The sequence below is a fragment of the Corynebacterium sp. HMSC072A04 genome, assembly GCF_001809235.1.
In the GTDB taxonomy this organism is placed as follows: domain Bacteria; phylum Actinomycetota; class Actinomycetes; order Mycobacteriales; family Mycobacteriaceae; genus Corynebacterium; species Corynebacterium hiratae.
Genome location: NZ_KV796750.1, coordinates 1 through 57,479, shown reverse-complemented (window position 1 = coordinate 57,479; position 57,479 = coordinate 1). Strand labels below are relative to the sequence as shown.

At 62.4% G+C, this 57,479-nt stretch carries 51 protein-coding genes (1 of these 51 running past the window's edge); 15 read left to right on the top strand and 36 right to left on the bottom strand.

From position 1 onward, the window contains the following. Positions 1 to 788, bottom strand: partial view of a histidinol-phosphate transaminase gene (locus HMPREF2565_RS02785; RefSeq protein WP_071406843.1) — the 5' portion only. Its footprint begins 316 nt before the window's first position; only the first 788 of its 1,104 coding nucleotides appear in the window; the start codon lies at positions 786 to 788; its stop codon lies beyond the left edge, outside the window. 3 nt (positions 789 to 791) lie between these two features. Next, positions 792 to 2,141, bottom strand: coding sequence for a histidinol dehydrogenase (gene hisD, locus HMPREF2565_RS02780; protein ID WP_071406842.1), 1,350 nt, complete (start codon positions 2,139 to 2,141; stop codon positions 792 to 794). A gap of 166 nt (positions 2,142 to 2,307) precedes the next feature. On the opposite strand from hisD, the gene HMPREF2565_RS02775 reads away from it, so the two are divergent. Beyond that, entirely contained in the window at positions 2,308 to 3,231 is a 924-nt protein-coding gene (locus tag HMPREF2565_RS02775; protein ID WP_070546787.1) for a YbjN domain-containing protein, read from the top strand. Here the strand turns inward: HMPREF2565_RS02775 and HMPREF2565_RS02770 are convergent. Both HMPREF2565_RS02770 and HMPREF2565_RS02765 read right to left on the bottom strand, forming a co-directional pair. Continuing rightward, complete coding sequence (locus HMPREF2565_RS02770) at positions 3,228 to 3,770, bottom strand: hypothetical protein (protein WP_232745218.1); 543 nt, start codon at positions 3,768 to 3,770, stop codon at positions 3,228 to 3,230. The genes HMPREF2565_RS02775 and HMPREF2565_RS02770 overlap by 4 nt on opposite strands. Before the next feature lie 8 nt (positions 3,771 to 3,778). Beyond that, positions 3,779 to 4,534 carry a hypothetical protein gene (locus HMPREF2565_RS02765; protein ID WP_071406841.1) on the bottom strand — a complete coding sequence of 252 codons (756 nt, stop codon included), beginning with the start codon at positions 4,532 to 4,534 and terminating at the stop codon, positions 3,779 to 3,781. A 177-nt stretch (positions 4,535 to 4,711) separates the two neighbouring features. Between HMPREF2565_RS02765 and HMPREF2565_RS02760 the strand changes: the two genes are divergently transcribed. The 5 genes from HMPREF2565_RS02760 to HMPREF2565_RS02740 all read left to right on the top strand — a co-directional run bounded on the left by HMPREF2565_RS02760 (position 4,712) and on the right by HMPREF2565_RS02740 (position 10,754). After that, positions 4,712 to 5,260: a TetR family transcriptional regulator gene (locus HMPREF2565_RS02760; RefSeq protein ID WP_046647998.1), complete on the top strand. Its 549-nt coding sequence runs from the start codon at positions 4,712 to 4,714 to the stop codon at positions 5,258 to 5,260. 38 nt (positions 5,261 to 5,298) lie between these two features. Further along, positions 5,299 to 7,509 (top strand): glycogen debranching protein GlgX, encoded by a 2,211-nt coding sequence (gene glgX, locus HMPREF2565_RS02755; protein WP_049155312.1) that lies wholly within the window; start codon positions 5,299 to 5,301, stop codon positions 7,507 to 7,509. Positions 7,510 to 7,558: 49 nt separating this feature from the next. Then, a complete protein-coding gene (locus tag HMPREF2565_RS02750) occupies positions 7,559 to 8,944 on the top strand; it encodes a 3'-5' exonuclease (RefSeq protein ID WP_049155310.1) in 1,386 nt (461 codons plus the stop codon). A 145-nt stretch (positions 8,945 to 9,089) separates the two neighbouring features. Beyond that, a complete protein-coding gene (locus HMPREF2565_RS02745) occupies positions 9,090 to 9,698 on the top strand; it encodes a hypothetical protein (RefSeq protein ID WP_049155309.1) in 609 nt (202 codons plus the stop codon). Positions 9,699 to 9,749: 51 nt separating this feature from the next. Then, positions 9,750 to 10,754, top strand: coding sequence for a GTP pyrophosphokinase (locus HMPREF2565_RS02740; protein WP_070546801.1), 1,005 nt, complete (start codon positions 9,750 to 9,752; stop codon positions 10,752 to 10,754). Here HMPREF2565_RS02740 and HMPREF2565_RS02735 read toward each other — a convergent pair. The 4 genes from HMPREF2565_RS02735 to ilvA are packed head-to-tail and all read right to left on the bottom strand — an operon-like array spanning position 10,751 to position 13,336. Beyond that, on the bottom strand, positions 10,751 to 11,137 hold the full coding sequence (locus tag HMPREF2565_RS02735; RefSeq protein WP_010190494.1) for an RNA-binding S4 domain-containing protein: 387 nt from the start codon (positions 11,135 to 11,137) through the stop codon (positions 10,751 to 10,753). The genes HMPREF2565_RS02740 and HMPREF2565_RS02735 overlap by 4 nt on opposite strands. 6 nt (positions 11,138 to 11,143) lie before the next feature. Beyond that, on the bottom strand, positions 11,144 to 11,380 hold the full coding sequence (locus HMPREF2565_RS02730) for a hypothetical protein (protein WP_070546804.1): 237 nt from the start codon (positions 11,378 to 11,380) through the stop codon (positions 11,144 to 11,146). Positions 11,381 to 11,414: 34 nt separating this feature from the next. Beyond that, the gene (locus tag HMPREF2565_RS02725) at positions 11,415 to 12,053 is read right to left on the bottom strand and encodes a YigZ family protein (RefSeq protein WP_071406840.1); all 639 of its coding nucleotides are present in this window, start codon (positions 12,051 to 12,053) and stop codon (positions 11,415 to 11,417) included. Next, complete coding sequence (gene ilvA, locus HMPREF2565_RS02720; RefSeq protein WP_070515721.1) at positions 12,053 to 13,336, bottom strand: threonine ammonia-lyase IlvA; 1,284 nt, start codon at positions 13,334 to 13,336, stop codon at positions 12,053 to 12,055. Before ilvA ends, HMPREF2565_RS02725 begins: the two co-directional genes overlap by 1 nt. Positions 13,337 to 13,513: 177 nt before the next feature. Here ilvA and HMPREF2565_RS02715 point away from each other — a divergent pair, with 177 nt between their 5' ends. Next, entirely contained in the window at positions 13,514 to 15,475 is a 1,962-nt protein-coding gene (locus tag HMPREF2565_RS02715; protein ID WP_071406839.1) for a choice-of-anchor I family protein, read from the top strand. Positions 15,476 to 15,583: 108 nt separating this feature from the next. Next, positions 15,584 to 16,198 (top strand): hypothetical protein, encoded by a 615-nt coding sequence (locus HMPREF2565_RS02710; RefSeq protein WP_070512509.1) that lies wholly within the window; start codon positions 15,584 to 15,586, stop codon positions 16,196 to 16,198. A 114-nt stretch (positions 16,199 to 16,312) separates the two neighbouring features. Here the strand turns inward: HMPREF2565_RS02710 and HMPREF2565_RS02705 are convergent, their stop codons facing one another. Continuing rightward, a complete protein-coding gene (locus tag HMPREF2565_RS02705) occupies positions 16,313 to 17,509 on the bottom strand; it encodes a cobalamin-independent methionine synthase II family protein (RefSeq protein ID WP_071406838.1) in 1,197 nt (398 codons plus the stop codon). A gap of 111 nt (positions 17,510 to 17,620) precedes the next feature. Beyond that, positions 17,621 to 21,196: a DNA polymerase III subunit alpha gene (gene dnaE / locus HMPREF2565_RS02700; protein ID WP_070546904.1), complete on the bottom strand. Its 3,576-nt coding sequence runs from the start codon at positions 21,194 to 21,196 to the stop codon at positions 17,621 to 17,623. A 65-nt stretch (positions 21,197 to 21,261) separates the two neighbouring features. Between dnaE and rarD the strand changes: the two genes are divergently transcribed. Beyond that, positions 21,262 to 22,164: an EamA family transporter RarD gene (gene rarD / locus HMPREF2565_RS02695; protein WP_070546813.1), complete on the top strand. Its 903-nt coding sequence runs from the start codon at positions 21,262 to 21,264 to the stop codon at positions 22,162 to 22,164. Here the strand turns inward: rarD and HMPREF2565_RS02690 are convergent. The 4 genes from HMPREF2565_RS02690 to lspA are packed head-to-tail and all read right to left on the bottom strand — an operon-like array spanning position 22,161 to position 24,483. Beyond that, positions 22,161 to 22,430, bottom strand: a complete 270-nt coding sequence (locus HMPREF2565_RS02690) for a hypothetical protein (protein WP_049155293.1) — start codon at positions 22,428 to 22,430, stop codon at positions 22,161 to 22,163. The two genes, rarD and HMPREF2565_RS02690, sit on opposite strands and share 4 nt — an antisense overlap. Positions 22,431 to 22,448: 18 nt before the next feature. Beyond that, positions 22,449 to 23,048, bottom strand: a complete 600-nt coding sequence (locus tag HMPREF2565_RS02685; RefSeq protein WP_071406837.1) for a hypothetical protein — start codon at positions 23,046 to 23,048, stop codon at positions 22,449 to 22,451. After that, a complete protein-coding gene (locus HMPREF2565_RS02680) occupies positions 23,045 to 23,968 on the bottom strand; it encodes an RluA family pseudouridine synthase (protein WP_070512496.1) in 924 nt (307 codons plus the stop codon). Before HMPREF2565_RS02680 ends, HMPREF2565_RS02685 begins: the two co-directional genes overlap by 4 nt. Further along, positions 23,968 to 24,483: a signal peptidase II gene (lspA, locus tag HMPREF2565_RS02675; RefSeq protein ID WP_071406836.1), complete on the bottom strand. Its 516-nt coding sequence runs from the start codon at positions 24,481 to 24,483 to the stop codon at positions 23,968 to 23,970. The genes HMPREF2565_RS02680 and lspA overlap by 1 nt, the downstream gene beginning before the upstream one ends. Before the next feature lie 32 nt (positions 24,484 to 24,515). On the opposite strand from lspA, the gene HMPREF2565_RS02670 reads away from it, so the two are divergent. Further along, on the top strand, positions 24,516 to 25,463 hold the full coding sequence (locus tag HMPREF2565_RS02670) for a DUF6263 family protein (protein WP_071406835.1): 948 nt from the start codon (positions 24,516 to 24,518) through the stop codon (positions 25,461 to 25,463). A gap of 148 nt (positions 25,464 to 25,611) precedes the next feature. Here HMPREF2565_RS02670 and HMPREF2565_RS02665 read toward each other — a convergent pair whose 3' ends face one another. After that, positions 25,612 to 26,214: a WKL family lipoprotein gene (locus tag HMPREF2565_RS02665; RefSeq protein WP_046647983.1), complete on the bottom strand. Its 603-nt coding sequence runs from the start codon at positions 26,212 to 26,214 to the stop codon at positions 25,612 to 25,614. A 106-nt stretch (positions 26,215 to 26,320) separates the two neighbouring features. Between HMPREF2565_RS02665 and HMPREF2565_RS02660 the strand changes: the two genes are divergently transcribed. Next, the gene (locus HMPREF2565_RS02660; RefSeq protein ID WP_070701780.1) at positions 26,321 to 27,256 is read left to right on the top strand and encodes an asparaginase; all 936 of its coding nucleotides are present in this window, start codon (positions 26,321 to 26,323) and stop codon (positions 27,254 to 27,256) included. Here the strand turns inward: HMPREF2565_RS02660 and HMPREF2565_RS02655 are convergent. Next, on the bottom strand, positions 27,253 to 28,707 hold the full coding sequence (locus HMPREF2565_RS02655; protein ID WP_071406834.1) for a DNA polymerase IV: 1,455 nt from the start codon (positions 28,705 to 28,707) through the stop codon (positions 27,253 to 27,255). The genes HMPREF2565_RS02660 and HMPREF2565_RS02655 overlap by 4 nt on opposite strands. 150 nt (positions 28,708 to 28,857) lie before the next feature. Here HMPREF2565_RS02655 and HMPREF2565_RS02650 point away from each other — a divergent pair, with 150 nt between their 5' ends. Further along, a complete protein-coding gene (locus HMPREF2565_RS02650; protein WP_071406833.1) occupies positions 28,858 to 29,499 on the top strand; it encodes a GntR family transcriptional regulator in 642 nt (213 codons plus the stop codon). A gap of 161 nt (positions 29,500 to 29,660) precedes the next feature. Next, the gene (locus HMPREF2565_RS02645) at positions 29,661 to 30,845 is read left to right on the top strand and encodes an MFS transporter (protein ID WP_210385871.1); all 1,185 of its coding nucleotides are present in this window, start codon (positions 29,661 to 29,663) and stop codon (positions 30,843 to 30,845) included. A gap of 110 nt (positions 30,846 to 30,955) precedes the next feature. On the opposite strand, the gene ileS is transcribed toward HMPREF2565_RS02645, so the two are convergent. Further along, entirely contained in the window at positions 30,956 to 34,153 is a 3,198-nt protein-coding gene (ileS, locus tag HMPREF2565_RS02640; RefSeq protein WP_071406831.1) for an isoleucine--tRNA ligase, read from the bottom strand. Positions 34,154 to 34,516: 363 nt separating this feature from the next. Between ileS and HMPREF2565_RS02635 the strand changes: the two genes are divergently transcribed. After that, a complete protein-coding gene (locus HMPREF2565_RS02635; protein ID WP_246819107.1) occupies positions 34,517 to 35,659 on the top strand; it encodes an HNH endonuclease signature motif containing protein in 1,143 nt (380 codons plus the stop codon). Positions 35,660 to 35,694: 35 nt separating this feature from the next. Here HMPREF2565_RS02635 and HMPREF2565_RS13880 read toward each other — a convergent pair whose 3' ends face one another. The 19 genes from HMPREF2565_RS13880 to mraZ all read right to left on the bottom strand — a co-directional run bounded on the left by HMPREF2565_RS13880 (position 35,695) and on the right by mraZ (position 56,461). Further along, entirely contained in the window at positions 35,695 to 35,865 is a 171-nt protein-coding gene (locus tag HMPREF2565_RS13880) for a hypothetical protein (protein WP_046647978.1), read from the bottom strand. A gap of 122 nt (positions 35,866 to 35,987) precedes the next feature. Beyond that, positions 35,988 to 37,118: a DivIVA domain-containing protein gene (locus tag HMPREF2565_RS02630; protein ID WP_071406830.1), complete on the bottom strand. Its 1,131-nt coding sequence runs from the start codon at positions 37,116 to 37,118 to the stop codon at positions 35,988 to 35,990. A 168-nt stretch (positions 37,119 to 37,286) separates the two neighbouring features. After that, the gene (locus HMPREF2565_RS02625) at positions 37,287 to 37,598 is read right to left on the bottom strand and encodes a YggT family protein (protein ID WP_046647976.1); all 312 of its coding nucleotides are present in this window, start codon (positions 37,596 to 37,598) and stop codon (positions 37,287 to 37,289) included. Between the two features lie 220 nt (positions 37,599 to 37,818). Then, on the bottom strand, positions 37,819 to 38,241 hold the full coding sequence (locus HMPREF2565_RS02620; RefSeq protein WP_046647975.1) for a cell division protein SepF: 423 nt from the start codon (positions 38,239 to 38,241) through the stop codon (positions 37,819 to 37,821). Between the two features lie 69 nt (positions 38,242 to 38,310). Beyond that, positions 38,311 to 39,021 (bottom strand): YggS family pyridoxal phosphate-dependent enzyme, encoded by a 711-nt coding sequence (locus tag HMPREF2565_RS02615; protein WP_071406829.1) that lies wholly within the window; start codon positions 39,019 to 39,021, stop codon positions 38,311 to 38,313. Beyond that, complete coding sequence (pgeF, locus tag HMPREF2565_RS02610) at positions 39,021 to 39,761, bottom strand: peptidoglycan editing factor PgeF (protein ID WP_046647973.1); 741 nt, start codon at positions 39,759 to 39,761, stop codon at positions 39,021 to 39,023. The genes HMPREF2565_RS02615 and pgeF overlap by 1 nt, the downstream gene beginning before the upstream one ends. Positions 39,762 to 39,785: 24 nt before the next feature. Further along, on the bottom strand, positions 39,786 to 41,150 hold the full coding sequence (gene ftsZ / locus HMPREF2565_RS02605) for a cell division protein FtsZ (protein WP_049155264.1): 1,365 nt from the start codon (positions 41,148 to 41,150) through the stop codon (positions 39,786 to 39,788). A gap of 206 nt (positions 41,151 to 41,356) precedes the next feature. Further along, positions 41,357 to 42,016, bottom strand: a complete 660-nt coding sequence (locus HMPREF2565_RS02600) for a cell division protein FtsQ/DivIB (protein ID WP_082254447.1) — start codon at positions 42,014 to 42,016, stop codon at positions 41,357 to 41,359. Beyond that, entirely contained in the window at positions 42,009 to 43,499 is a 1,491-nt protein-coding gene (gene murC, locus HMPREF2565_RS02595; protein WP_070701784.1) for a UDP-N-acetylmuramate--L-alanine ligase, read from the bottom strand. The genes HMPREF2565_RS02600 and murC overlap by 8 nt, the downstream gene beginning before the upstream one ends. Before the next feature lie 39 nt (positions 43,500 to 43,538). Beyond that, positions 43,539 to 44,624, bottom strand: a complete 1,086-nt coding sequence (gene murG / locus HMPREF2565_RS02590; protein ID WP_070701786.1) for an undecaprenyldiphospho-muramoylpentapeptide beta-N-acetylglucosaminyltransferase — start codon at positions 44,622 to 44,624, stop codon at positions 43,539 to 43,541. A 29-nt stretch (positions 44,625 to 44,653) separates the two neighbouring features. After that, complete coding sequence (locus HMPREF2565_RS02585; protein ID WP_070515752.1) at positions 44,654 to 46,123, bottom strand: FtsW/RodA/SpoVE family cell cycle protein; 1,470 nt, start codon at positions 46,121 to 46,123, stop codon at positions 44,654 to 44,656. Positions 46,124 to 46,142: 19 nt separating this feature from the next. Then, positions 46,143 to 47,534: a UDP-N-acetylmuramoyl-L-alanine--D-glutamate ligase gene (gene murD / locus HMPREF2565_RS02580; RefSeq protein WP_070701788.1), complete on the bottom strand. Its 1,392-nt coding sequence runs from the start codon at positions 47,532 to 47,534 to the stop codon at positions 46,143 to 46,145. Next, complete coding sequence (gene mraY, locus HMPREF2565_RS02575; RefSeq protein ID WP_049155252.1) at positions 47,531 to 48,643, bottom strand: phospho-N-acetylmuramoyl-pentapeptide-transferase; 1,113 nt, start codon at positions 48,641 to 48,643, stop codon at positions 47,531 to 47,533. The genes murD and mraY overlap by 4 nt, the downstream gene beginning before the upstream one ends. Positions 48,644 to 48,666: 23 nt before the next feature. After that, positions 48,667 to 50,202: a UDP-N-acetylmuramoyl-tripeptide--D-alanyl-D-alanine ligase gene (murF, locus tag HMPREF2565_RS02570; protein WP_070701790.1), complete on the bottom strand. Its 1,536-nt coding sequence runs from the start codon at positions 50,200 to 50,202 to the stop codon at positions 48,667 to 48,669. Next, positions 50,199 to 51,752, bottom strand: a complete 1,554-nt coding sequence (locus tag HMPREF2565_RS02565; protein WP_071406828.1) for a UDP-N-acetylmuramoyl-L-alanyl-D-glutamate--2,6-diaminopimelate ligase — start codon at positions 51,750 to 51,752, stop codon at positions 50,199 to 50,201. The genes murF and HMPREF2565_RS02565 overlap by 4 nt, the downstream gene beginning before the upstream one ends. A gap of 48 nt (positions 51,753 to 51,800) precedes the next feature. Continuing rightward, on the bottom strand, positions 51,801 to 53,669 hold the full coding sequence (locus HMPREF2565_RS02560) for a peptidoglycan D,D-transpeptidase FtsI family protein (RefSeq protein WP_071406867.1): 1,869 nt from the start codon (positions 53,667 to 53,669) through the stop codon (positions 51,801 to 51,803). A 289-nt stretch (positions 53,670 to 53,958) separates the two neighbouring features. Then, positions 53,959 to 54,813, bottom strand: coding sequence for a cell division protein FtsL (locus HMPREF2565_RS02555; protein ID WP_071406827.1), 855 nt, complete (start codon positions 54,811 to 54,813; stop codon positions 53,959 to 53,961). Continuing rightward, the gene (gene rsmH / locus HMPREF2565_RS02550; RefSeq protein ID WP_071406826.1) at positions 54,810 to 55,853 is read right to left on the bottom strand and encodes a 16S rRNA (cytosine(1402)-N(4))-methyltransferase RsmH; all 1,044 of its coding nucleotides are present in this window, start codon (positions 55,851 to 55,853) and stop codon (positions 54,810 to 54,812) included. The genes HMPREF2565_RS02555 and rsmH overlap by 4 nt, the downstream gene beginning before the upstream one ends. Positions 55,854 to 56,026: 173 nt before the next feature. Further along, on the bottom strand, positions 56,027 to 56,461 hold the full coding sequence (gene mraZ, locus HMPREF2565_RS02545) for a division/cell wall cluster transcriptional repressor MraZ (protein WP_046647963.1): 435 nt from the start codon (positions 56,459 to 56,461) through the stop codon (positions 56,027 to 56,029). A gap of 538 nt (positions 56,462 to 56,999) precedes the next feature. On the opposite strand from mraZ, the gene HMPREF2565_RS02540 reads away from it, so the two are divergent. Then, positions 57,000 to 57,452, top strand: a complete 453-nt coding sequence (locus tag HMPREF2565_RS02540) for a hypothetical protein (RefSeq protein ID WP_246819106.1) — start codon at positions 57,000 to 57,002, stop codon at positions 57,450 to 57,452. Positions 57,453 to 57,479: the final 27 nt, after the last annotated feature.

Genomic DNA, 57,479 nt, shown 5'->3' with positions numbered 1-57,479 from the left:
ATCTGGGAGAGGACAGAGAGGTGATAGGGCAGGCGGACGAGCATGACGGCCTCCACGAAAGCCGGATCGGCCACGAAGTAGCCCAAGCGTCCGCCGGCGAAGTCGAAGGCCTTGGACATCGTGCGCGAGACCACGAGCTTGGTCGGATATTTCGCCAGCAGCGTGGTGGCAGAAGGTGAAGGCGAGAACTCCATGTAGGCCTCGTCCACGATGACGATGCCCGGCGCGGCCTGCACGATCTTCTCCACTAGGTCGATCGGGGTGACGTCACCGGTGGGATTGTTCGGGGTGGTGATGAAGACAACGTCGGGGCGGTGCTTGGCGACGGCCTCCAGCGCTTCCTTTTCCGCAATGCGGAAATCCTCGTTCCGCGGGCAGGAGATGAATTCGGTTTGGGTGCCCGCGCACAGGATGGGGTGCATGGAATAGCTCGGGGTAAATCCCAGCGCGCTGCGCCCCGGCCCTCCGAAGGCTTGGAGCAGCTGCTGCAGCACCTCGTTGGAACCATTGGCCGCCCACACGTTGTCCACGCTGACATTCACGCCGGTCTGCTCACTGACGTACCCCGCCAGCGCCGTGCGCAGTTCGACGGCGTCGCGCTCTGGATAGCGGTTGAGCTCTCGGGCGTGCTTTTCGACGGCCGCCACAATGTCCTTGACCAGCGCCTCCGACGGCGGGTAGGGGTTCTCGTTGGTGTTGAGCTGGTTGGTCACCGTCAACTGCGGGGCTCCATAGGCGCTGGAACCGCGCAATTCTTCGCGCAGGGGAAGATCCTTCAACTCAGCCATTACTTAAGCCTCTTCTTTCTGGGTATCTGGGGCATCGGCGAATCGTGCAGCAATTGCTTCACCGTGGGCAGGCAGTGCCTCCGCGGTGGCAAAGGCAATCACATTCTCCGCCACCTCCCCGAGTGCTGCGCGGTCATACTCGATGAGGTTGACCGGGCGCAGGAAGGTGTGCGTCGACAGCCCAGCGCTAAACCGCGCGGTTCCCGAGGTGGGCAAGACGTGGTTGGAGCCAGCGGAGTAATCACCGAGCGGCACCGGCGAATAATCACCCACGAAAATGGCACCGGCGTGGCGGATACGCTCCGCTACTGCCCGGGCATTCTTTGTGTGAACCTCCAAGTGCTCAGCGGCATAGGCGTCCGCGACAGCAATGCCCGCTTCGAGGTCATCGACCAACACGATGCCGGACTGTTCGCCGCGCAAAGCCTCAGCTGCGCGCTCGGCGTTCGCGGTGGCGGTGTAGCGCTGAGCTACTTCCGCATTCACGGCGGCAGCAAGCTCCTCCGAGTCGGTGATGAGCACGGAGGCAGCCATCGGATCATGCTCCGCCTGGGAAATGAGGTCATAGGCCACGTAGACCGGGTTGGCGGTCTCGTCGGCCAGGATAGCGATCTCGGTGGGGCCGGCTTCCGCATCGATGCCCACCACTCCCTGCACCGCGCGCTTAGCAGCAGCAACAAAGACATTGCCGGGACCGGTGATGATATCCACGGGTTCAAGAGCATCCTCCCCCGTGGCGGGTTCATCGTCGCCGTAGGCCAGAAGCGCGATGGCTTGTCCACCACCGACTGCCCAGACATCGTCCACGCCGAGCATGTGGCAGGTGGCCAGCACCGTCGGGTGCGGCAGGCCACCGAATTCCTTCTGCGGCGGGGAAGCCACGACCATCGCTTCAGCGCCCGCTTCTTGGGCCGGGACGGCATTCATAATGACGGAGGATGGGTACACCGCCTTGCCGCCTGGGACGTAAAGCCCTACCCGTTCGATGGGTTGAAAAACCTCGGTAACCGTTGCACCTGGCGCCAGCGTTGTCGTGTGTGGGGCCGGCTTCTGGTCCGCGTGAACGGCGCGCACGCGGGCGATAGATTCTTCGATAGCTGCCCGGACCTGAGGGGCCAGTTCTTGGGCCGCCTTCTCGAGCTCCTCATGCGGGACCCGCACCGTGGCGGGGCGGATCCCGTCGAATTTCTCACCGAAGTCGAGGGCCGCTGCAACACCACCTTCTCGCACCTTGTTCATCATGGGGATAACAGTGTCCATGACTGAGGAAACATCGGTTCCGCCTCGCGGCAATACTCGGCGCAGGCGGGAGGTGGTGAGAGTCTCTCCGCGCAGGTCAATGGTTCGTAGCATGCTCAAGCCCTTTTCATAAAATACAGCCGCATAATATGCAGCGGTTTCTATACCTTCCCATTACTATACCCGTGCCAAAAAGCCAGCGAGCTGGCAGGTGCAGGTTATAGAATGTGTCACTACTAACACGTTCCGGCACCCCGACTCGGCGAAGGGAGGCGGCGAGATGAGCAACGGCGCCGAAGGTAATGACAGCCACTCCACCTCGGATCTGCTTGCCCGTGTGGAGCACCTCGCGCACCGCGAAAGCCTCCACTGCATCCGGGTCAGCGCGCACGAACTCCTCTTCCCCCATCCGCCGCTCGGGGAGACCCGCGCCTTTATGGATACCGAGGGCGAGCCTATTTTGCGCTTCTGCACCACCCACCACGGTGTCTTGGGCTTCGGCGATATCCCCGCGCTCAGCGAGTTCGTCAACGACTGGAACCACGATTGTCTCTCCCCGCAGCTCGTGCTCAATTATTCCTCCCCGACCGAGGTCGAGGTGTGGGGCCATTCCTTCCTCGTCGTGCACCAGAAACCCACGGCGGCCCAGCTCTCCGCCTCTGTCATCCCTGCGCTGCACAACGCGGCGGCCTGCCTTGAGGAATTAGCGGATCATTTCCCCGTCTTGACGCTTCCCCGCCCGGCGGCTCCGGAAGAACAGATAGAGCTCGACGGCCCCGTCGGCACAGTCGATACCGCTCGTCTCGGGGAGCTTTTACCCGCCCTCGGTATTACGCGTTTCCAAGCAGATGCGGAAGAGGCCGTCTACGCGTGGATAAACGATGTCCTCTTTGCCTTCGCTATCGACTCTGGGCCGAGCCTCATCATCAAAGGCCATTGGGATCCCAACCTCCCAGGAAGCGAGTTCTCCAAAATTTTCCTCATCTGCAATGACTGGAACCGCACCAACCACTCGGCTTCTGCCTTCTGCCACTCCAACGTCGATGGCTTGCAGGTGCGCATTGACTACGCCGTTATGACGGGCGCTGGGCTTTCCGACGCCCAACTGATCACCGCCCTAGGCCGCGGCATCAAACACGTCCTCCACGGCATCGATGACATTTCACGCGATGCTGTGGGCTCCTCCCCCGTCGCTTGGCCCTAAGGAGCCTCTGCCTCAGCCGCCATTGCCTCCGCTTCTTCGTCGTCCACGGCACGAGGAGGATTGACAAATACTGCGGACCAGTACGTAAACATGGCCATGAACGGCCCCACGAGCCAGGCGATGCCGGGCGAGAATTTCGGCACGAACTCCACAATTTCCCCGGGATCGTCCGGGATACTCGTTGCGGTAGCTCCACCAAAGACGTAGAACGACGCCGCGCCAGCCAAGGAAGCCAGGGCTACCCACAGCAATACCCCGACGCCGCGGTAGCGCTCGCCGCGCCGATAGGCAATAAGCCCCAACGCCATACCCAGGGCACCGGTAATGAGTACAAAAGTAATGTAGGAATCAAACTGAACGTTAGCGACGTTGCGCAGGGCGTAGCCGCCATCATCAACCCGGTGCCCCTTGAGGGCAGGACGCCACAGCCCCCACGCGGCGCCGGCCACAGAAAACCCGAGGAGCGCTAATGCGAGCAACCCCGCACCAAATCCGATGGCGCGGGGTATGCGAAAGCTAGGTGCACGCAGTGCAGGCACGATATGTTCTAGCCGCAGAAGGTCCAGTTGCCGTTCTCACGCTTGAAGCGCATGGTGGAGCTGTCCATGCCCTTGCTGGTGTTGACGTTCACGGTTGCGGATGCATCGTCACCGTTGACCACGACATCGTTGATGGACTCAACACCGGTCTTGGACCAGTCAAAGCCCTCCATCTGCGAGGTGTCCTGGCCAGCTGCCGCCATCATGTCCTTGAGCTGGTCCATCGGAACATCCGGAACCTGGTTGTAGTCCACCTGGTCAAGGCCGGAGTTCGGGTCGTTGCGCACTTCAGCGCAGGTGTGCTCCGGGAGGTACTTCACGAAGGAACGCATGGTCTGCTGCTCGTACATGCCACGGACCAGACCATTGATGCCGTCAATGTCTTCCTGGCTTGCAGCCTCACCCTGGACCGGCTCTACCTTCGGCATGCTCTGGAACGGATCAACACCGTTCTCGAAGGGGTTGGCCATGGCCTGATTATCGCCGCCTTCGGGGTTCTCCCCTTCCGGCTTCGGATCGGCGTTCTCGCCGTCCTTATTCTCTTCGCCTTCCTTCTTTTCGTCCCCCTCCTTCTTTTCAGAATCCTTCTCCTCCGACTTTTCCTCGGAGGTCTTGTCCTTGGACTCCGTCGTGGTGGTGGTCTTCACCGCGGAGGAAGCGGTATCGGTAGCGTTCTCATCATCGGAACCGCAAGCAGCCAAGGAGAGCGGCGCGACGAGCGCAACAGCGACGAGGGACTTCTTGGCAGGTGTCAGAAAAGACAAGGGATAACTCCTAATATCTATAGAGAGCGATAGTAAAAACCACGCTGGGCGTGGCAGTTGCTCTTGGGCACTCCACATAACCCTAACAAGGCATGATTGCATAAACCCTACACTTCACCTTGAAGCTTCCTGTGAGCCACGCTTGGTGTTTTTCCGCGCCGCGTAGAGTGGGTTGTTGTGCACCTTTCTCGCGACGCTATCGTTTCCACCGCCCTCGAGCTCTTGACACGCTACGGGCTCGCCGATGTCACCATGCGCCGTGTTGCCACCAACCTCGGCGTTGCTCCCGGCGCGCTGTACTGGCATGTGGCCAATAAGCAATCGCTCATCGCCGCAATGACCTCCGAGATCCTCTCCCCCGTTACAGGAGAGACCACAACGGAGCTGGTCAGCTCCCTTCATGGGGAACTCACGCGCTGGCGCGACGGCGCCGAAGTCGCCATAGCAGGTGCCGCCTTCCCCGAATCCTCAGCAAGTTCTGACTTGGAGAAGCTTTTCACCTCCGCGTTAAAGCGGGAAGCCCCCGGGGCATCACCGGAGGATAGAGGTGTCGCAGCCCGTGCTCTCATCCATTACGTCCTGGGAGCGACCTTCATGGAGCAATCCCGCGAACAGCTCAGTGGGGCGTCGCCAAGCGCAGCTCCCTCAGCGTCGAATGCTGTGTCAGGCGTTGACACCTTGGTGCGCGCCGCAGAACTCATGGTCGCGGGTTTACGCACGCTGTGAACCGATCGCATGCAGCGGAATTGACTAAACTAAGCCTCATGACTGAGACCCGTGCTGATATAACGCCATCTCGCCAGGTGTGGCCTGGTTCCCCCTCCCCACTCGGCTCCACCTTCGATGGGGCCGGTACTAATTTTGCTATCTTTTCCGAGATCGCCGAGAAGGTCGAGCTCTGCCTCATCGATCACAACGGCAACGAAGAACGCATTGAACTGACCGAGATCACCGCCCACGTCTGGCATGCCTACCTTCCCAACGTCAGCCCGGGGCAGCGCTATGGCTACCGCATCCATGGCCCTTATGAACCAGAACATGGCCTGCGCTGCGATCCCTCAAAACTTCTTGTCGATCCTTATGCTCGCGCCTTCGACGGTGACTTTGATGGCGATGCCTCTCTGTACTCCTACGATATCTTCGCGGACGAGCCCGGCACCGGACGCAACGACGATGATTCCCTAGGCCACACAATGCTGTCGGTGGTGATTAATCCCTTCTTCGAGTGGCACGGCGACAACCGCCCCCACACGCCGGATAACGAGACCATCATCTACGAAGCCCACGTCAAGGGCATGACGATGACGCACCCGGATGTTCCGGAGGAGCTGCGCGGAACCTATGCCGGCATGGCACACCCGGCCATCATCAACTACTTCAAGGACCTGGGTGTGACAGCCGTCGAGCTGCTGCCAGTCCACCAGTTCCTGCAGGATGATCGCCTGCGCCAGCTGGGGCTGCGCAACTACTGGGGCTATAACACCTTCGGTTTCTTCGCGCCCCATGCGGACTATGCCTACGCCAAGAAGCCCGGCGAGGTGGTCGCCGAGTTCAAGGCCATGGTTCGCGCCTACCACGAGGCCGGCATCGAAATCATCCTCGACGTTGTCTACAACCACACCGCCGAGGGCAACCACATGGGTCCGACCATTGCTTTCCGCGGCATTGATAACCACGCCTATTACCGGTTGGTTGATGACAACCCCGAGCACTACATGGACTACACCGGCACCGGTAACTCTCTTAATGTCCGCCACCCGCACTCCCTCCAGTTGATCATGGATTCGCTGCGCTACTGGGTAACGGAAATGCGCGTCGACGGCTTCCGCTTCGACCTGGCTTCCACCCTGGCGCGCGAGCTTGATGACGTCGACAAGCTGGCTACCTTCTTCGATCTAGTCCAGCAAGATCCGGTGGTTTCCAAGGTCAAGCTCATCGCCGAGCCCTGGGACGTGGGCCATAACGGCTACCAGGTTGGTAACTTCCCGCCCATTTGGAGCGAGTGGAACGGCAAGTACCGCGATACCGTCCGTGACTTTTGGCGCGGCGAGCCGTCGACGATGGGCGAGTTTGCCTCGCGCCTTACCGGATCTTCCGACCTCTACGCCAACAACGGCCGCCGCCCCACCGCGTCCATCAATTTCATCACCGCGCACGATGGCTTCACGCTGCGTGATTTGGTCTCCTACAACGAAAAGCACAATGCCGACAACGGGGAAGACAACCGCGACGGTGAATCCCACAACCGCTCCTGGAACCACGGTGTGGAGGGCCCCACTGACGACGAAGAGATTAAGAAGCTTCGCCGCCGCCAGGTGCGTAACTTCCTCACCACCCTTCTGCTGTCCCAGGGCACCCCGATGCTGTGCCACGGCGATGAGCTGGGCCGCACCCAGGGCGGCAACAACAATGTGTACTGCCAAGACAACGAGATTTCGTGGATCGATTGGTCGATGTTGGAGCAAGAGAAGAACATCGCCATGCACGGCTTTACCAAGCGCCTGATTAATATCCGCAAGAACCACCCGGTGTTCCGTCGCCAGCGTTTCTTGGCCGGCGGCCCCTTCGGTTCTGAGGTGAAAGACCGAGATATTGCGTGGCTGGTTCCCTCCGGCAAGCTGATGACCCCTGAAGACTGGGACTTTGAGTTCGGTAAGGCGCTTATGGTCTACCTCAACGGCAACGCGATTACGGAGACGACTGCCCGGGGTGAGCGCATCACGGATGATTCCTTCATCATGATCTTCAACGCTCACCACGAGGAGATCGAGTTCACTCTGCCGAAGAAGGACTTGGGTGCTAGCTGGCGCCTCATCGTGGATACGTCTGACTCCGGTGGCTACCCAGATGAAGAAAAGCTCATCGCGGCTGAGGGATCCATCGTGGTGCAACCGCGCACGTCGCTCATCCTCCGCCAGACCGAGCCGCCGGTTTTCGATGACAGCGATGAGTCCGCCGGAGCAGACGAGAACTAGACTGCTCCTTTACCACCTACGCTCTGCTCCCCTGTCCTGAAAGGAATCTGTGTCCTATACCGCCCATGGCGCTGTCATTGATGTCACCGCCGATGCCCTCACGTTCCGCCGCTCCCAGCTTGCTGCGTCCCTCGGCGCACCGGCCCACGAGGCTCTCTCGATGGCCGATGCCACGAGCGTGGAGTGCACGGCGCCAACGGCCACGGGCTTCGGGCAGGTCGTGGTGCGCGGCACGGTCGATGCTGCGGGGAATGCTGGGGACACGGTCATCCGCTTCGCCCCAGGCCAGGACGCGGAGGCCTTCGCTCAGGCGGTCAAGGCCGCCCTCCGCGGCGAAGCGCCGGCGACCAGCAGCCGAGTCGACGGACTGAATTTCACCGCTGTCGATGTGGAAACCGCTAACGACAACTGGGGTTCGGTCTGCCAAATCGGCGCGGTCCGCTTCCGCGATGGTGAAGAAACTGAGTCCCGCACGTGGCTGTGTACTCCCCCGCCGGGTCTGGAGCACTTCGACGATGTCAACATCAGTATCCACGGCATCACAGCAGACGACGTCGCCGGCGCTTCCCCCTTCGCGGACGCCGCTGCCGAGCTCTTCGAGTTCCTCGGTTCCGACACGTTGGTCGCCCACAACGCGCAATTCGATTCCACCGCTTTGCGCAGTGGCCTCCAGAAGGCGGCGGCTCCAGTCCCAGAAGTGCGCCTAGCATGTTCGCTAGCGCTGGCTCGCGACGCCTCCCGCGCCGGCGTTATCGACGTGGCCAACCATAAGCTTCCCACCGTTGCCTCCTACATTGGCGCCGAAGATTTTCAGCACCACGAGGCCACGGCGGATGCCCGCGCCGCTGGGGAAATTGTCAGCGCCTTGGCTCAACGTTTTGGCCACTCCGGTTCCATCGAGGAATTGTTCTCTACCCGCGAGTTTGCACTGGGAACCTTAAGCAAGGAGGCGGTTATCCCTGTCCTCCGCGCCAACACCGCGCCGCTTTCCGCAGCAGACCTAGGCGCGGGAACAGATTTCCGCGACAACACCCGCATGGCGGGTGCTACCTCAGGTGCTCAGAAGAAGCGCTCCTCCTCGCAGGAGCGCCGCGGGCCGGCCCCGTGGCAGTCCGTGTCCACCCCGGACACCATCCCGGATCCGAACCCCGATGCCGACCCGGAAGGCGCGTTGTTTGGCCAGAATGTCACCCTCACCGGTGACTTTGAGCCTTTCGACAAGGGCTTGTTGTGGTCCAAGATCGCTGAGCGCGGCGGCCAGGTAGGCAAAAACGTCACGAAGAAGACCACCATCCTCGTCGTGGGCCAGTGGGCCACCAAGACGTCGAAGGAAAAGCGTGCCGAAGAGCTGCAAAGCAACGGCCAGGACATCGCCATCTGGCAGTCCGACAAGCTCTTAGAGGAACTGCAGCTCGACGAAGCCCCACCGTTCTAGGCAGTAAAAGGCGCTAGGGCGCTAGGGCATCCAGGCTCTAGCGCGCGGTGAAATTTCTCTTCTCCGGTGGGAACCTGCGGGCGCAAGACACAGTCCAATAAAGGCAAGGAATCTGCACGAGCCTACCTTTCACGGAGACGAACACATGACCATCGCGCTGCCCACCTCGCTTCACGTCGATCACCTGCTCCCTTCACTCTGCCCGAGCGAAGAGCTCAACGGAATTAAGCTGTGCGATGATGGCTTCGGCGACTCGCCCGCGTGCATCCAGCTCTCGCGGACGCTATCGATGTCCATGGTGCACGGCACGGGTGCCGAAACCAAGCGCGTGAGCCAGCGTGCGTTGGACGATCTGGGCCTGACTACGCGCCAAGCGTGGGATACCGCAGCGCTCAATCTTCAACGCCGCGCGTTAACACAGCAGGGACTGCGTTTCTTTACCCGGCCAGCGGAGCAGAGTCTCAGCGGCGCTGAAGGCAGCCTCGAGGTGCGCGTGCATCGCTGCACCGTATCGTCGTGGTTGGCGCATCCGCAGGCCTTCGTTATCCTGGATAATCATCTGAAACGCTTGAGCCAAGCCACGAGTATTACCTACCTCGTTCCTGATGCGCACACCCTCTACGCGCTGCTGAACGTTTCCCCACAGCGAGCGACGGAACTGGCCTGCCGCGCGGCCGAGTTGCGCCCGCGCCATCGTCCCCCTCTGAGCCTGCAACCACTAGTATTGGCTAACGGCTTCCCTCTCGAGGTGTAGATACGCCTCACGTCATTCTTGCCGTGGCCGAAAGGAGTCACGTTCTTCACAATGCCTGAATCATCCATGTCCCGCCTGGGCAACCAGTACCACTCCTGGGTACGCGCGCACCCCACCGCGGCGCAAGACTTCCGCGACGCCATCGAGGACTTGCTGAACGACGCCGGAATTATCTTCGACCGCGTGGCCACCCGTGTAAAACAATGGCCGTCGCTCAAGGCCAAGGCGAAGAAGCGTCGAGAGAACGGCGAGCTCATGTATCCGAACCCGTGGGAGGATATTCACGATGTTTTGGGCGTGCGGATTACTGTCTTCCACTCCACGATTATCCCAGAGGCCCTGGAGGTTTTAGGAGAGACCTTTACCGTGCTTCGCTCAGTGGATAAGGCAGCGGAGACGCGAATTTCCGGTGGGTTTGGTTATGGCTCCCATCACTTGGTACTGACGGTATCGGAGGATAGCGCCGCCACGCTGGAGGAACTTGAGCCTTATATCGGCTGGACCTTCGAGATTCAGATTCGCACCGTACTCCAGCACGCGTGGGCCGAGTTCGAACACGATATCCGCTACAAACAGGGTCCGAATCCTCCCTCCCCACAGGTCGATCGGCTCTTTACGCTCGCCGCAGGCCTCATTGAGCTGGCGGATCAGCAATTCGATGAAATCGCCGCGCTCAAGGCTCCCAGCTCTGAGACGGACGATGACGTGGAAATCACGGCAGAGACCCTCCCCGGCGTCCTCGCCATCATTCTGGGTAACCGCTTTCCGCGTTCACGCTCGGAGCACTACCGCTTCCTGGCGGAGCTTTTAGAAAACAACGGCATCACACACTTGAGCCAGCTCAGGCAGCTACTCGATGATGACGACATCGCCCACGTTCACGACGCCATGCGCTACCGCTTCCGCCCGGGCCAGGTCAGGCTTATCGACGACCTGCTGCTCAACAAATTCGGCGCCCAGCACATCGAGGCCACCGCCGATGCCGGCGACCGCAGGGACCGCAAGCGCCGCTTGAACGCGCGCCTGAAGGCCTTAAAGAACTTCCGGAATAATTAGCGGAATCCGCCGCGGAACTTCTCCATCTGCCGGCGCTCCTTCTTCGTGGGGCGGCCTGCACCGCGCGGGCGGACTGGGACGGAGGGCATGAACTCCTTCGGCGGTGGCGGCGGGGCATGGTCGATGTAGCAGGTCCGCGCGATGGGAGCGCCCACGCGCTTGGACACAGTGGCGAGCACCTCGAGATCATGTTCGTGGTGGTTGCGCCACACGCGCACGCGGTCGCCGGGGACAACCTGCTGCGCGGGCTTGGTGGCGTTGCCGTTGAGCTTGACGTGCCCGGCGCGCACCGCCGTGGCAGCTTCTGACCGAGTCTTGAACATGCGCACGGACCAGACCCAGGCGTCAATGCGGACGGGCCGCCCGTCGGGCTGATTCACCATAGGCGCTTAAAGGTTGTGGTTTTCGTTGACGATCTTCTGGATCTTTACCCAGTTGTAGGCGCCGCCGACCACGGCGACGATGAGGCCAATGGCCATACAGGTCCAGAAACCGGTAAGCGCCCAGCCCAAGAGCACACCGCCGGCGACGCCGCCCACGACACAGATAGCTCCGTTGCGTGCGTGGGTGCGCACGGCTTGCTTGCGTTGCTCAATGGGGTTGTTGGGGCGTCGCTGCATAGTCATGGGGCTTATTTTACATGGCCAGAAGCCCACACCCTTAAAGCTCCACCCAGGCTGTTCCGGCTTCCTTCGGCTCTACCCCACCCTGAGTCAGTGCCGCGAGCGTTGCAGCGAGTTTCTCCTCACCGCCGGGCTCAACGGACACGGTGAAGGTCACCGCCTGGCCATAAGCGGTATCCACCATGTCGACGCCGCGGTTGCGCAGCTCCGCTTCCAGCCGCCCGGCCTCCGCATGGGACACTTCGACGGTATAGAGCTCGCGCAAGGCACGCGTGACGGGCTCAACCTGCTCCATCGTCTCGCTGACGGCACCTCCATAGGCGTGCACGAGCCCGCCCGCGCCCAGCTTGATACCGCCGAAGTAGCGCACCACGACCGCACAGATATCGAGCAGTCCGGAGCCCTTCAGAACATCGAGCATCGGCTTGCCCGCCGTGCCGGAGGGCTCGCCATCATCGGAGGAGCGCTCCACTGGATTCGAGCCGTCAACGTGGTAGATGTAGGCCGAGCAGTGGTGGCGGGCGTCAGGGAAGCGGTCGCGGGCGCCGTCGATAAGCGTGCGTGCTTCCGCTTCCGTCGTGGCGCGGCCTATGAGGGTGATAAACCGCGAGCGCTTGATCTCAATCTCGTGCTCGACAATCTCACCGGCGGCGGGGCGCTGATAGCTCTCCAGCATTATGCGACGAGGAAGTCGTACTCAGGCGTGCCGGGCTGAAGCTGCTGGCAGTTGAGCTTCGATTTCTCCATTCGCTCCAGCAGTCCGTCGATACCTGCGGCACTCCCCAACTCGATACCCACCAGCGCGGCGCCGGTCTCGCGGTTGTTGCGCTTGAGGTACTCGAACAACGTGATGTCATCTTCAGGGCCGAGAACATCCTGCAGGAAGTGGCGCAGCTGGCCTGGCTCCTGCGGGAAGTTCACCAGGAAGTAGTGCTTGAGTCCGCGGTGCACCAGGGAGCGCTCCATGATTTCGGCATAGCGAAGCACGTCATTATTGCCGCCGGAAATCACGCAGACCACCGTTGAGCCCGGCTGCAGGTTGAGCGTGCGCAGACCGGTCACGCTCAGCGCGCCGGCAGGTTCGGCGATGATGCCCTCGTTTTGGTACAGCGCGAGCTGTTCCGTGCACACGGCGCCTTCCGAGACGATGTCATGGTGCAGGCGGCCCTGGTTGGCTTCCAGAATCTTGAAAGGCAGCTCGCCGATGCGCTTGACGGCAGCACCGTCGACGAAAGGATCGACGGTCTCCAGGGTCACCGGCTCACCGGCCGCAAACGCAGCGCTCAGCGACGCTGCCCCGGCCGGCTCAATGCCCACCACCGCGGTGCGCGGGGCCATATCGGCGAGGTAAGAGGTGATGCCGGAAATGAGTCCGCCGCCGCCCACGGGGACCACCACGGTATCCAAGGACTTGCCCATCGAGGACAGCTGGGACACGATTTCCGCGGCCACAGTTCCCTGACCGGTGACGGTATCGCGCGAGTCGAAAGGCTCGATGAAGAAGGCGCCGCGCTCGGCGGCATCCGCGTGCGCGGCAGCTGCTGCCTCGTCGAAGTTAGCGCCGGTGACCACCAACTCCACGAAATCACCACCGTGAACCAGGATGCGGTCGCGTTTTTGCTTCGGGGTAGGTTCCGGCACGTAGATCTTGCCGTGGATTCCCATGGTGCGGCAGGCGTAGGCGACGCCCTGGGCATGATTTCCCGCCGAGGCGGTAACTATCCCCTGCGTGCGCTGCTCTTCGCTGAGGTTTGACATGCCGTAAATAGCCCCGCGGATCTTGTAGGAGCGCACATCCTGCAGGTCTTCGCGCTTCAGGTACACCTCATAGCCTGTCTCTTGGGACAGGCGCGGGCAGTACTGCAGCGGAGTGGGGGCAATCTCCGAGCTAATTCGCGATTGGGCCAGTTGGATATCAGAGGCGTGGATAGGCTCGAAGTCTTGCGGGATGGTTGTCATGGTGGCTTATTTTAGCGCCCCGCCCTCCACGCGTCGCACATTACCTAGCAATCGACCGGTTCACCGAACGTTTACCCAGATCTCGCTTGGCCGCAACTTACTGTTCCCCAAAAGCTCTAGGGGCAAAACGTACGGTGGTGCGGAATCTTTTCGTCTCGCAACAAGGAGTCTTTCTGCATGTCTCGTTCTATCTCCCGCCGCTCCCTCACCCTGTGCGCTGCGACCGCCACGTGCCTTAGCCTGGCTGTACCGACTTCCTCGGCTGCGATTGTAGAGAATGTCATCGAACACTCTGCTGCCGACGCTAACCTCAAGGTCACCCCGATTGGCACCTATGAGTCTGGGGTCTACGAAGAGTCCGCCGCAGAGATCGTGGCCTTCCACCCGGCCTCCAAGCGCATTCTCACCGTCAACGCGCATGCGGGCCAGATTGATGTCCTCGATGCTTCGGATCCGACCAAGCTCACGCTCATCGGTTCCATTTCTGCTGGCGAGGGCAAGGAAATCAACTCCGTGGCCGTGCGCCCCGATGGCCTGGCTGTGGCCGCCGTCCAGCAAGCGGACAAGACCGAGGAGGGCGAAGCACTGTTCTTCAACGCCGCGGCCGAGGACCTAGCGACCGCCGAATTAGGGCGCGTGATGGTGGGCGCGTTGCCGGATAACGTCCACATCACCGCCGATGGTGGCTACGCTCTCCTCGCCAATGAGGGCGAGCCCTCGAACGAGCTCAACGCCGAGGGCACCGATTACGTCACGGACCCGGAAGGTTCCGTCTCCGTCATTAAGCTGCCGGAGGGTGTTGAGGCTCCAACCCAAGCGGACGCCCGTATCGCCGACTTCTCTGCCTTCGACGGTCAGCCTTTGCCGGAGGGCGTGCGCGTCTTCGGCCCCTCCGGCCACGATTCCACGCCCTCAATCGACTTCGAGCCGGAGTACATCACCTCCCAGGACGGCAAGGCCTTTGTAACGCTGCAGGAGGCCAACGCCATCGGTGTCATTGACATCGAGTCCGCCACCGTGGAAAAGATTCTGCCCGCACACATTGCGGATCACTCGACAGTCCCGCTGGACCCCTCGAACAAGGATGACAAGGCGGAGCTGCGCACCATCCCGGTTAAGGGTCTGTCCATGCCCGATTCCATCGGTGCCTTCACCGCTGGCGGCCACACCTACTTCGCCACCGCGAACGAGGGCGACGCCCGCGAATGGGGCGTGGAGGAGAAGGACGGCGGTTCCGGCGTTTACACCGATGAGGTGGAGCTCAAGGACGTGGTCGAGGATGGCAAGGTGTGCGAGGGCGCGCTTGGCGACGTCGACCTGGACAAGCTCGCCGACAAGAAGGAAGCCGGCAACCTGAAGCTGAGCAACGCCTCTGGCTGGAACGAAGAGAAGGGCTGCTTCGACGAGCTTTATGCTTACGGCTCCCGCTCCTTCAGCATCTACGACGCGGAGGGCAACGTTGTCTTCGACTCCGGTGCCGAGTTCGAAAAGATCACCGCCGAGCTCAACGAGCCGGGCGTGTTCCACCACAACGCCGATAATGAGAGCGCCGAGTTTGATGACCGCTCCGACAACAAGGGCCCCGAGCCCGAGGCTCTCACTATCGGCACCGTGGGAGACCGCACCTACGCCTTCATCGGCGCGGAGCGCGTCGGCGGCGTCTTCGTCTACGATGTCACCGACCCTGCTAACTCTTCCTTCGTTACCTACGTCAACAACCGCGACTTCTCCACCGACGAGTCCGCTGCTGCCGGCGACCTAGGCCCGGAGGGCTTTGCCTTCGTCGACAAGGCGGACTCCCCCAACGGCGAGTACCTGCTCATCGTCGGCAACGAGGTATCCGGAACCACGACCGTCTACTCCGTGAAGGATCTCCTCGCTGGCGACAAGGACGACGAGGAGAAGCCGGACGAGAATCCGGATGAGAACCCTGGCGATGACTCGCAGGACCAGGACGGCCAGAACAAGGACGGCCAGAGCTCCCGCCCATCCACCGCGGCCATCATCGCTGGTTCTGTCATCGGTGTCGTCGCCGCCCTAGCCGCTGCCGTAGGTCTGCTGCGTGCCCCGGGTATCCGTGAAACGGTTCTCAGCCTGGCCCCAGCACCGCTGCGCGAGCAGCTGGAGAAGTTCCTCTAACCCCTACCGCGCTCACGGGGAGGGCTGCTACATTGAAGTGGGCTTGCACCAAGCCCCCCCTTTTTTTCTCATCCCCTCGCATCCCTTCCCAAGGAGAACCCTCTGATTATGCGCCTTTCAACCTCCCTGATCGCTGTGTGCACCACGACCATGGCCCTGGTAACTCCGCTGGCTGCAGCCGACGACGCTTCTGGTAGCGCTCAGCCCGCCGCGCAGAGCCAGAGCGGACAGAACGGTCAGAGCTCCACTGGCGGAAGCTCGATGAACATCGGTCACACCAATACCTCCGGCCTCTCCGAGGAGTGCGCGGAGGCGGTGCGCAAGGCGCGCGAGGAGCACGAAAACGCGGTGGCCGATGACACTGCGGGCTCGTCCTTCATGGGGCCGAAGGAGCTCGGACTCGGCATCCTTAACGGTTATGGTTCCTCCGGTATGCCGGAAGTGCCGGACTGCGTCCAGGAAGAAAAGGACGCTGAGCTGGAGAAGGAATGGGACGAGATGCCGGACTGGGTACAGTCTGCACGCCCCAATGACACGGCCGAGGAGGTCTTTGCGTGGATCGGTGGCGCGGCTGCGTTACTCTCCGTCGGCATCAACCTGCTGGCCGCGGTCGCGCAGTCCAACCCGGCTGTCCTCAACGACCTGCGTGCCTTCCTCAAGAGCCACGGCTTCTACTGGGATAACACCAAGAAGAAGGAAGAGGCTGACGCGGCTGAGGAATAATTCCCTACCGCACGATCTCGAAGGCGCGAACCACACTTGGTTCGCGCCTATTTATTTCGCCCTCGGACGGGACCGCGCACTAGAGCATTTGCGCGCCCCAGCCCGGGCGACGGGTTAGAACAGTTCCTCCGTAGCGATCTGTGCGCCTTCGACGAGGGACTCCAACTTTGCCCACGCGATCTGGTGGTGCAGGCGCCCGCCGAGGCCGCAATCCGTCGAGGCGATGACGTTTTCGGGGCCTACCAGTTCTGCGAAGCGGATGATGCGATCCGCCACCAGGCGCGGGTGCTCCACGGTGTTCGTGGAGTGCGAAATCACGCCCGGGTAGATGACGGTGCCCTCCGGCAGCTTGTGGTCCTGCCACACACGCCACTCGTGCGCGTGGCGCGGCGAGGCGCCCTCGAAGGAGAAGCCGCCGACCTTGGCCTGCAGGATCTCTTCAATGATGTCCGCGAACGGAATATCCGTCACGTGCGGGCCGTGCCAGGAACCCCAGCAGATGTGCAGACGGGTCTGCTCGCGCGGGATGTCCTTGATGGACTCATTGAGGATGTCGATGCGCCCGCGCAGGAATGCCTGGAAGTCCTCTACGGTCGGCTCCGGAACCACCGAATCCCAAGCTTCGGCCAGATCCGGGGCGTCGAACTGCACGGTCAGGCCGGCATCAGTGATGGCCTTGTACTCCACCTTGAGCGCCTCACCGCAGGCGCGAACAAGGTCGGTTTCATCCTCGTAGTACTTGTTGGGCAGACGCGCCGCAGCACCCGGAGACAGGGCGGCGACGAAGCCTTCGGTGCCCTCGGGGAGGGCGTCGGCAAGCAGCTTTACGTCTGCTTCGACCTGCTCCTGGCCGATGTAGGTAACCGGGCCGGTGAACTCCGGGTTAGCTACCTTCTTGCGGCCGGTAAAGATACCCGAATCCGGATCGTTGTAAGCCTCGGCGAACAGTGCTCGGTCGCGGCGATCCTTCATCGAGGAAAGGCGAATCTTGCCCGGCTCGGAGCGGATCTTGTCACCGATTTCCCAGCGGTCCTTGTCCGTCATGGTCAAACCACCCAGGCGGGTAAAGGAGTAGTTCCACCAAGCGCCATAGTCCACAGCGCCGGAGGTGATGTGGCCGTACTCGCCCTCGTTGATGATGTCGATGCCGAGATCAACCTGGCGCTTGACCACGTCAGCGACCGAGCGCTGAAGAATCTCGTGGAACTTCTCATCGGAGATGGTGCCGGCAGAACGCTCGAGGTTAGCCTCCAGCAGCTCCTTGGTGCGTGGCAGTGAGCCGACGTGGGTGGTGCGGATCTTATTGACCATAGGAGGTACATTCCCTTTCAACTAGACTGTGCTGTCTAGCGTAACCCACGTACGAAGCACGGCCCGCTTCATTCTGTACTTTTATTCAGCATGCGGCCCCAACACGTGGGCTCACCCAAGGATGCCGGCGCCCATCGTCGCCTTGAGATCACCCATGAGGTTGCTGGAGCGCTCCACACGCAGATGTTCGCCGAGGACCATCATGGTGGACTCTTCGCCGTCGACAAGCGTGAGGTACACGTCGGACTCACCCTTGTTGTTGACCAAGACCTGCTTGAGCCGCGCAATGTTGTCCATCGTGCACTGATCCGTGCGCATGGTCAGTCGCAGCGGCAGCCCAGCACCGTTGCCCGGCCCCAAATCGGGAACGCGGATATCGGAGCAGAACAGGGACATGCGCTCATCGCGAATCTTCACCTGAACCTTGGCCAGGATGATGTTGTCTTCCGCAATCTGCGGGGCCACCAGCGAGTACACCTGGTTGAACACGAGGATATCCACTTGGGCGCCGTTATGGTCCTCGATGCTGACGATGGCCCAGGGCGAGCCATCGCGCTTGGAAAAGCGCCTGTCGACGCCCGAGATAATGCCGCCGATCACCAGCTCCTGGCCATTGCCCACTTCGCCGTTGAGGATCTTCGTAATCGGGGTATCGGTCTGCGCGTTGAGGGCTTCCTCGAAGCCATCGAGCGGGTGGCCGGACACGTACAGGCCGAGCATCTCCCTCTCCAGAGCCAGCTCGTGTTTGCGATCCCAGTTCTCGTCCGGGATATCGATAGCGAAGGCGGAGACAGAGTCGCCCTGTTCATCACCACCGCCAAAGCCAGCGAAGAGGTCGAATTGGCCCTTGTCGGCTGCTTTTTTGGTAGTCTGCACCGAATCCACAGCGTCCTCATGGATGAGCATGAGGCCCTTGCGCGGGTGCTCCAGGGAATCGAAGGCTCCGGCCTTGATGAGGGATTCGGTCACACGCTTTGAACACGCCGCCAGCTCGATCTTCTCCAGGTAATCGGAGAAGGACGTAAAGGCGCCTTTCTCACGGCGGGTCTTCACGATGGAATCCACCACTTCCCCACCGACGTTGCGGATAGCGCCCATGCCGAAGCGGATATCCTCGCCCACGGCCTGGAAGGTTTCTTGGGACTCATTGACGTCCGGGGAGAGCACGCGGATGCCCAGGTGGCGGCAGTCGGCCAGGTAGATAGCGGACTTGTCCTTCTTGTCACCCACCGAGGTCAGCAGCGCGGCCATGTACTCCGGCGCGTAATAGGCCTTCAGGTAAGCCGTCCAGAAGGACACCAACCCGTAACCGGCGGCGTGGGACTTGTTAAACGCGTAGGAGGCGAAGGGCTCAATGGTGCCCCACAGAGCGTCCATGGCTTCCTTGGAGTAGCCATTGTCCTTCATGCCGCCCCAGAATTTGTCATACTGCTGGGCCAGGACTTCCGGCTTCTTCTTACCCATGGCCTTACGGAAGCCATCTGCCTCGCCGGCGGTGTAGTTCGCCACCTTCTGCGAGATACGCATGATCTGCTCCTGGTACACGATAAGACCGTAGGTCTCATCGAGGATCTCCTTAAGCGGCTCCTCCAGCTCGGGGTGAATCGGGGTGATTTCTTTGCGGCCGTTTTTGCGGTCCGCGTAATCCCAGTGCGCGTTCACACCCATCGGGCCCGGACGGTAGAGCGCCAGCGACGCCACAATATCCTTAAAGCCCGTCGGCTTCATACGCTTGAGCAGCTCCTGCATGCCGCCCGAGTCGAGCTGGAACACGCCCAGGGTATCGCCGCGCGAGAGCAGGTCATAGACCTTTGAGGCATTCGGGTCATCGGCATGGAGGTCTTCTAGGTGGACTTCCTCGCCACGGTTCTTCTTGATGTTTTCCAGGCAGTCACCAATCACGGTGAGGTTGCGCAGGCCCAGGAAGTCCATCTTCAGCAGGCCGATGGCCTCACAGGCCGGGTAGTCCCAGCCGGTGATGTAGGCGCCGTCGGCTGGGCGCTTCCACATCGGGATGTGGTCCATGAGCCGCACCGAGGCCATAATCACCGCACAGGCGTGCACACCGGCCTGGCGGACCACGCCCTCGAGGCCGCGTGCGGTCTCATAAATCTTCTTGACGTCCGGGTCAGTCTCAATCATCTGCCGGACCTCGGTCGCCTCCGAGTAGCGCTCGTGCTCGGGGTCCATGATGCCGGCGAGCGGGATGTCCTTGGCCATGATGGCAGGCGGCAGCGCACCGTTAATGCGGTCCGCCATCTGGAAGCCCGGCTGGCCAAAGTGCACCTTAGCGGAGTCCTTAATGGCCTGCTTGGTCTTCACGGTGCCGAAGGTAATCACCTGGGCAACCTTGTCCTCGCCCCACCGCTCGGCGGCGTAAGTAATCATCTCGCCGCGGCGGCGATCATCGAAGTCGATATCGATATCCGGTGCGGACGGACGCTCCGGGTTCAAGAATCGCTCAAAGAGCAGGCCGTGCTCGATGGGGTCAATGTTGGTAATGGTCAGCGCGTAGGCCACGAGTGCACCGGCCGCCGAACCACGACCCGGACCGACGCGAATGCCGATGGACCGCGCGTGCTTAATGAGCTCGGCCACGATGAGGAAGTAAGAGGGGTAGCCCTTCATATCGATGACGCTGATCTCGTACTCAGCGCGATCGATGTACTCCTGCGGCACATCCCCACCGTTGAAGCGATCCTTCAGTCCTTCCATCACCTCGTGGGTCAGCCAGGAGGTTGGGGTGTGGCCCTCGGGGACGTCGGCAATCGGCATGCGATCGTGGGTGTGCTCCTCCCAAATCGCACCGTAGTCCTGCACGCGCTCCGCAATCCACAGGGTGTTATCGCAGGCCTCCGGCACCATGTGATCCCACAGTTCGCGCATCTGCGCGGCGGACTTGATGTAGTAGCCGGTGCCGTCGAACTTGAAGCGATCCGGGTCCATGAACGTCTTACCGGTCTGCACACACAGCATGGCCTCGTGCGCCGGGGCTTGGGACTCCAGCACGTAGTGGCAGTCATTGGTCACCAACGGCGGCAAGTCCAGCTTGCGGCCGATCTCCAGCAGGCCGTCGCGCGTGCGCTTCTCGATGTCCAGCCCATGGTCCATGAGCTCCAGGAAGAAGTTGTCCTTGCCGTAGATGTCCTGCCACATCGCGGCAGCCTCGAGAGCCTCGTTGAACTGGCCCAAGCGCAGGCGGGTCTGCACGTCGCCGGAGGGGCAGCCGGTGGTCGCGATGATGCCTTCGGCGTGCTCGGCAATAAGCTCCGCGTCCATGCGCGGCCACTTACCCAACTGGCCCTCGTAGGAAGCCAAGGAGGAAAGCTTGAACAGGTTGCGCAGCCCGGTTTCATTCTCCGCCAGCATGGTCTGGTGCAGGTAAGCACCGGAGGCGGAAACGTCATCGCGCTTCTGGTCCGGGGTTCCCCACAGCACGCGCTTCTTGTTGAAACGTGACTCAGGAGCCAGGTAGGCCTCGATGCCGATGATTGGTTTAATGCCGGCGCTGGTCATCCTTTGATAGAAGGCATTGGATCCATACATGTTGCCGTGGTCGGTCATACCGACTGCCGGCATGCCTTGGCGGAGAACCTCATCCGCCAACATGTCCACCTTGGCCATGCCGTCCAGCATGGAAAATTCGGTGTGGTTGTGCAGATGGACGAAGGAGGAGTTTTTGGCCATGCGGCTCATCTTAGCGGGGCCGTCAAACTTCGCCCGTAGGTCCTCGTTAAGGTACATTTTCTTAAATGTTCTACACTATTGCCGCCTATCTCATGTGGGGCTTCTTCCCAGCGTTCTTCCCGCTGCTGCGCCCCGCCAGCCCGTTTGAGATCTTGGCCCACCGCATCGTGTGGACTGCGGTTCTCGTCACCGCAATGCTGCTGGTGACTGGTGGCTGGCGCGAGCTGAAAGCGTTCAGCTTGCGCACCTGGGGGTGGATGTTTGCCTGCGGCGTGGCCATCACCATCAACTGGGGTACCTATGTCATCGCCATCAACAGCGATCACGTGGCCGATGCCGCACTGGGCTATTTCATTAACCCGCTCGTCTCCGTGGCCCTCGGCATTATCTTCCTCAAGGAGAAGCTGACGAAGGCGCAGGTGGCGTCGGTCAGCATCGCCTTCATCGCGGTGTTGTGGCTGACCTTTATGACGGGCCAGGCCCCCTATTATTCGCTGGCCTTGGCTTTCAGCTTCGGAATCTATGGCCTGCTGAAGAAACGCATCACGGTCTCCTCGATGGGCTCAGTGGCCGCGGAAACCTTGGTCATGCTCCCCTTCGCGCTGGTCTACCTGGGCTACCTCCAGGCACAGGGAGAATCCACCTTCACTACCGAAGGCCCCGGGCACATCGCACTGCTGATTACCTCCGGCCTCGTCACCGCTCTGCCGCTGTTGTGTTTCGCCCAGGGCGCTAAGCACCTGCGCCTGTCTACGCTCGGCATGCTGCAGTACATGACCCCCATCATGCAGATGCTGTGGGCACTGTTCGTCACCCAGGAGCACATGTCCACTGAGCGCTGGATCGGTTTTGCCATCATCTGGGTGGCGGTGATCATCTACCTGGCGGACTTGGTGCGCATGGGCCGCGCTTCTCGACGCCGCGCCCGCCTCCACCCCGCCGACGCATCACCCACCGCAGAGGGCTAACGGCGCTTCAGCTCTTCGCGCGCTTGACGAGCCTGGGCGCGCCGGGCGGATTCCTCGCGCGCGTTGAGCGCCCACCGCGGCATGAGGATGGCCATGGCGATGCAGTAGATGGCCACCACGATGAGAATGCCGAAGGTGAGCTTGTCCGCTCCCCAGATTCCTTGCGCGATGGCGGCCCCAGAGGCGATGAACGCGCCCGCCCACATCAAGAGGTAGGCAAAGCGGTAGTTCGGCGGCCACTCGGTGGTGTTGGGAAACAGGCGCATGTCTTCTCCTCGGCTGTTCTAGCGGTTCTCATTCTGTCCGACGTTGGCGGGCGGGCGCACGCCGAAGGAGCCCCATGCGGCGTCAGCGGGCGCGACCTCCACGGTATCGACCCGCGGATCGTTAGCGAGGGCGCGCAGTTGACTCCCCCCGGAATAGACCACGACGGCATCGACCTTCGCTGGTGCATCCTCCGCCATGTCACGGGCATGGTCGGCCACGCGGGCCAAGACGGTATCGATAACGTCGGCGCGCGTGGCGCCGGCGACAGGCTCGGGGACCGCGATGGGCGCGGCCAGCCCGATCACGATGGCATCCATGCGCTCGACGGGCTGCAGGGCGTCGCTCACGTCCTGCGGACTCAGCGGCTCGCGAAAGCCCACCAGCGCGTAGGCCGGATCGGTTGTGTGCGCTAATGAGGTCTCCGCGCGCTCCCGATAATCGGCCGCGCTCTCCGAGCCATCAGGGCCAAGTTGGTCTCCCTGCACCGCCGTGCTGGGCTGCGTTCCGAAGAGCCCGAAGGCGACCACCACTGCCAAGGCGAGCACGGCCAACAGCACCAGCGCCGCGGCACGGCGGCGCCGGTAGATGCGTTGGCTGGCGCGTCGCTGCGGGCTCATCCGCGCAAAACCTCCACGGCGTGCTTGAGATCGTCCGGGTAGGGTGCAGTGCACTCGAACCACTTGCCGGTTCCCGGGTGGGTAAAGCCGAGTTCGACCGCGTGCAGCCACTGGCGGTTAAGCCCCACACGCTTGGCCAGGTTCGGGTCACAGCCATACATCGGATCGCCGACACAGGGATGCCCGGTGGCGGACATGTGGACACGGATCTGGTGGGTTCGGCCGGTCTCCAAATGAACCTCGAGGAGGCTAGCCTCGCGGAAGGCCTCCAACAGCTTGTAATGTGTCACGGCCGGTTTGCCGTCATCGACGACCCCAAATTTCCAGCCCGCCGAAGGATGACGGCCAATGGGTGCATCAATGGTCCCCACGATGGGATCCGGCAGGCCCTGCACCACGGCGTGATAGGTCTTCTGCACGGTGCGCTCGCGGAAGGCGTTCTTGAGTTGGGAGTAGGCGCGCTCGCTGGCGGCCACCACCATGACGCCTGAGGTCCCCACGTCGAGACGGTGGACAATACCCTTGCGTTCGGTAGGGCCGGCGTCGGCAAGCGCATAGCCTGCTGCCCGCAGCCCGCCGATGACGGTGGGCCCATCCCAACCCAACGTGGGGTGCGCAGCCACACCCACGGGCTTGCACACGCAGATGATGTCCTCGTCCGCGTAGAGAACATCCATGCCCTCCACCAGCTCTTCTTTGGGGATGAGCGGTTCCTCCGGCGCTGGCATCATGACATCGATCCAGCCGCCAGCACTTAAGCGCTCGGACTTGCCCACGGCGGCACCATCGATTTCCACGTCTCCCGCCGCGCACAACTGGGCCACCCGGGCCCGCGAAATACCCAAGAGCTTGGCCAGGGCGGCATCCGCGCGCATGCCATCGAGGCCCTCGGGCACCGGCAACCTACGACTTTCGCGCATCAAGCTTCCCCCGCTTCCTGCTCTTGTGGCTTTTCTTCCATCTCAGCCCAGAACATCGCGCCAATGAAGACCACGACGCCACAGGTAATGGCTGCATCCGCAATGTTGAAAACCGCGAAGCTGCCCACGGAGATGTAATCCACCACGTGCCCAAACCAAAACCCTGGTTCACGCACGAGGCGGTCGATGAAGTTACCCAGGGCGCCTCCGGCGATCATCGCCAGACCTATCGCCTGCCACTTATCGTGAATGCGCGGGGCGGCGATGGCCACACCAATGATGAAGACCAATTGGATCGTGGTAAACAGCCACGTCGAGCCCTCCCCGCCCATAGAGAAGGCGGCGCCGGGGTTAAACAGAAGGTAGAAACGGAACCAGTCACCGATTACCGGCAACGCTTCACCTTCAGTGAGGATGGACAGCATCAGCGCCTTCACGGCTTGGTCGACGGCGGCCACACCGAGCACCACCGCAACCATCACTCCGATATAACTCCTTGCTTTCACCCGTTCCATTCTAAACAGGCTCATCCGGTAATTTGGAATGCGTGTTTCGTGTGAGAGCCCTAGCAGTCCTGTCCGCCACCGTCCTGGGAGTCGCCGGCGCGCTGAGCGGCTGTTCCTATTCCCAGCCGGCCAAGCCAGTCGAGGAGCCAGTGGGCTTAGCCCTCGACGCCCCGCGCGTCACTCTTCTGGAACCCGGTGAGGGCGCCGGCACAGTCTTGGCGTACAAGGATCTCGACGCATCGCAAGAGCTGACCTATGAGGTCGCCACGGGCTTCGACCAGCAATTGCGCAAGGACGGCAGCACCGCTCCTTCGCCGGCGACCAAGGACAAGGTCACTCTTCCGCTGCAAGCCTCGGTGGAAGCTGCCACCGAGAATGTCGAAGGCCAGTTGCCGGCTAGCCGCAACGCCTTCGTCACTGTGGGCAAGCCTGAGGCTGACGGCACGGACGTCACATCCGCCGAGGGTTTCCAGTTTGGATGGCGCGGCACGGATACGGGCCAGATGAACTCGCTGCGCCTGGCCGCCCCGCAGGCGGCGACCGATCAGGCCCGCAGCACCGTCGAGCGCGCCATCACCAGCCTGACCTCACTGCCCATCGTCTTCCCTGATGAGGAAATCGGCCCGGGTGCTACGTGGGTGGTGGAATCGCGCGTCACTGGAGAATCCACGCTGTTGCAAACCACGACCTATACCTTGGACAAGCTGGACGGGGATATCGCTGAGCTCAGCGTGAAGATTGAGCAGCGGCCTTCCCTGGGCGCACTGTCCTTCGACGGCGCCGACGCCCCCGAAGAGCTACGTGGCAAGGAGCTGAAGGTTACGGACCACACGTCGACCTCGGAGGGCTCCGTTACCGTTGATCTGACCAAGCCGCTCCCCACCGCCGGCGATGTCTCCGTGACCACCGCGATTTCTTATGGTGCGGAAGGCTCTGATCTTCGCGTGGTGCAAACCAGCGCCACCGAGATGGAGTTCACCACCGAGTAGCCTGCTTCGCGCCTCACCTTCCCGCGCGAGATCACCGCGAGACAGCCTCCGCACAAGGCAGCGCCCACCACCTGGCTGGCATGAGATCCAGCGAGTGGCGGGCGCTTAAGTAGCGAGTGGCGGGCGCTTAAGTTATGAAAACCTGGTTTTACTGGGCGGGAGCCTCAGCACCTTCTGCGGGGGCGTCGGCAGGCGCCTCAGCGCCTTCCTCGGCGCCAGCGCCTTCCGGCACGGAGTCCGCACACATCTCCGGGACCTCTTCCGGCGGGACGATGTTGGTGACCAAGACACAAGCCCAGGTCTTAGACAGCTTCCACGTGCCGCCCTCGTTGATGAACTCCACCTGGTCAGCGGTCTGCTGCTGGCCATCAGGGGTGTTGATGTGGACGGTAGCGAGCGCGGAATCCGGCACGAGGCCCGGGATGACCGGGGCCACAACCTCGAAGGTGGCACCGGATTCGGCCTGGGACTGCGACATGACGTCGAAAAGCTCCGGCGCCGTTTCGCTGCCCTGCACCAGCTGCACCTTCTCTTCCTGCGGCAGGTTCGGGTCGGCAGCCTTAGCCAAGATCTCGTTGAGTTCCTCCACGGAGGGCATCTCGGTGGAGACAACCTGCGAGGCGGAGGTTTCGCCCGAGGGCTTAGCGGCGGTGCTGTTCTCGGCCGCGCCATCGTCGGAAGACGAGCAGGCGGACAGGGCAGTCGCGGCGCCCAAAGCCAGGACGGCGGCGCTCAGCTTGAAGGATTTCACAAATACTCCTCACGTTGGGGATCGTGGTTCATCCCTTTTACTCTAGCGCCCGCGAGCTTCACCCTGGGTTTCCCGCGCAGGTGTGCGCCTGTAGTAGCCTGCTGGCATGACTTTTGCACTCATCGCCACCGGTGGCACCATCGCCTGCACGACGGTCCGTGACGGCTCCCTCGTCCCCACCGTCAGCGGCCAGCAGCTGGCCGCATCCCTAGGCACTGCGGGCAGCCCTCACGATATCGAGGTGGTGGAGTTCCGCGCCCTGGACTCCAGCTCGATTACTTTGGCAGACCTCGATGAGCTGCTGCTGTGCGTACGTGACCAGCTGGCCCGCCCGGACATCGACGGCGTACTCATCACGCATGGCACCGATTCCTTGGAAGAGACCGCCCTAGCGTTGTCTCTTTTCGACCTCGGTGCGGGCCCCATCGTGCTCACGGGCGCGCAGCGCGCCTTTGACCACCCGGATGGTGACGGACCGCGCAACCTGCGCGATGCTTATGAACTTCTGTGTTCTGGGAAGCCGGGTGTGTGGGTGCAGTTTGGCGGCCGCACCATCCCTGGGCGTGGCGCGCGCAAGTGGCACACGTCGCAGCTCAACGGCTTTGAGGAGCTGCCGGTGGGAGAAACCTCCTTAGAGCCCCTCCCCCTGGCGCCCTTGGCTGAGCACCCAGTGGAGATCATCGCGGCCTACCCGGGGGCCGGCGCCACGCTTGTCGACGCCTCCCTCCCCCACACCTCCGGCCTCGTCATCGAGGCAATGGGCTCCGGCAACATGGGCGCGGAGATGGGTGCCGGCGTAACCCGCGCGCTACAGGCGGGTGTGCCCGTGGTGATTAGCACCCGCACGCCCTATGGAGTGACAAAGCTGGCCTATGGCGGTGCAGGCGGTGGAGCCACCTTGGGCGAAATGGGCGCGGTGGCTTCCGGCGGATTCCGCGCAGGCCAAGCCCGCATCATGCTCGCCGCTGCCCTCGCCACGGGTACCCCGGTGGGCGAGATGTTTAGCTCGACCCCGCCTGCCACGACCTATACCGCGGGCTAGCTGTCCTCTCGTGGTGGGGCCTCTACCGCGTCCTCGGGGTCGGCGTCTTCATCCGGCGGGATGTCCTCCCACGCCAGTGAGTCCAGCGGGTCGGCGGGGCGGAGGTCTTCATCCTCAGCCGCGAAGGAGCGCACGAACCCCGGGCCCGTAGCGCGGGTTTCAAAACGCACGCTGACCACCCCGTGGCCCGCGCCCTGGATCCAGCCGTGGCCGAAGTCGGGGTGGTAGACGTCTTGGGTCGCGCGCCACCGGTGTCTCAGCGATTCTTCGGAATCCGCAGCTCCACCCGCCGGGGAAACACTCTCGGGGACAGATGGCGTCCCCGGCAGATAATCACTGACCCCGGTTTCGTAGTCCGTGTCCGGCGCCCGGCGCACAATCTCACGGTCCAGTTCCGGAAAGAGCACGTCTTGGCGGGCCTCTTCCAGCCCTGAGTAGCTCACGCCCACCAGCCTGATCGGTCCGAGCTCCTCCGGGTAGCGGGCCAAGCTCAGTGCTTTGGCTTCGAGCACCTTCAGGTCATCGGTGGCGTAGGGCAAGGTGGCTGAGCGTGACTCGATGTGAAAATCCGCCATCCGCAGCTTCACCGTCACCGTGCGCGCGCCGCGCCCATCCTTGAGAAGGCGGGCATGGGCACCGTGTGCTGCGCGAATCAGCGCCGCATCTACCTCTGCCGCCGTGCGCAGATCCGTTGGGTAGGTGAATTCCGTGGAGATCTGTTTGGCAATCGCACGCGGGGCAACTGGACGCTCATCAATCCCTTGGGCAAGCTCCCACAGCTGCACCCCCACCACGCCGCCGAGTGAAATCTCGACTTCCTTGCGGCTCATTGCGGCCAACTGGCCGATGGTCTCCACCCCGATGGCGGCGAGCTTTTGCTGGGTGACCGGGCCCGCACCCCACAGCTTGCCCACCGGCAGCGGGTGAATGAGCTCATCGAAGCGCTCCTGCGGGACCACGAAGGTGCCGTCCGGTTTGGCCTCCCCCGAGGCGATCTTCGCGCTCTGCTTTCCAGCACCCGCTCCAATAGAGCTGGGAAGGCCCGTCTCCGTTCGAATCACGCGGCGCAGGTTCTCTGCCCACTCGCGAACCTCGGCGGGTGAGGCACCGACTAGTGCCTCAGGTTCCATGAAGGCCTCGTCGATGGAAAGCTGCTCGATGACCCCAGCGTGCTCCGCAATGATCTCAAATACCCGGCGCGAAGCCGCCGAATAGACTGCTCGGCGAGGTTGCACCACCACGGCACGAAAACCCACGAGCTGCTGTGCACGGAACATGGGCATGGCGGAATGCGCGCCATAAGCGCGCGCCTCATAGGAAGCACCCGCGACGACCCCGCGGCCGGACGTCCCTCCCACCAGCACCGGACGACCGCGCAGGGTGGGCCGAGTCAGCTGTTCCACCGAGGCATAGAACGCATCCATGTCGATGTGAAGAACCCAGCGCTGCATAGCTACAAGTCTAAAACATATATTCGCATCCACAAGGAAGCCCTAGACAGACAAAGAGAACTAGCTCTCACGCGCGGCGTGAGTGATCTATGCCCCACGATTGACGTGTGGTACTAGACACTAAGGCCCGCATGCATGCATCATGTATACATGCAAAAAGACAAGGTACCTGCCGCAGAGCGGGCCTATGAGCACCTCAAGCGCCGCATCATCGACGACGAGGTCGATGACTCGGATATGCTCTCCGAAGCCGCCCTTGCCGCCGAGCTAGGGATGAGCCGAACCCCGGTGCGCGAGGCTTTCCTCCGCTTGGAGGTAGAAGGCTTTTTGAAGCTCTATCCCAAGCGCGGCGCGTTGGTCGTGCCCATCAGCCCCCGCGAGATCCGAGAGGTCTACGAAGCCCGCCTCCTCGTGGACGAGCACTCTGCCCGACACATTTGCGGGCTCCCCGCCGAGGAACGTGAACTCATTGCCGATGTCCTCGATGCCACCATCGAGGAACAGAATGCCGCCCTCGACAACTCTGATCTGCGCACCTATACCCAACTAGACGCTAAGTTTCACCAGACCATCATGGACAACGGCGGCAACCGCCTGCTGGCGCACCTCGGCCATACGCTGCGCGAGCGCCAACAGCGTTTTACCGCCACCGCCATCGGCCGCAGCGTTGAGAAGGCACGCGCCTTCGTGGCCCAGCACGCCGTGCTTGCCGACGCCCTCCGCACCGGCGACATCGACTCCTATCTCACCGAGCTCCACTCCCACCTCAACTCCTCAAGGAAGCAACTGTGACTGTCTCCGCGCATTCGAACCCTGCTGTCGAGGCGCCTTCCACTGAGCACGACGCCTTTATAGACCCCGACTCTGCCGAAAGCCCCGCCTCTTCGCACTCACCTGTCCGCTCCCTCGAAGCGCCGCTTCCAAAGCGTGCGTGGTACCCCGTCGCTGGCTCAATGATTGCCGTGGCGTGGGGCGGAAACGAGTTCACCCCGCTGCTGGTGATGTACCGCGAGACCTCCAACTTTTCCCAGGTGACGGTCAATGGGCTTCTCGCCGCCTACGTCGTAGGTATTATCCCCGCCCTGCTGATCGGCGGCCCACTATCCGACCTGCTTGGCCGCCGCCCCCTGCTGCTCCCCGCAGCGCCGCTGTCTCTGGCGGGCTCTTTCTTGCTGTCCATCGCCCCCAACGAGCCACTCATCATTGCGCTGGGGCGTGTCTTATGCGGCATGGCCTTGGGCTTGGTCATGGCCGTGGGCTCAACGTGGATTACAGAGCTCATCACGCGTGCTGGCGGGGACCCGGCGGCAGGCGCGCGCAAAGCGTCCTTGTGCTTGACCGCAGGCTTCCTCGTGGGCGCAGGTATCGCTTCGATACTGGCTCAGTGGGGCCCATGGCCGACCCACACGGCTTATATCCTCCACATGCTGCTTACGCTGCTGACCGCTGTGTGGATCCTGCATACCCCGGAGACCCGCCAGCCCAGCCAGGGCGACGTCAAGACCACAGTCTTGGAGCTTCGGGTGCGCGACATGCTGGAGATGCTGCATATCCCAGCCGTTGCTCACAAACGCTTCCTCCGCGTCGTCGTTCCCGTCGCCCCATGGGTATTCGGTTGCGCGGGAGCAGCCTATGCGCTGCTGCCACAGCTCTTGTCCGACTCGGCGGGTGATGCCCCCATTGCTTTCTCCGGCCTGATGACCGTTATCACTCTGGGGTGCGGTGTCGCTGTCCAGATGTTGGGCCGTCTGGTGGATACCCATCAGTCTGCACGCGCCTCGGCGCTGGCCATGTTCGTCATCACCGTCGGCGCCATCCTCGGGGCCTTCGCCGCTCACTCGCTCTCCCTCCCGCTCGGCATCGCCGCCGCCGCGACCATGGGCGCAGGATACGGCCTGGCACTCGTCGCCGGCTTGTCTGAGGTCCAACGCATCGCGGGCGAGCGTGAGCTCGCCGGCCTGACCGCCGTGTACTACTCCATTTCCTACACCGGCTTTTTCATCCCGATGGCCTTCAGCGCACTCGCGCCCTACATCGGTTTCACCGCGTTGTTCAGCATCGGCAGCTTCTTGGCTCTGGTCTGCCTCATCAACGTCATCCTTGCCTGGCGCGCACACCTGCCCGGCACCCGTCGCTAGCGCACACGCCCCGTCATCGCGGCACTCTCCGGGCCGCCCTGTGCCACCAGTGCGCAGATGCTCAAAGCTCCGCTTCCCTCGTGTGAGAAGCGGAGCTTTTCGCTACGGATTTAGGCCTTAGCCACGGTGGCCGTCACGCCCTTGAGGACATCATGGATGTTCTGCCCATCGCTTGGCTCGAGAGCCTGGGTCGTCACAGTGAAGTCGACAGCAAGCACCTCCGCCGCGATGTGCTCGCGGTGGCGATTAGCCCACTCTTCCTTCTCCGCCGGGACGGAGAGAACCACGGTGATGCGGTCGGTGACCACGAAGTCCTCGGCCTTACGGGCATCCTGCAGGCCACGGATGACATCCGCCGCCCAGCCCTCAGCCTCCAGCTCTTCGGTGACGTTGGTATCCAATACCACCAGGCCATCCACGCCGTCCACGCGCGCCGTGGACTCCGGGTTCGCAGCCTTGAGACGTTCCGTGTACTCATCCGGGGTCAGGCGGATATCGCCGTCGACGATAACCTCTTCGCCGTCGCGCTCGTAGTTGCCCGCCTTCAGGTTCTTGATGGCGCGCTGTACGTCCTTGCCCAAACGCGGACCTGCCACTTTGGCGTTGCAGACGACCTCGAAGGTGCCAACCTCATCGACGTCATCGGTTAGCTCAACGTCCTTGACGTTGACCTCATCGCGGATGATGTCCTTGAAGTCGGCCAAGCGAGCCGAATCCGGCATCGCCACCGTCAGCTTCGGCAGCGGCAGGCGGTTACGCAGCTTATTGGACTTGCGCACAGACGACGCCGCCGAAGCCACCGCGCGGGTGGCATCCATAGCGGCCACCAGGTTCGCGTCAGCCGGGTAGTCCTCAGCCTTCGGGTAGGAAGCCAAGTGCACGGAACGCTCACCGGTCAGGCCGCGGTAGATGACCTCAGCCACGTGCGGTAGCAGCGGAGCCACCACGCGGGAGACGGTCTCCAGCACCGTGTAGAGGGTGTTGAAAGCCTCTGCGTGGGTCTCCTCGCCCTCCCAGAAACGGTCGCGGGAGCGGCGCACGTACCAGTTAGTCAAGGCATCCGCGAAGAGGCGAACCTCCTCGGTTGCCGTAGCAATATCGGTATTCGCCAACGCATCATTCGTGTTCTTTACCAAGTCATGCGTCTTGGCCAAGATGTAGCGGTCCAGCACGTTAGTGGAGCTGACATCGAACTTCGCGTCCTGGGAAGCGTAAAGCTGCAGGAAGGTGTAGGCATTCCAGATCGGCAGGATAGCCTGGCGCACGCCCTCACGGATGCCCTGTTCGGTGACGATGAGGTTGCCACCGCGCAAGATCGGCGAGGACATGAGGAACCAGCGCATGGCATCCGAACCATCGCGGTCAAAGACCTCGTTAACGTTCGGGTAATTGCCCTTGGACTTGGACATCTTCAGGCCGTCATTGCCCAGAACGATGCCGTGGGCCACAACCTTCTTGTAGGCCGGGCGGTCAAAGAGCGCAGTCGACAGCGCATGCATGACGTAGAACCAGCCGCGGGTCTGACCGGAGTACTCCACGATGAAGTCCGACGGCGAGTGGGTCTCAAACCACTCCTTGTTCTCAAACGGGTAGTGCTTCTGGGCAAACGGCATCGAGCCGGACTCAAACCAGCAATCCAACACATCCGGCACGCGGCGCATCGTGGACTTGCCCGTCGGATCATCCGGGTTCGGGCGGGTCAGCTCATCGATGTGCGGGCGGTGCAGGCTGGTCGGGCGCACGCCGAAGTCACGCTCCAGCTCATCCAAGGAGCCGTAGACATCCACGCGCGGGTACTCCGGATCATCGGAGATCCACGCCGGGATCGGAGCGCCCCAGTAGCGGGTGCGGGAAATATTCCAGTCGCGAGCGCCCTCCAGCCACTTGCCGAACTGGCCGTCGCGGATGTGCTCCGGCAGCCACTCGATCTCGTTGTGGTTGAGCTCCACCATGCGGTCACGGAACTCGGTCACCTTGACGAACCATGCCGGCAACGCCATGTAGATGAGCGGCTCGCCGGAGCGCCAGGAGTGCGGGTAGGAGTGCTCGATGGTCACGTGGCGCACCACGCGGCCGGCTTCCTTCAGGTCCTTGATGATGCCCTTGTTAGCGTCGAAGACCAGCTGGCCCTCGTAGGGCGGCACCTGCGAGGTGAACTTGCCGTCCTCGTCCACCGGGATGACCAACCCCACGCCGTACTTCTGGCAGGTGAGCATATCGTCCTCACCGAAGGCCGGAGCCTGGTGGACCACACCAGTACCGTCCTCAGTGGTGACGTAATCTGCGAGCAGCAGCTGGTAGGCGTTCTCGACATCTGGGAAGAAATCGAAGATGGGCTGGTACCTAAAGCCCTCGAGCTCAGCGCCCTTGAACGTCTTGAGAACTTCCGCCTCACCCAGCTCCTTGGCCAGGGTGCCGGTGAGCGCCTCGGCCATGATGAAGGTGCGGCCAGCAAAGTCGCCCTCGGTGGCCTTGAACAGGACGTAGTCGACCTCCGGGTGGACCGCCAAAGCCAGGTTGGACGGCAGGGTCCACGGGGTGGTGGTCCAGGCGAGGAAGGAGGCGTCGGCAAGCTCGGCGTTATCCGCCAACGTCTTCTCCGCCGCGCTTCCCTCCACAGCGCCCGCTACCGGGAAGGTCACCGTCAGGGTCGGATCCTGGCGCATCTTGTAAGAATCATCCAGGCGCGTCTCCTGGTTCGACAGCGAGGTGTGCTCAGCCCAGGAGTACGGCAGAACCCTGAAGCCCTGGTAGATCAGGCCCTTGTCATAGAGCTCCTTAAACGCCCACATCACGGACTCCATGTAGTTCAAGTCCATGGTCTTGTAACCGTTTTCAAAGTCCACCCAGCGAGCCTGGCGGTTGACGTACTCTTCCCACTCATCGGTGTACTCGAGGACGGACTTGGCGCAGTACTCGTTGAACTTCTCCAGGCCCATCTCCTCGATCTGGGCCTTGTCGGTGATGCCGAGCTGCTTTTCTGCCTCCAGCTCCGCTGGCAGGCCGTGGGTGTCCCAGCCGAAGACGCGCGGAACGTGGTTGCCGGCCATAGTGCGGTAGCGCGGGACGATGTCCTTGACGTAACCGGTCAGCAGGTGGCCGTAGTGCGGCAGACCGTTGGCAAAGGGAGGGCCATCATAAAAGACGTACTCGGGGCAGCCCTCGGTTTGCTCGAGGCTGGCTTTAAAGGTGTCGTCGGCCTTCCAGTACTTCTGGACTTCCTGCTCCATATCGGGGAAACGGGAAGACCCAGCAGTCATATCAACTTTGGGATAAACATTGCCGACGTTCGCGGGGTTGCTACTCATCTAAAAATTCCTTCACTCGTTCGCTGTGGCGGGGACGCGCCTTACGGCTCGCGGTACCACCCCGCTTGGGCGCCGAGGCGCCCCGCTTCGTTGATGTGAAGGAGATGACGGTCCCTACCCGCCCGGTTCTAATAATGCTCTGCTAAGCGCGAAGCACGTTCTTCCGGAATGCTCCCCGGTGATAGCCGGCTCACTGCATACGTCTAAAAGTATAGCGAGGCGGTCAAGTTTTCACAGGCGCAGGTTCCCGAAAGCCCCAAAATAGAAACGCCAGTACATAAAAGAGGCACCCGGGATAAGGTTTTCCACAGGAACATTTTTTCTAATGCACGCAGGTCATAAGGTGTTTTAAGCTCCAATGTCATGAGCGCACTGCAGACTTTCCTTAACGCACTCGGGGTCGGCATCGATGTCGTCGCCGAGTGCGAAGGCATGTCTGAAGCAGACCTCATCGCCGCCGGTTCCCCAGACAAAACCGCCGCGGAGTTGGCACGGCTGTATACGAGCTTCTTTGGCAAGACCGCCATGACGCGGATGCAACGCGACGCAGTGAAGGCAGCGCGCCAACGCAAGCATTCTTTGCCTACCTTGGAGGTCATCGACCGCTACGCCCGCAAAGCCAAAACACAAGCGTTGGGCTGGAAGCTGCGTCTAGAACTCTGCCGAACGAGCGCTGACACCCTCGCCATGGAGGCGCTGGCGAAGAAGAAGCTCAAGGAACACTCAGCACCGCCCACGCCGAAGGAGGGCGTGACTGTCTACCGCCGCCGCAATGCACCGTGGACGATGGCGATCACGGGCCCCTCGCAACTGATTGCAGAGCTTAACGACGCCGTCGACCCGGCACGCCCCCTCGAGTCCATCCGCGAGGCCTTCTTCACAGGCGCTGCTCCGCGCCGCGGCTTGCAGACCAATATCCTTGTGCCGCTGGATGCAATGACGAAAATTCTCGACGGTGACGGCGAAGAAATCAACCTCCAGATGACCAATGGCGCCACGATGACCGGCGCGGAGTACCTCAACAAGGTCATCGCCGGTGAAATCGATAAAGACGGCGCGCTCGCGACTCTTTTCCACCCCTACCACGGGCCGGTCAACCTCTACTACGAGGAGCGCTCCGCCAGCATCAAGCAACGCATCATGGCCATGGCCGAGTTCCCAGTCTGTGCTTGGGATGACTGCCTGAAGCCGGCCGATGAATGCCAGGTTCATCACCTCATCGCGTGGAAGAACGGCGGGTACACCAATCAGGAAAACTTGGTGATGCTCTGCCCGTATCACAATGGGGTTAACCAGGACGATCCGAATGCGCCGCCGGGCCGCGGCCGGATGGCCCGGGTCGGGGGAAAAGCGAAGAGAACGTACGGCCCTCCCCCGCCGCCCACGCCGTTGCAAGCGCCACCCGGGTTATTCACAAACCCCGCGGAGCGAGACGACAAGCGGCTTCACAAAAGTAGCCCTCCACCCAGAATTACCACTGGGCCGAGGGCTACGCGTCGTGCTTAAGATACGCGCGCTACAGGCGTTTCGGCGAGACCGAGCTACTCGTCGTGCTTGCGGCGCAGCTTGATCACGGTGTCTGCGATGAACAGGACGATACCCACCCCAGCCGAAGCGAAGAGCACGTACAAGGACCACTCGGCAGCGGTGAGGATGTAGTTCACGAACGCCAAGAAAGCAACAAAGGCCAGAAGCAATGCGCCGATGAGCATGTGCGTTCTCCTTTCCTCACCAATGACTAAGGGCTCTGTGCTTACAAAGAATGTATACCTACGGACGTATACCTACAGAAAAGAATAACGGCGCCCCCGCAGGGACGCCGCTCATTCAGAGATTAATTGTTGGACTTTCCGGCCTCACCGTTGGGGGCAGCGGTGCCGCGGGACTCCAACTCCTCAAGCTGGGACTGCAGCAGCGTCTTGAGGCGGGTACGGTACTCGCGCTCGAAGGTGCGCAGCTCGGAGATGCGGGCCTCCAGAGCGGTCTGCTGCTGCTTGACCGTGTTCATGACCTCGGTGTGCTTCTTCTCGGCATCTGCCTGCAGGGCAGCTGCCTTCTCCTCAGCCTGGCGAATCTGTGCCTCGGCGCGGGACGTAGCGTCGGCCTCAGTCTGCTTTGCCTTGTTTTCGGCGTCAGCCACCAGCTTCTTGGAGCGGGTATCGGCTTCCTGCAGCTGCGCGTCGTAGCGCTTCTGGGCGTCAGCAAGCTGGGCCTTGGAGTGAGAGTCAGCGTCGGCAAGCTGCTTCTCTGCGGCCGTGCGGGCCTCCGCCAGCATGGACTCGGAATCGGCCTTGGCCTCGTTGGTAAGGCGGTCTGCCATCTCCTGCGCCAGGCCCAGAACGCGGGCTGCCTGCATATGAGTGTCCGGGGTAGCGAGGCCCTGTGCAGTGGACTGTGCAGCACCTGCACCTGCTACGGCGGCAGCGGAAGATGCGGTGGTGGAGGTTGCGGAGTTCTTCTTTGCGGACTCCAGCTCCTTCTTGGTGCTCTCCAGTTCCTTCTTGGAGGCCTCGAGCTCACGCTTGGCAGCAGCAGCTTCCTCGCGAGCAGCCTTGAGCTCTGCGGAATTGTCCTGCGCCTGAGCGGCCGGCGCCTGGGAAGACTGCGCCTGAGCGGCCTTTGCCTGTTCCTGGGCGCGCTTGGTTTCTTCCTTGGCCTTGGCAATCTCGTTCTTGGAGTCAGCCAGCTTCGCCTCATACTCAGCGCGCAGCTTGGATTCGACTTCCTTGCGCACAGCGGCCTCGTCGACCTTAGCGGCAGCGGCGCCGCCGGCAGCGCCGGCTGGAGCCTGAGATTTCAGCTCCTCAACCTGGGCGTGGAGATCATCGTTCTCATCCTGCAGCTGAGCAAGAGCATCCTCAACGAGATCGAGGAACTGATCGACCTCGTCCTCGTTGTAGCCACGCTTGCCAATTGGCGGCTTGCTGAAAGCGACGTTGTGTACATCAGCTGGTGACAGTGGCATTGACTTCTCTTCCCCTTACGAATCGGTCAAACCTCTAGAGGGTCCAGAGGCCGGGTACATATGCGGTTAATAATACGGATTGTGGTAACTCATTGTATCCGAATCAACACATTATCTAACGCGGGCACGAGTCTCAACGTTAACAGGAGGGTTTAATACACCCGTTAGTTACACCGCAAGTCCGTTGGTACCGAAAAATAGCCACGCAATAAGTTGCGAAAGAACGGACAAAAGCAGGAACAAAACAATGATGGAAACATCGAGCGCGATGCCGCCCAATTGCAGCGGCGGAATCACCTTTCGCAGCGCTTTGACCGGCGGATCGGTGACCACGAAAAGCACCTCAGCAACCATCATGAACCAGCGGGGCGGGTTGAATTGGCGCGAAAAAGACTGGATCATTTCAATGACGATGCGCGCCAACAAAACCCACGAGTAAAGACTCACGGCGACGAGGAGAATTGAACCTAAAGCACTCACAATGCCTGAGCCTATCGGAATCACCCCCGCCAGCGGTACTCCCCTGCCCTAAGGTTCGCCCTCGGCGTACAGAGACAGCACCGCGGCAGCCATACCGCCGCCGAGAATGACTCTCCGATGGGGACCCACAATGAAAACGACGAAACCGCCCCATCGCCTTCCGCCTCCCTTAAGCCAACACGGAGGAGAATAACGATGAAGCGGTTAAAGCCTGACGTCTCTAGCGCAGGTGTGCTGCTCGCTCCAGCTCCACGGTGGAGATATCAGCACCCTTCGGCACGATGGCAAAAACCTTGCGGCTGGTGTCCATGCCCTTGGTCAGGTTCTTCATGCGGCCTTCCAACGCGAAGCAGAGGCCTGCGGCAAAGTCCACGAAGCGCTTGGCGGAGCCGCGGTCGGCGTCGGTGAGTTCGAAGACCACTGCGTCACCGTCACGGAAGGGGCCACCAACCTTTGCTGCATCATCAAAGGAGACGAGGGAGAGAGCCACGATGGTCGGGACAAACTCCTCTTCCTGCTTCTCGTAGGAAGGCGCGTAGGCCGGAGCGTTGTAGCTGCGCTCGTCGGCGTAGTAGGCATCGTCGGCGTCCATGTCCATCGGGCCCAGCCCGAAGAACTCTTTAGTCCTATCAATCAGTGACATTCTGGGTCTCCCTCTGACCTAGTGTGTTCTGTTCATTTGCTGTCTTGTAATGCAGTTTTACAATGACAATTAACCTAGCGGGCGGGCTCCCATGATTCCGGTTCCGACACGCACGATATCCGTTCCAGATGCAATCGCTGCCTCCATGTCGGCGCTCATGCCGGCGGACATTTTCAGGTCTCGCCCAAGCTTTGCCCCCATCTCATCCGTCAATGCTCTCACCTGGGTGAAAACCTCCGCCGGTTCGCCCTCCAGCGGTGGTACCACCATGAACCCACACAGCTGAAGGTTCTCCAGATCTTCAACCAGATCCACCAGAGCAGGTACGTCCTCTAGCGGGCAGCCGCCACGCGCGGTATCACCGTCGGCGGATACCTGAATATAGACCGGAAGCGTGTCCTCACGCTGGCCGCGTTCCTGGGCAAGAGCCACGCCGCGGTCGAGTGCTCTGGCGAGCTTTTCTGAGTCGAGCGAGTGAACACTATGCGCCCACCGGGCCACGTGGTTCGCTTTCTTGGTCTGTACCTGGCCGATCATGTGGAACCGCATCTCGGGCAAAGCCTCCGCCTTGGCGCGCGCTTCCTGCTCGCGATTTTCCGCCACATCCGTGATTCCCAGCTCAGCTAGCAGCGCGATGTCCTCGGCCGGGTGAAACTTCGTCACCGGCAGCAGCTGCGGGGCGGGGCGGCCAGCGGCCTCAGCGAAACGGTGAATAGCAGCGCGGGTGCTCTCCAGGCCAGCCCTCAGCTCTTCACGGCGCGCAGTATCGTTGTTCGTCATTAATCCTCCAACCAAATCACGCCGGCTTGGCGTCCGGTGACGCCCTCGCGGCGATAAGAAAAGAAATCTGTGTCCTCAATCGTGCAGCGCGGGTCCGATTCGATAGCCGTAACCCCCATCTCCATCAATTGACGAATCAGCCCAGCGCGCACGTCGACGCCCCAGGTACCCGACGACGTGCGGGTCTTGGAGCCGGGCAGATGCTTCTCGACGTCATCCGCCATCGCCTCCGGCACCTCATAGTTCCGCCCAGAAGCGGCCGGCCCCATGAGCACCTGAATCGAGGCGGGGCGGGCCCCTAACTCAACCATGGTATCGACGGTATTGCGGACGATTCCGTTGCGCGCGCCAAGGCGCCCGGCGTGGGCGGCGCCGATGACGCCCGCGGAGACGTCGACAAGCAGCACCGGCGTGCAGTCCGCCACGAGAACGCCTAGGCCCAAGCGCTTTTCGTTGGTTACCACGGCATCGGTGGCCGGCACGGGCTCCTCGACGCCGCGGCGCTCGGCCCCCACCACCGTCACGGTGTTGGTGTGGAGCTGTTCCATCCACACGATGTCCTCTAAGCCCGTGGCACGGCGGAGCCGCTCGCGATTGGCGGCCACTGCGGCGGGGTCATCGCCAACGTGATCGCCGAGATTAAAAGAGTCATAAGGCGACGACGACGCCCCGCCGGCACGGCTTGTAAAAACCATGCGGACGGGGCGTCGTGCTGCGTGTGCTTCCTCGTTTACTGGCATGCACTCCAGAGTAGCTGGCTGGAACTAGCGCATGAAGGATGGCACGTCGAGATCGTCATCGCCGTCATCGTCGAAGTCACGACCTCGACGCTCCGTGGGGCGCGAGAGACGGTACTCATCATCGCCGCCGCGGCGGTAGTCCTCACCGCGGAAGCGATCCGAGGTGGTAAATAGTCCGCTCGACGGGGCCGGCTCTGCCGGCTGCTCGCGCTCGTAGGAGTGACGCGGGGCGTACTCTTCACGCTCAATGCGCTGGGAGTCAGCGCGCTGCGGTTCTGCGCGGGTGTACTCCTCGCGCGGGGCCTCGGTGCGGGGCGCGGCGGGGCTCTCAGGCTGTGCCTCAGCGCGGTGCTCGAAGAGGGAACCCGGACGTGCAGCCGGGGTAGCCTCCGCACCGTGTTGCTGCGTCTGGCCAGGCTGTGCCGGCTGGGAGGTCATGTTGGCCTGAGCATCGAAGCCGGTGGCGATGATGGTGACGCGGACTTCGTCACCAAGGTTGTCATCGATGATGGTGCCGAAGATGATGTTGGCGTCCTCGTCGGCGCGCTCCTCCACCATGGAGGCAGCGGCATTGACCTCGTGGAGGCCCAAGTCAGAGCCACCGGCGATAGACAGCAGAACGCCCTTGGCGCCCTCCATGGTCGACTCCAGCAGCGGAGAGTTAATAGCCTGCTCGGCGGCGTTGAGCGCGCGGTTATCGCCGCGGGCAAAGCCGATGCCCATGAGGGCGGAACCAGCGTCGGACATGACGGAGCGAACGTCCGCAAAGTCGACGTTGATCATGCCCGGGATGGTGATCAGGTTGGTAATACCCTGCACACCGTTGTGCAGAACTTCGTCGGCGGCGCGGAAGGCTTCGACGATGGACAGCTCCTCGCCGCCCAGCTGCATGAGGCGATCATTCGGGATAACGATGAGGGTATCGCAGACCTCGCGCAACTCCTCAATGCCGGCCATGGCCTGACGGGTGCGGCGCGCGCCCTCGAACTTGAACGGGCGGGTAACGACACCGACGGTCAAAGCGCCCATCTTCTTCGCGATGGAGGCGACCACCGGAGCGGCGCCGGTACCGGTACCGCCGCCCTCGCCAGCCGTAACAAAGACCATGTCGGAGCCCTGGAGGGCGTCTTCAATTTCGGTCTTGTGATCCTCCGCGGAGGTCTTGCCTACCTCAGGGTTGGCGCCGGCGCCGAGGCCGCGGGTGGCCTCGCGACCGATGTCGAGCTTGGTATCCGCATCGGAGAAAATCAGCGCCTGGGAATCGGTGTTGATCGCCACGAACTGGACTCCCTTGAGCCCTTCTTCGATCATGCGGTTGACAGCGTTGACACCACCGCCGCCGACGCCGACGACCTTGATGTCCGCGAGGTTGTTGCTAGATGAGATCATACGAGGGTCTCTTGCCTTTCGAATAAGGTTTTAATGTAAACGAGGAGGCGCCCCTTTTTCTGAGAGGCGGTTACATCCATCTTTAACGACAACGGGGTAATTTCGGCGCACATTTTGCCGCGTGTCGGTACCCTCAACCTCTACTTTAGGGTTGCTGACATGCGGTTTTCTTAACAGGCGTCCCACCCGCCCCACTCGCGACGCGCTTAGCGACGAGTCACCAGCGACGGGTTCGAAATGTTCCAAGAATCGCCCTCGAGCTTGAGCACATCCTCAAAAGCAATGGCCTTGTTCGCGTTGTCTTCCGACGCACCCCAAAAGATGGTTTTGTCATCCTCCGTGCGGAAGGTCAGCGAATACCGGTCCTTAATTTCGAGGGCCGCGACCTTCTCCCGAATCGGCGCGGGGAGCGCAGCGACGGCGTCGACAGCCCCCTGCATCTCAGGCGAACCGGAGTCGGTGTGCCCTGTCAGCTCTACGGCTTCGGGTGGCGCTTCGTCCTCCACGAATTCCTTACCGTGGTTGTCCACCAAAATCGTCCTATCGCCCTGTCGTACATAAGCTACCGCCTCGTGCTCGACGAGCTCGATGTGGACGGTTGACGGGAAGGCCCGCGACACCGTCGCGCTCTCTACCCACGGCAGGGAGGCCACGCCGTGCGCGGCTTCGCGCGCATCCAGCCGCGCCAAATTAGAGCCCTTCACGACGCCACTGGCCTGCTCGACCTCCTCTGCCTCAACGTGATCATTTCCCACGACTTCGAAGGATGTCACCTTCAGGATGGGAAAAAGCCACACCGCCGCGGCAGCAACCGCCACTACGAGAAGCACCGCGCCTAGCGCGAGCGCCCCAGTCTTTTTAGACATTCGGTTCCTTCGGTTCCTCCGCGCCGCTCGCATTCTCAAGCGCCGACAAGATTTCACCCGCCACGTAGGTAACAGTTCCCGCGCCGATGGTAAGGACGATATCTCCGGGCTGCGCCAGGGAAATGACGTCGCCGGCAGCCTCAGAGAAATCCGGCTCGAAAATGACCGGCATGTCTTCGGGCATCTTGTCGGTGATAATGCGGGAGGTAATTCCTTCTACCGGCTTCTCGCGGGCGCCGTAGATGTCGAGGACGACGGCGGCGTCGGCAAGCGCCAAGGCCTGAGCAAACTCGGCGTCAAACTCCATGGTCCGGGAGTACAGGTGCGGCTGGAAGCAGGCGATCACGCGCGCACCCTCGCCCTCGGCGTCCGCCTTCGCGCGCGCCGCGGTAAGCACCGCAGACACCTCCGTGGGGTGGTGGGCGTAGTCATCGAAGACGCGGATCCCCTGGGCGCTGCCGCGGTACTCGAAGCGCCGGCGCACGCCCGTAAAGTCGGTCAAACCCGCGGCCAGTTCCGCCGGGTCCCCGCCAGCCAGCACACCGGCCAGCAGGGCCGCCGCCGAGTTGAGCACCATGTGATGGCCCGGGACATGCAGGTCATAGGACAGCTCCTGTGGCGCCTGACCCGGCAAGGTCAGGCGAACGCGGACGTGCGCGCCGGCGGCGGAGACGGTTTCTTCTAGGATCTCCGCTGCCAGCGGCACGGAAGAATCCGCGGCTACCTCGCTGCGCGTGCCGTAGCCCAGCACCTGAATCCCGCGCTGAGCCGCCCGCTCACCCGTGGCGGCCGCATGCTCATCCTCGAGGCACACGACGAGGTAGCCGCCCTCAACCACGCGGTCGGCGAAATCATCAAAGACCCGATAGTAGCTCTCTGCCGTGCCGAAATAGTCGAGGTGATCAGGCTCGATGTTGGTGATGACTGCCACGAAGGGGCTGTAGCGCAGGAGGGAGGCATCGGATTCATCGGCTTCTGCCACGAAGGCGTCGCCAGTGCCGCCGTGCGCGTTGGTCCCAGCTCGGTTGAGTTGCCCGCCGATGGCGAAGGAAGGATCCATCCCCGCCTGCTGGAGCGCGGTGACCGCCATAGAGGTCGTCGAGGTCTTTCCGTGCGTGCCGGCGAGCAGCACCTGACGGTGGCCTTCCATGAGCTCAGCCAGCAGGTCCGAGCGACGGATCACTGGAATCCCGGCTTCCCGTGCCGCAACCAGCTCCGGGTTGTCCTGCGGGATGGCGGCGAAGGAGGTGACGACTACCGTCGGCTTGTCCCCAGCCAGATCGAGGTTCTCAGCCACGTGGCCGACGGCGACGTGCGCACCCATCGCGCGGAGGACGTCAACGGCCGTCGACTTCTTAACGTCCGAGCCGGTGACGACCGCGCCACGGCTAACCAGGATGCGCGCGAGGCCGGACATTCCGGAACCGCCGATGCCGACAAAGTGGACGCGGGACAGGTCCGTGGTGGCGGGGGTATCAGTCATGGTGAAAATTTCCTTCTTTAATAAACCTGTACTGTGCGCCTAGCCGCGGGTGTCGGCGGCGACGCGGTGCGCGATTCGGTCAGCGATCACCGCGGCGGCATCGCCGGCAGTGCTGGCGTCAGCAGCAGCACGCATGGCCGAAAGGGCGTCGGGATGGTCAAGGATAGCGCGAACTTCGGCGACAAGGCGCCCCGGAGTAAGCTCCGCGTCCGGTATCTGGACCGCGGCTCCCGCTTCCACCAGAGCCCGGGAGTTCAACGCTTGCTCGCCGTTGCCGTGCGGCAGTGGCACATAGATAGCGGGCAGGCCGGCCGCAGACACCTCAGCCACGGTCATCGCGCCGGAGCGGCAGACCATCACATCAGCAACGGCGAGCGCGCCGGCCATGTCATCGATATAGGGCACGGCCGTGTAGTGCTCGTGCTCAGTCGGCACCGTGTTCTTCTTGCCGTAGGCATGCAGCACTTGGAAGTCTCGGCACAGGTCCTCGAGCGCTCCGGCGACGGCGGTGTTAATGCTCACCGCTCCCTGCGAACCGCCGGTAACCACGATGGTCGGGCGGCCTTCATCCAGGTTCCAGTTCTGGCGCGCAGCAGAGGCCTTCGCACCATCCGGGTCCTCGCCCAAGCCCGGACGTACCGGAATGCCCAGGACCTCGCCCGGCATGCCAGATCCCTTTTGGGCATTGATTCCCGTGCCGCCAAGACGCACGCCCAGCTTATTAGCCATACCGGCCAAAGCATTCGTCTCGAGAACGAAGAACGGAATGCCCAAGGACTTCGCCGCCAGGTAAGCCGGCGCCGCAACGTAACCACCGGTGCCAAACACAGCATTGGCCCCGACGTCCTTAAGCACCGCGCGAGTTTCCCGAACGGACTTGAAAATCCGCCAAGGCAGCTTCACCGCGTCAATGTTGATCTTTCGCGGAACAGGGACCGGAGTGATCATGCGGAGATCGACACCGCGCGCCGGCACGATGTCGCTTTCCAGACCCCGCGGCGTACCCAAGGCGGTGACCCGCGCCCCGTGGCGTTGGCGTAGCTCCTCCCCCACCGCAAGCGCGGGCTCAATGTGTCCGGCGGTGCCGCCACCTGCGATGACGACGGAAATCGGCGTGTCATTCATGCACTACACGCTACCAGCGCCGCACTGCGCTACCGGCGCTCGCCGCGCCGATACTCCCGCCGCCCCTCCGCGCGCGGCGCCTGCGACCGCTGAGAGCGCCCCGTCACCGCGCGCCCAAAACGTTCCTCGCGGCTGCGCTCCACGTGGCGTTGGGAGCGCTCGCGGTGTGGGCGCTGGGAACGCCGAGCATCTGCGCGCTCGCGCGGGGCACGGTGCGCCCCGCCGCGCCGCTCATTGGGCGGGGTCGGCTCTGGAATAAAGAAGATACGGTCGAAGAGCGGGCGTCCAAAGTTCTGCATCGCGGACACCTGCAGCGGCTCGTGGCGCGCCACATTGCACAACAGGCCCATCGAGCCAATGGTGATAACCGCAGCCGTACCACCCGCAGAAATCATCGGGAGCTGAATACCCGTCACCGGCAGCACACCGATGACGTAGCCGATGTTGATGAAGGCCTGCACGACAACACCCACCGACAGCGTGGCGGCCAGCAAGGACTGGAACTGGTCCTGCGCACGGGTTGCGGTACGCAACCCAAAGTAGCCCAGCACGGCGAAAAGCACGATGACGAGCGCACCGCCCCAGAGGCCTAGCTCCTCACCGATAATGGCGAAGACGAAGTCGTTCTTCGCCTCTGGGAGGTAGAACCACTTGGCGCGTGATTGGCCGAGGCCAACGCCCCAGAAGCCGCCGTCGGCAAGCGAAAGGAAGCCTTGGTAAGCCTGGAAACCGGTACCTTGTGTGTCCTCAATATTGCCGCGCAGCGCATCGAAGTAGGTGTGGAAACGGTGCGAACGGAAACCACCGGCCAGGAAAACAGTGATCATACCGATGGCGCCAAAGACGCCGACGACGACGGGCACACGCCAGTTCACGCCGGCGAATACGAGGGTGAAGACCACAATCAGGGCGAAGGACACGCCCATGCCCAAGTCACCTTGGGCCACGATGAGCACGAACATGATGCCGGCGATGATGGAATACATCATGAACGGATCAGTCAAGCGCATCGAACGGTGTGTTTTATCCGCCAGCGCCGAGGCGCCATACATACCCACCGCGACGCGAGCGAACTCAGAGGGCTGGAAGGCCACGCCACCCGGCAACATGATCCACGACTGTGAACCGACCTCCGCGCGGCCGGTACCGATACCGGGCACAAGCACGAGGATAAGCAGCAGGATGGATAGCCCCAAGAACCACGGCACGAGCGCCCGCAACGTGCGCGGCGAGATGCGCAGGCCGATCCAGAACACGATGAGGCCGGCGGCGACCAATACGCACTGGCGCAAGGCTGCCGACCACGGGCTATCGGTCTCCGACAGGGACGTCGCCATCGACGAAGAGAAGGCCATGAGCACGCCGATGCCGATGAGGGAGAAAATCGCGATGCGCAGCATCAGGTAGTCAAACCCCGGGTAGGCGCGCAGGCGCTCGCGAAGATCACGCAGGCGATGGCCCAGCGTGCGGTGTGGCTTCTGGGTGCTGGTGGCAGTCACGGCTTCTGGGTGCTCCTAGCTAGCGGGCGAGGCGGCGGGCAGCGGCGGCAAACATGTCGCCGCGTTGGCTCATTCCGGTGTACATGTCCAACGATGCCGCAGCGGGCGCCAAAAGTACGGTATCGCCGGCTTCGGCGTGTTGCACAGCGGCGCTCACGGCTTGGTCCATCGCCGTCTGAGGGTCGTGACTGTCCACGATGACGAGAGGCACGTGGGGTGCCGCCTTGACCAGGGCCTGGGCCAGCACGTGCTTGTCGACGCCCACCAGAACCGCCGCCTTCAGCCGCGCGGCGTGGGTACGCAGGAGGTCCGAGACATCTGCGCCTTTGAGCTGACCACCGGCGACCCACACCACGGAGTCAAGACCACGCATGGCAACCTCCGCGGCGTGCGGATTCGTCGCCTTGGAATTGTCGATGTAGGTCACGCCACTATGACGGTGGACAACCTCACCGCGGTGCCCGGCCACCACGTAGGCGTCGAGGCCCTCCGCGATGGACTCAGGCTGAGCGCCGGCAAGCGCGGCAACCGCCGCGGCAGCAGCGGCATCCAGCACCCCAGCAAGACCTGCGGGCTGGATGGTGGTGACATCCTCCACCACGGCCGCGTGCAGTCCGGCGACCTCATTGACCACGAGGCTGCCGGCACTCACGCCGACTTCGCCCGGGGCGGGCTCGGCGTGGGTAAAGGCGGTAGCGCCGGATAGAGAGGCGGCAAGCGCGCGAACGTGCTCGTCGTCCTTTCCATAAACGGCGTGCGTACCGCGCAAAATCTTCGCCTTATCCGCCGCGTAGGCCTCGAAGGAGCCGTGCCAATCGAGGTGGTCATCGGCGAGGTTGAGCAGCGCTCCCACATCCGGGCGCAGCTGGGAGGCCCAGTGCAGCTGGAACGAGGACAGTTCCGCGACGAGGATATCCACGCGGGGCTCGGCGGCCAAGGCATCAAAAGACGAGACCCCGATATTTCCTACAGCCTGCGCGCGCTGGCCGGATCGCTGCTCGTCAGCGGCCATGATGGCAGCGAGCATCCCCGTCGTTGTGGTCTTGCCGTTGGTACCTGTGATCGCGAGCCAGCGGCGGGAGGGCCCAAATACCTCTGCCTGGTCAAGGCGGTAGGCCAGCTCCACGTCACCGATGACCTCAAGGCCGCGGGAAGCTGCGGCGGCGAGCAACGGCGAATCCGGGCGCCACCCCGGCGAGGTCACGACGAGGGAGTAATCCGACAGGTCTACTGCTGCTGTGTCCACGGTGGCAACGTCGAGCTCGGCGGCGAGGCGAGCGCGGGATTCCTGGTTTCCATCAGCCACCGTGACGTCCACGCCTAGGTGGTCCAGGACCGCAGCACAGCCGCGGCCGGAAACGCCGGCACCGGCGATGAGGACCCGGCCAGAGAGGAAGTCGGGGCGCGTCATGCGCCGACACCTATACCTGTGGAGGTCAGCCATTCACCGTAGAAGATGGCCACGCCGGCCATCGCCGCCATCGCGGCCAGCAACCAGAAACGGACAACCACAGCAGTCTCCGCCCAACCGCCGTTTTCAAAGTGGTGATGGATCGGGGCCATGCGGAAGAAGCGCTTGCCGGTGGAATGGAAGACCACGATCTGAATGACAACGGACACCGTCTCGATAACGAACAGGGCGCCGATAATCACCATGAGAAGCTCGGTACGGCTGGTGACCGAAATGCCGGCAACCAATCCGCCGAGCGCCAGGGAGCCGGTGTCTCCCATGAAGATCTTGGCGGGCGCGGCATTCCACCATAAAAAGCCGAGGCAGGCACCGAGGCCCGCCGCCGCGAGCACGGCGAGATCGAGGGGATCGCGCACCTGGTAGCAGCCTGCCGCAAAGTTGGTGGCGCAGGAATAGCGGAACTGCCAGAAGGTCATCAGCGAGTAGGAGCCCATGACAATCGCCGTCACTCCTGCGGCAAGACCGTCGAGGCCGTCGGTGAGGTTGACCGCGTTCGACCACGCCGCAATGAGGAAGTACATGAAGATCAAGAACACGATGGTTCCGATCACAACGCCGCCAACCGCAAAGTCGAAAGTTTTCAAATCGCGGATGAACGACAGCTTGGTGGAGCCAGGAGTCAGGCCCGCATCATTGGGGAAACGCAGCACAAGAAAGCCAAAGAGGAGGGCCAGTACCAGCTGGCTGACCAGCTTCGCGGTCTTGTTGAGACCTAGGTTGCGCTTCCGGAAGAGTTTGATGAAGTCATCCGCAAAGCCCACCGCGCCCAAGCCCAGCGTCAGTCCGAGGACGAGCAGACCCGAAGCAGTAAACCCCCCGTGGCCCGTCAGCATGCCATAAAAACCAACCACGAGATAAGCCACCAAGATACCGGCCAGAATAGCCAGGCCGCCCATCGTCGGCGTACCCCGCTTCCGCAGGTGGGACTTGGGACCGTCCTCGCGGATCTCTTGACCGCGACCGGAGTCGGAAAAGTATCGGATGAGAACCGGGGTGGTAAAGATCGCCACGAGGAAGCTAACCGCACCAGCGATGATGATCTGAGTCACGAGCTTGAAGTCCTTTCTAGCGGCTAGCTGTGGTTCAGCTGCTCCGCGACCAACCAGAGGCGCTGGGCATTGGAGGCCTTAATCAAGACCACGTCCTTAACGCTACGGCTAGCCCAATCATCGACCCCTGCCGGGGCCGCGCGCAGAATGCCGTCGACCGCCCGAGCGGCAGCCGCGGCATCGGCGCACACCATTGTATTTATACCTTGCTGTGCAGCCGCCTCAGTCATTGCCCGGCAGTTGGGGTTCTCCCCCACCGCGACGAGGTGCTCCACGTGGTATTTGGCCAATATCTCCCCGAGCTGGCGGTGCGATTGTTCGGCATCGCTGCCGAGCTCTCCCATCTCACCAAGCACCGCGATGGAGCGGGCATCGGGGCGTGCTGCTGCGGTATAGGCCAAGGCGGCAATCGCCGCGCGCATCGAATCCGGGTTGGCGTTGTAGGAATCATCAATGATGGTGACGCCATCGCGGCGCGTGCGCACGTCCATGCGGTGCTCGGAGGCTAGGCGGTGCCCAGACAGCGCAGCCGCTACCGTGGCTACCGATACCCCCAGCTCGATGGCTGCCGCTGCCGCGGCCAGTGCATTAGACACCTGGTGGGAACCAAATACCTGCAGCTTCACTTCGACTGGCTCAGCGTTGGGGCTGTGGAGGACAAAGGAGGGGCGGGCCACGTCATCGAGCTCGATGTTGGTGGCATAGTACTGTGCCGCCGGTGCGCCGCCGCGGCGGTTATCCGTGGAGTAGTACACCACCTTGGCCCCCGTGCGTGTCGCCATTGCGGCGACGAAAGGATCGTCGGCGTTGAGGACGGCCACACCGCCCGCTTCCGCGCTCGGCAGTGCTTCCACCAACTCTCCCTTGGCCTGCGCGATATTCTCGCGCGAGCCAAATTCGCCGAGGTGCGCGGAGCCGACGTTGAGGACCACGCCGACGCGCGGCGCGGTGATTTGGGTGAGGTGGCGGATGTGTCCGATACCGCGGGCCGACATCTCCGCCACGAGGTAGCGCGAGTGCTCATCACAGCGCAGAGCCGTATACGGAAGCCCAATTTCATTGTTGAAGGAGCCGGGCGGGGCGACGGTCTCCCCCACCTCGCGGAAGATGGTGGCGATGAGGTCCTTGGTCGAGGTCTTGCCCGCCGATCCCGTCACTCCCACGATGGTCAAATCCTGCTCTGTCGCCAGCCGCTGCGTTACTGCGCGGGCCAGCGCGGACAACGCCTCGACGACAGCGGCGGCGGAGCCATCGACATCGTTGGCATAGATATCGGCGTTGGCTCCGTCACCTTCTACGCGTCCGCGCGGCTCCACGACGATGGCGGGTACACCCACCGGCCGGGCAGCCAAGACGGCGACGGCTCCCTTCTCCACCGCGGTGTGGGCGTAATCGTGGCCATCGACGCGGGCTCCGGGCAGTGCCACAAAGAGTCCACCCGGAGTGACCTTGCGAGAATCGAACTCAACAAAGCCGGTCACTGGGGTCTCTGGCTCGTCGACGCTATCCAGGCGGCCGCCCGTGATCTGAGCTATCTCAGCGAGGCTTAACGCAATCATGCTTGCTCCTTGGATTCTTCGGTACTCAGGGTAGTCGCTGTCATCGCGGCATCAAGTGCACGCGCCATCTCCTCGCGGTCGTCGAAGTGGTGGACGGTATCACCAATCAGCTGTCCTACTTCGTGGCCCTTGCCGACGACGATGACGGCATCGCCCGGCTGTGCCCACGCCACGACCTCGTCGATGGCTTTGGCACGGGAGCCGACCTCCCGGATATCGGCCTCCGGGTTCGCTTCGCGCGCTCCCGCGAGCACTGCCGCGCGGATAGCTGCTGGGTCCTCGGTGCGGGGGTTGTCATCGGTGATCACGACCATATCGGCGCCCTTCGCGGCGGCCGCCCCCATGAGCGGGCGCTTGGAAGAGTCGCGGTCACCTCCCGCGCCGACGACAATGCCGATCCGGCCGCTGCTGCCTTCCAGCTGCGCACGCAGGGTATCGAGGACCGCGGTGACCGCTGCAGGCTTGTGCGCATAATCGACCACGGCGACAAACTGCTGGCCGCGGTCGATGCGTTCCATGCGGCCCGGGACCGCTACCTTTTCTACGCCTTCCAAGAAGACGCGCGGCTCGATGCCACTGGCTGCGGCCATGCCGGTGGCCAAGGCCGCATTGGCGATGTTGAAAGTGCCCGGCATGGGCAGCCGGAATTCATAGGAACCAGCGTGCTCTCCGGTGGACACCATCAGCTCCACCTGCTGTGCGCCGGTGGCCTCGGTGCTGAGTTGGCGGGCGGTGATGTCCGTCTCGGTCGCCTCCGCGCTCGTGGACACTGTCATGACCGGACGCGCCGCGGCGCGCTGCGCCATGCGTCGCCCCCACTCGTCGTCGATGCAGACAACGGAGCGGTCGGCGGCCTGGGGACCGTCGAAAAGCATGGCCTTCGCCTCGAAGTAATCCTCCATCGTTGGGTGGAAGTCGAGGTGGTCCTGGCTCAAGTTAGTGAATCCGCCGACGGCAAAGCGCGTTCCCTGAACGCGGCCCAGGGAAAGCGCGTGGGAGGACACCTCCATGACCACGTGCGTTACCCCTTCGTCCACCATGCGGGCGAAGAGCTCTTGCAACGTCGGGGCCTCGGGGGTCGTCAGCGAGGTAGGCACCGGCTCTCGGTTAATGCGAGTGCCCGTGGTGCCGATAAGGCCCACCGACAAGCCCGCGTGCAAAAGCCCCGCTTCCAGCAGGTAGCTCGTCGTAGTTTTACCGGACGTACCCGTCACGCCGAGAATGGTGAGCTTTTCAGTGGGGTGCCCATAGATCTCCGCGGAAACGTGTCCGAGGATGGCGCGGATATCCTCGACCACGAGAAGTGGGCGTGTTTCTCCCGCTTCGGCAAGGATGCGTTGGCCTTCCGGGTCGGTCAGAATCGCGGCTGCTGCGGTGTCTGCGGCATACCGTGCGCCATGAACGCGCGTTCCCGGAAGCGCAGCGAAGAGTCCACCAGGTGGCAGGGTTGCAGAGTTTAGTCCGCAGGAGCCCACGGTGGTCGAGGCATCCCCGATCACGGTGCCCGAAGAAATTTCTGCTAAACGATCAAGGCTGATGCTGCTGGTCACGGTGCGTCCTCTTCTCTATCTCTGTAGGTTATTCGCGGCCGGAGCTATCTATTCGGCACGCAAGGTCAGGTGCGGTGCTGGTGGGGAAGGCGGAATATTGTCACGATCAAGCAGCCAGGATGCGATGTCACTGAACACCGGCGCTGCGGACTGGCCGCCGGAGCCATCGTCGTTGACACCGGATTCGGGCTCGTCGAGCATGACTGCGACGACAAAGCGGGGATCGTCGGCAGGCGCGATGCCCGCGAACGTGATCCAGTACTTGGAGTTCGAGTATGCCCCCGTCTCCTCGTCGACCTTTTGCGCGGTACCAGTCTTGCCGGAGAGCTGATAGCCCTCGATCTGCGCGTTGCCGGCTGTACCGTTGTTCAGCCCCTGCGGATCCTCCTGGAAGACCGCACGGAACATGTCCACGACAGTGCGCGCGGTTTCGGGACTGACCACGCGGGTGGACTCGGGCTTCTCTAGTTCTTCCTTAGTCCCGTCAGGCGCGGTGATCGAATCAATGATGCGCGGCTCAATGCGCTCACCGTCATTGGCGAGGGTCTGGTAAATAGAAGCCAGTTGCAGGGCAGTCCATGACTGGCCCTGGCCGATGGGCAGGTTAGCGAAGGTACCGCCGGACCACTGCGAACGGTCAGGTACGAGGCCTGGAGACTCGTTGGGCAGCTCAATGCCGGAAGTCTGGCCGAGGCCGAACTTCTTGAGGTAGTCAGCGTATTTATCCTGGCCAAGACGATCTGCCAACATCAACGTTCCCACGTTCGATGACTTACCGAAGACGCCCGTCGTGGTGTAGGGCTCAACGCCGTGCGGCCAGGCATCGTTCACAGTCACCCCAGCCATGTCGATGGAGCCGGGAACCTGGAGGACCTCATCAGGGTTGGTGAGGCCCTCCTCAATGGTTGCCGCGGCGGTGATGATCTTTGCCACCGAACCCGGCTCAAAGGGGTGGGAGACGGCGAGGTTGTCGAAGGTCTTATCCTTCTCCAGCTGCTTTTCGATGTCCTTGTTCGGGTCGATGGTGCCGGTATTCGCCATAGCCAGAACCTGACCCGTGGCGGCGTCCAGAACGACTGCCTCGGCGCTCTTTGCCTTCGAATTAGCCTTGGCCTTTTCCAGCTTCTGCTGAACGTAGGTCTGCAGATCCAGATCGAGCGTCAACGTGACGTTTTTGCCGTCGGTCGTTGGCACCTGATCGCGTAGGGTGCCGGGAATGACCTGACCGCTGGCTGAAACGTCCTCGGTGGAGCTGCCGTCAATACCCGTCAGTGTGGTATCGCCGGAGGCCTCAAAGCCGAACTGGCCTTGGCCGTCCATGGACACCTTGCCGATGACGTTCTCTGCGATAGCACCATTGGGGTACTGGCGGATCTGCTGCTCATCGGCGGCGAGCCCGTGGTAGTCCTCGGAGATGGCCACCGCGACATCCGGATCGACGTTGCGCACGAGGACCTCATACTGAGTATCGGCACGGAGCTTGTCCATGATTTGCTCCGAATCCACGTCCCCGGCATCGATGCCGGCTTCCTTCAGCTTGTTCGGGATCCCCTCCGACATGTCGGTGAGCCGCTCTGTCACCTTGTCGTCGAGGAAAGCCTCTTTGGCATCGGGTGCCAACGACTCAAAGTGAGCCTCGCCGGCGGCTTTTTGCTCCTCCTGTTCACGGAGCTCATCTCGCAGGCGCGTAGGTGACACGGTCAAGGACCGGGCGCGCATCGTGTAGGCCAACCGCTGGCCGTCGCGCGCGAGGATCTCGCCGCGCCCGGCCGTATCGACATAGACGCGGGTTCTCTGCGCAGCGGCCTTCGCCGCCAAGTCAGGTCCCCACACGATCTGGACCCACGCGAGGCGCCCCATCCACGCCAGCATCACCACGAGCAGCAAAGCCGCGATGACGTGTACACGACGGCGCATCGTCTTCTGCTGGCTCATGAAGGGCTTGCCGGTGCGCGGATTCCGTGAACGGGTCGCGGGAACGACGCGGTCGGCGTCGTAACGCTGCCGTGGTTGGTGAGAGGTACCGCGCGGTTGGGCGGCACGGGCGGCGGAAGCGCGCCTCGGGCGCGGGCCACCGGAGTGTGGTGGGGTCACACGTCACCTTTCTGTCTGCAGCGAAGATGGGTCAATAATCAGTGGTACATCCCGAATTGTGCCCTATGATCGCCGCCCGCCCACGCAGGCACGCGCGGAGCGGGGATGGAATCTACCCGCGGGCGGCGTAGGGAGCCTGGGCCGGGATGTCCGGCAGCTCTACGTTCCCTTCGGCCGACTGTCCGTCAGTGGTGGATTCACCGCCGTCTGGGTGGTTGTCCGAACGAGACGCACCCGACTCGGCGCCTTCGCGCTCACGGTTCCTCTCGCTCAGCGTCGGACGGGCATTCAGGTTATCGGATACGTTCGCCGTCGCGTGCGGGTCACTCGAGGCCTGACCCGGGCGGACCGGTTCGCCGTTTACGTCGATGACCGATTCCATATCCGGGGTTGCTTCGCGCTTCTGTTCCACATTTCCGTCTGCGTCGACTTCCACTACGCCAGGCTGAACCGGGACGCCCATCTTGGCCTCGTGGGCGCGGCGGGCGACGTCCGACGCCGAACGCACATTCTCCAAGTCTCGGTTCAGAGTCTCCAGCTGGTTATCGAGCGTGGATTCGTGGGCAGTAAGCTCCTGAATCTTAAAGGTCTGGGACGTCGACAGGCCAGAGAGCCACATCGCCGCAGCCACACCAGTGATGAGCAGGCCAATGGCGATGAAAGAAAGGCGAGCGAAAAGGCCAGTAACCCGCGTGGGCTGTACGACGCGGCGCCCACGATTGCTCACTACCTGCTTCGAACCGAGGCGGTTTCCTCGCAGACCCGTTCCGACCCGGCGGGCGGGCACAGTACTGCGATGCGGCGTGCGACTGGGCAACGGGGTGGTGCGGCGCCCCCGCTCCAGCAGCGCGGTTCCCTGACCGGAGAAATCAGATCCGGTGGTGAAATCGCGGCTAGCTCCCATGGTGTGGGTCCTCTCGTGGTCGCGGTGGTACGTTGCCTGTGCGGTTCGGTCTCTCAGCGTCATGGCCTACCTCCCGGTTCATGAAAAGACGGACTGCCCTCGAGGCGCTCGAGTGCGCGTACCCGGACGGACGCTGCCCGCGGGTTCTCTGCAATCTCCTCCTCGCTCGCCTTCTCCGCGCCACGCGTCACGATGGAATAGTGCGCCGCCGTGCCCGGAAGGTCCATGGGAAGCCCCGGCGGAGTCGTCGAGGTGCTGAGCTTGGTGAAGGCATGCTTGACGATGCGATCTTCGAGCGACTGGTAGCTCATGAACACGGCGCGGCCGCCGACGGACAGGGCATCCGTAATCACGGGAATGACCTGTTCGACCGCCTCAAGCTCGCGGTTGACCTCAACGCGCAGCGCCTGGAAGGTGCGCTTCGCGGGGTGGCCACCGGTGCGACGCGTCGCTGCGGGAATCGTGGCGTACAACAGCTCAACCAAGCGGGCTGAGGTAGTAAAAGGTTCCTTTTCCCTTTCCTTTATTACTGCCGAAGCAATCTTGCCGGCAAAGCGCTCATCGCCATAGGTTTTGAGGATGCGGGCGAGGTCACCGTGGCTATAGGTGTTGAGTACGTCGGCGGCAGTCATTCCCTGGCGCGGGTCCATGCGCATATCCAGCGGGGCGTCGGTCTTGTACGCAAACCCACGCTCCACCTGGTCAAGCTGCATGGAGGACACACCCAGATCAAACAATGCCCCTGCAATGCCGTGTTCTCGCGCGATAGAAAAAATCTCATGGCCACCCTGCGCAATGGCACGACCGACCTCATCGAAGCGAGCGTTGACGCCGACGAAGCGGTCGGCGAAGGGGGTGAGACGTCGAGAAGCACTGCTCAACGAGGCGGAGTCACGGTCCACACCGATAATTCGCGCGTTAGGAAAGCTGTTGAGGAAGTATTCGCTGTGGCCACCAGCCCCCAGGGTGCCGTCCACGATGACGGCGTGCTCCCCCGCTGCTTCGACGGCCGGAGCAAGCAGCTGAGCCATACGCGCACGCATAACAGGGACATGGCCGTGGTTGTCATTCACGTCATAGGTAATGGTGCCGTTGTGGTCCACAGTTGCTGTCCCCCTTTCCATTCAGGCGCCTGAGGCCGCTATCAGATCTGTTCGATAAAAAATCGAGTGCGTATAGGGCCCTGTCCGAGGAAGGGTTCTGATGTCGGGGAAGTACACCAGCTCATCCTCCTCGGGCAGAGTCCATACACGCACTCTCTGTGTGCCAGGAAGCTCTACAGCAGCCCGGCAAGTACGTCATCGGCGTCTGCCGCCGAATAAGCGTCTTCAGTTTGCGCCTGGTATTCAGCCCACGCGGCTGCGTCCCAGATTTCGAGGAAGTCAACCGAGCCCACAACTACGCATTCCTTCGTCAGGTTTGCGTACTCACGGTGCCCTGCGGACAGCGTGATACGTCCGTGCCCATCGGGGCGCTGCTCGTCCGCACTCGCTGCCAAGTTACGGATGAACGCACGCGCTTCTGGGTTGGTGCGTGACACGGCCGCTGCTTTCCTAGCTCGCGCCGCGAACTCCTCCCGCGGGTATACCGCGAGCGAATGATCCTGACCTTTGGTGACCATGAGGCCGCCAGCCAGTTCTTCGCGAAACTTTGCCGGAAGCGTGAGCCGTCCTTTGTCATCGAGCTTGGGAGTGTAGGTGCCGAGAAACATCCCCGGGTCCACCTTCCTGTCACTCGAAAACTCCGGATTCCTCTCGCGACAAGAGAGCAACTCTCCTCCGCTACGCCCCACTCTACCCCACTTTCCCCCACCTCCCACACCTTTATCACCGCAACAATCTGCGTGTCGGAATAACATTGCAGGTCAAAGGCAATTTTTCCAGTGGGAAGTTTTCCCAGACCCCCCTTGACACGCCCCCTCAAACAGGCCCATTTCCACGTATTCACTCACGTAACTTTGACCCCTTGGCATGTAATTTTCCCCACCACCCCCATATTCCTGACGTTTTCATCTTCCCACCACGCTCCAAAGGGCCTCTAGGCCCACATTCCCCGACCGGCGCGTAGCGCAGGTGGGGCAAAGTGGGGGAAATCGGGAAATCGCACAAAAAGTCTCCCCTCCCCGCGCAAAATGCCCGCACAAGTTTTAGAAACATTGCGTCGCCATGATAGAAACATCATGTTGCCATCTTGCGGCACGCAGGGTGACACGCCAACTCACTTCACCCCACACACTAGGAAGTTCCTTCATGTATCTAGCTTGGCGCGAGATGCTCTTCGCGCGTACCCGATTCCTCCTCATGGGCGTCGTCCTCGCACTCATGTCCATGCTCGTCGTTATCATCTCCGGTCTCACCGCAGGCTTGGTCAACGACGGCGTCTCCGGCCTCAAGGCGATGGAGAGCAACGTCATCGCTTTCGCCGATGGCACGCAGAAAGACTCTGCATTCACCCGCTCCGTTGTCGATGCCTCCGATGCCGAGTCTTTCTCTCAACTAGAAGGCATGGACCAAGCCACCCCCTTGGGCCTGACCATTGCTAACGCCCACAACCAGGACGGCACGGCGGTGGACCTCACGCTCTTCGGAGTAGAACCTGACTCCTTCATCGCACCGGCAGGCTTGCCCCCAATCGACACCGCCCGGGCAGACGGCAAGCCAAGCAACACGAAACACGACATCATCCTGTCCTCCACCCTGTGAGGTTACCCTCGTTTAGTGGACACCCTA

Bases quoted from the DNA above. Each gene is read 5' to 3' on its own strand.
- hisD (WP_071406842.1), bottom strand. From the start codon at position 2,141: ATGCTACGAACCATTGACCTGCGCGGAGAGACTCTCACCACCTCCCGC.
- HMPREF2565_RS02775 (WP_070546787.1), top strand. From the start codon at position 2,308: ATGAGCAACGGCGCCGAAGGTAATGACAGCCACTCCACCTCGGATCTG.
- glgX (WP_049155312.1), top strand. From the start codon at position 5,299: ATGACTGAGACCCGTGCTGATATAACGCCATCTCGCCAGGTGTGGCCT.
- HMPREF2565_RS02745 (WP_049155309.1), top strand. From the start codon at position 9,090: ATGACCATCGCGCTGCCCACCTCGCTTCACGTCGATCACCTGCTCCCT.
- HMPREF2565_RS02740 (WP_070546801.1), top strand. From the start codon at position 9,750: ATGCCTGAATCATCCATGTCCCGCCTGGGCAACCAGTACCACTCCTGG.
- HMPREF2565_RS02735 (WP_010190494.1), bottom strand. From the start codon at position 11,137: ATGGTGAATCAGCCCGACGGGCGGCCCGTCCGCATTGACGCCTGGGTC.
- HMPREF2565_RS02730 (WP_070546804.1), bottom strand. From the start codon at position 11,380: ATGACTATGCAGCGACGCCCCAACAACCCCATTGAGCAACGCAAGCAA.
- HMPREF2565_RS02725 (WP_071406840.1), bottom strand. From the start codon at position 12,053: ATGCTGGAGAGCTATCAGCGCCCCGCCGCCGGTGAGATTGTCGAGCAC.
- ilvA (WP_070515721.1), bottom strand. From the start codon at position 13,336: ATGACAACCATCCCGCAAGACTTCGAGCCTATCCACGCCTCTGATATC.
- HMPREF2565_RS02715 (WP_071406839.1), top strand. From the start codon at position 13,514: ATGTCTCGTTCTATCTCCCGCCGCTCCCTCACCCTGTGCGCTGCGACC.
- HMPREF2565_RS02710 (WP_070512509.1), top strand. From the start codon at position 15,584: ATGCGCCTTTCAACCTCCCTGATCGCTGTGTGCACCACGACCATGGCC.
- HMPREF2565_RS02705 (WP_071406838.1), bottom strand. From the start codon at position 17,509: ATGGTCAATAAGATCCGCACCACCCACGTCGGCTCACTGCCACGCACC.
- dnaE (WP_070546904.1), bottom strand. From the start codon at position 21,196: ATGGCCAAAAACTCCTCCTTCGTCCATCTGCACAACCACACCGAATTT.
- rarD (WP_070546813.1), top strand. From the start codon at position 21,262: ATGTTCTACACTATTGCCGCCTATCTCATGTGGGGCTTCTTCCCAGCG.
- HMPREF2565_RS02690 (WP_049155293.1), bottom strand. From the start codon at position 22,430: ATGCGCCTGTTTCCCAACACCACCGAGTGGCCGCCGAACTACCGCTTT.
- HMPREF2565_RS02685 (WP_071406837.1), bottom strand. From the start codon at position 23,048: ATGAGCCCGCAGCGACGCGCCAGCCAACGCATCTACCGGCGCCGCCGT.
- HMPREF2565_RS02680 (WP_070512496.1), bottom strand. From the start codon at position 23,968: ATGCGCGAAAGTCGTAGGTTGCCGGTGCCCGAGGGCCTCGATGGCATG.
- lspA (WP_071406836.1), bottom strand. From the start codon at position 24,483: ATGGAACGGGTGAAAGCAAGGAGTTATATCGGAGTGATGGTTGCGGTG.
- HMPREF2565_RS02660 (WP_070701780.1), top strand. From the start codon at position 26,321: ATGACTTTTGCACTCATCGCCACCGGTGGCACCATCGCCTGCACGACG.
- HMPREF2565_RS02655 (WP_071406834.1), bottom strand. From the start codon at position 28,707: ATGCAGCGCTGGGTTCTTCACATCGACATGGATGCGTTCTATGCCTCG.
- HMPREF2565_RS02650 (WP_071406833.1), top strand. From the start codon at position 28,858: ATGCAAAAAGACAAGGTACCTGCCGCAGAGCGGGCCTATGAGCACCTC.
- HMPREF2565_RS02645 (WP_210385871.1), top strand. From the start codon at position 29,661: ATGATTGCCGTGGCGTGGGGCGGAAACGAGTTCACCCCGCTGCTGGTG.
- ileS (WP_071406831.1), bottom strand. From the start codon at position 34,153: ATGAGTAGCAACCCCGCGAACGTCGGCAATGTTTATCCCAAAGTTGAT.
- HMPREF2565_RS02635 (WP_246819107.1), top strand. From the start codon at position 34,517: ATGAGCGCACTGCAGACTTTCCTTAACGCACTCGGGGTCGGCATCGAT.
- HMPREF2565_RS13880 (WP_046647978.1), bottom strand. From the start codon at position 35,865: ATGCTCATCGGCGCATTGCTTCTGGCCTTTGTTGCTTTCTTGGCGTTC.
- HMPREF2565_RS02630 (WP_071406830.1), bottom strand. From the start codon at position 37,118: ATGCCACTGTCACCAGCTGATGTACACAACGTCGCTTTCAGCAAGCCG.
- HMPREF2565_RS02620 (WP_046647975.1), bottom strand. From the start codon at position 38,241: ATGTCACTGATTGATAGGACTAAAGAGTTCTTCGGGCTGGGCCCGATG.
- HMPREF2565_RS02615 (WP_071406829.1), bottom strand. From the start codon at position 39,021: ATGACGAACAACGATACTGCGCGCCGTGAAGAGCTGAGGGCTGGCCTG.
- pgeF (WP_046647973.1), bottom strand. From the start codon at position 39,761: ATGCCAGTAAACGAGGAAGCACACGCAGCACGACGCCCCGTCCGCATG.
- ftsZ (WP_049155264.1), bottom strand. From the start codon at position 41,150: ATGATCTCATCTAGCAACAACCTCGCGGACATCAAGGTCGTCGGCGTC.
- HMPREF2565_RS02600 (WP_082254447.1), bottom strand. From the start codon at position 42,016: ATGTCTAAAAAGACTGGGGCGCTCGCGCTAGGCGCGGTGCTTCTCGTA.
- murC (WP_070701784.1), bottom strand. From the start codon at position 43,499: ATGACTGATACCCCCGCCACCACGGACCTGTCCCGCGTCCACTTTGTC.
- murG (WP_070701786.1), bottom strand. From the start codon at position 44,624: ATGAATGACACGCCGATTTCCGTCGTCATCGCAGGTGGCGGCACCGCC.
- murD (WP_070701788.1), bottom strand. From the start codon at position 47,534: ATGACGCGCCCCGACTTCCTCTCTGGCCGGGTCCTCATCGCCGGTGCC.
- murF (WP_070701790.1), bottom strand. From the start codon at position 50,202: ATGATTGCGTTAAGCCTCGCTGAGATAGCTCAGATCACGGGCGGCCGC.
- HMPREF2565_RS02560 (WP_071406867.1), bottom strand. From the start codon at position 53,669: ATGCGCCGTCGTGTACACGTCATCGCGGCTTTGCTGCTCGTGGTGATG.
- HMPREF2565_RS02555 (WP_071406827.1), bottom strand. From the start codon at position 54,813: ATGACGCTGAGAGACCGAACCGCACAGGCAACGTACCACCGCGACCAC.
- mraZ (WP_046647963.1), bottom strand. From the start codon at position 56,461: ATGTTTCTCGGCACCTACACTCCCAAGCTCGATGACAAAGGACGGCTC.
- HMPREF2565_RS02540 (WP_246819106.1), top strand. From the start codon at position 57,000: ATGTATCTAGCTTGGCGCGAGATGCTCTTCGCGCGTACCCGATTCCTC.